Raw genomic sequence first — 51,492 nt, 5'->3', positions numbered from 1 at the left:
CGTATGCTTTTTCATGGACTCACCCTCACTGTCGGTGGCTTCTTAGACCGCCACCGTGGCGCCTCGACGCCTCGGTGAGGGTGAGTCCATCCAATTACGAAAAGACGAAAAGCCCTAAACCGTCTCCTCATCGATCCGCCGCAACTCCCCGATCATCGCCTCCGCCAGCGGCGACAGGCTGTACCCCGCGCGGTGCACGATGCCGTAGCGGGTATGCAGCTCCTCCAGGTCCTCCGGCAGCTCCGCCACCGTCAGCGCCACCAGCGCCTCGCCGGCGCCCTGCCCCGGGCCGCTGGCGATGCCGATGGCGTTGGAGGCCAGCACCACGGCGTTCAGGCCGTGGCCGTTCTCGCATTCGATGTCCGGGCGGAAGTCGGGGCGGCCGCTGAGGTCCACCAGCACCTTGCGGATGTTCGGCGGGCTGAGGTTGGTGGCGATGGGGTAGCTCAGCAGCTGCGCCGCGCTCACCTGCCCCTGGCCGGCCAGCGGGTGGCCGGGGCGGCAGCAGAAGTGCCACTTGCGCGGCTTCAGGCGCAGGGTGCGGTACTCGGGGTTGGCCTCGAAATGGCGGGTGTCGGCGACGAAGAATTCGAAGTCCTCGGCCTGCAGGCGCTTGCCCAGCACCTGCCAGTGCTCCACCTGGAAGGCCACCCGCGCCTTGGGGTAGCGCCCGTTGAACGCGGCGATGGCCCGCGGCACCAGCCAGGCCGCCGGCGCGGGGCCGGCGCCGAAGCGCAGTTCGCCCGCCTCCAGGCCATTGAACAGGGCGATCTCGTTGGCCAGCTTGTGCGCGCCGCTGACCAGCCGGCGCGCGTGCTCCAGGACGATCAGGCCCTGCTTGGTGGGGTTGAGTTCCTTGCTTGCGCGGTCCACCAGGCGGCAGCCGGCGCTGTGTTCCAGGGCCTGGATGCTGCGGCTGAAGGCCGATTGCGACAGGCACACGGCGTCGGCCGCGGCGACGAAGCTGCGGTGCTCGGCAAGGGCGATGAAATGGCGGAGCTGGCGAAGGTCTATATGCATTTTCTACATAAAAAATATTGGGCAAATGCAATTGTCCGAAGGTGGACGGCCTTCTTATAAAGGCAATCTCTTATTCCGTAAATAAATCGAAATACATAAATAAAGATCGATACGGAATAAAAAGATTGCAGGCCAACCTGTCCTGCGCGACACGACCTCTTCTCCAGGACCTTTCCATGCACCACCGAGATTCCGCGCCCCGTTTCCGCCGCCGGCTGTTGCCGCTGTCCATCCTGCTGGCCACCGGCGGCCTGGCCATGGGCGCCCTGCACGCCGAGGAAGCCACCCCGCAGGAGGCCGCCGCCCAGGCCCAGGGCGAGGCCAGCACCCTGGGCACCGTCACCGTGACCTCGCGGCGCCGCGAGGAGAACTCCCAGGACGTGCCCACCGCCATGAGCGTGCTCGGCGGCGAGACGCTGGAAAGCCAGCGCATCTACCGCGTGCAGGACCTGCAGCAGCTGGTGCCCAGCACCAACGTCGCCTACGTCCACGCGCGGCAGTCCAGCGTGTCCATCCGCGGCCTGGGCAACAACCCGGCCAGCGACGGCCTGGAAGGCAGCGTCGGGCTGTACCTGGACAACGTCTACCTGGGCCGCCCCGGCATGGCCTCCTTCGACCTGCTGGACATCGAGCAGCTGGAAGTGCTGCGCGGGCCCCAGGGCACGCTGTTCGGCAAGAACACCACCGCCGGGGTGATCAACATCTCCACCCGCCTGCCCAGCTTCACCCCCGAGCGCAGCGTCGAGGTGTCCGGCGGCGAGGACGGCTACTTCCAGGGCAAGGCCACGGTCTCCGGGCCGCTCACCGACGAGCTGGCCGGGCGCTTCTCGGCCTACCGCACCCGCGACGACGGCTACGTGAAGAACGTCTTCGACGGCAACACCCTCAACGGCGGCGCCCGCCAGGGCTTCCGCGGCCAACTGCTGTACAAGCCCGACGAGGACTTCAGCCTGCGCTGGATCGGCGACTACAACGAGGAGAACTCCAGCAACGGCATCCTCACCCTGTTCAGTACCGGGCCGACCCTCAACGGCGTCAACCGCTACGAGCAGCGCGCCCGCGCCGCCGGCGCCACGCTGGTGTACGGCGACGACCGCAAGGTCAACTTCGACGCCGCCCAGCGCGTCACCGTGTTCCAGGGCGGCACTTCGCTGGAGGCCAACTGGAAGCTGGCCAACGACTTCTCGCTGACCTCCATCAGTTCCTACCGCTGGTGGGACTTCACCCCGCGCAACGACGACGGCCTGAACGTGGCGGCGGCCTACAACGCCGGCGTCTCGGTGCGCGACAAGCAGTGGTCGCAGGAACTGCGCCTGGCCTCGCCCACCGGCGGCTTCTTCGACTACGTGCTGGGCGCCTACTACTTCGGCCAGGACCTGGACAACCACTCCTTCAACCTCTACGGCCCCCAGGCGGACATCTGGAACGGCACCGCCAGCGGCGCGCTGGCCAACGTCACCAGCCTGGGCGACGGCCACATCGACACCGACAGCTACGCGCTGTTCGCCCAGGGCACCTGGCACCTGACCGACAGGCTCGACTTCACCGCCGGCATCCGCGGCACCTACGAGGAGAAATCCGCCTCGGTCAGCCGCGATGCGCCCCTCGGCGGGGCCGCCGTCAGCGGCGCGGCTCTGGCCGCGCGCAACGGCCGAGCCGGCGCCTACGACTCCGGCGACCTCTCGGTGTACAGCTTCTCGCCCTCGGGCCTGCTCAGCCTGAACTACCACTTCAACGACAACCTGATGGGCTACGCCTCGCTGTCCCACGGCGAGAAGTCCGGCGGGGTGAACCTGACCGTGGCCAGCGCCCCCACCGCCGGCGCCGACTCCCTGCTGGTGGGCAGCGAGCGGGCCAACGACGCCGAGCTGGGGATCAAGAGCACGCTGTTCGACCACCGCCTGATCCTCAACGCCAACCTGTTCGCCACCGTGGTCCACGGCTACCAGGCCAACGCCTACGACGAGGCCACCCGCACCTCCTACCTGACCAACGCCGGCGACGTGCGCTCGCGCGGGGTGGAGTTCGAGGCCACCGCCCTGCCCGTCCGTGGGCTGACGCTGAACCTCAACGGCTCGTACAACGACGTGCGCTACCTGTCGTACAAGAACGCGCCCTGCCCGCCGGAAGTCTCCTTCCAGAGCGGCGCACCGGCGTCCTGCGACCTCAGCGGACACCAGGTGGTGGGCGCCTCCAAGTACATCTTCAACGCCAACGGCGAATACAAGTGGCGCCTGGAAGACAACCTGGAGCCCTACGTCACCGCCAGCTACGCCTTCCGCTCCAAGGCCGTGGGCACCATCGACGACTCCGACTACGGGCAGATCCCCAGCTACGCCATCGTCAACACCGCCCTGGGCCTGCGCGGCGACTACGGCGACGGCCGCTGGGACCTGTCGCTGTGGCTGAAGAACGCCTTCGACAAGACCTACTACACCAGCCTGTGGAACTCGGCCAACGGCGGCTACGCCGGCGTGCTGGGCACCCCGCGCACCCTGGGCGTGACCGCCCGCTACGACTTCTGACCCGAGGACCACTGCCATGAAGCATGCCCGCGCCACCGCCCTGCTCGCTCTCTCCGCCCCGCTGCTGGCCGCCGCCGTCAGCGCCGCGCCCAGCGTCTACCCCACCGGGGTGACGCGCTACGACCCGCAGAAGGCCTTCAACCAGTACGTGATCTTCAGCGGCGCCGACAACAGGACGCACCTGATCGACATGAACGGCAACGAGGTGAAACGCTGGGACCGCCCCGGCTTCCCCTCGGCCATCCTCGACCCGAAACTCGCCAATGGCGAGCGCGGCCACGTGCTGCTGCAGACCGCCGACCTGGCCGAGCCGGGCAAGCTCGCCTCCGCCGGCAACGGCCTGCGCAACCAGGCCGTGGGCGAGCTGGACTGGGCCGGCAAGACCGTCTGGCAATGGGGCGACCAGGCCCCCGGCGGCGCCGCCCGCCAGCACCACGACCTGCGCCGGCTGGCCAACGGCAACACCCTGGTGCTGGCCAACCGCGTGCATGCGGTGAAGGGCTTCCAGGTGCCGGAGGTGATCGACGACGTCATCTACGAAGTCACCCCGCAAGGCCAGGTGGCCTGGCGCTGGACCGCCTCCGAGCACCTGCACGAGTTCGGCTTCGGCGCTGAGCAGCTCAAGCTGGTGCACGCGACCAAGAACCCGGACTACCTGCACATCAACAACCTGGCGCCGCTGGGCGCGAACCGCTGGCACGCCGCCGGCGACAAGCGCTTCGCCCCGGACAACCTGCTGTTCGATTCGCGCAACGCCAACTTCATCGCCATCATCGACAAGGCCAGCGGCAAGGTGGTCTGGCGCCTGGGCCCGAACCTGCCGCCGATCGACCCGAGCAACGCGCAGAAGCTGCCGCGCCCGGTGGACCAGATCAGCGGCCAGCACGACGCGCACATCATCCCCGAGGGCCTGCCCGGCGCCGGCAACCTGCTGGTGTTCGACAACCAGGGCGACGCCGGCTACCCCTCGGTGCAGCGCGGGGTGATCTCCGGCTCGCGGGTGCTGGAGATCGATCCGCAGAAGAAGCAGATCGTCTGGCAGTACACCGCGGAAAGCTCGAAGCAGCCGGGCTGGGCCTTCTTCAGCGCGTTCATCAGCAGCGCCCGGCGCCTGCCCAACGGCAACACCCTGATCGACGAGGGGCAGAACGGCCGCTTCTTCCAGGTCACCCCGGGCGGCGAGATCGTCTGGGAATACGTCAGCCCCTACTTCGGCAAGGCGCCTCTGGGAGACGCGGTAAGCAACTGGGTATACCGCGCCCTGCCGGTGGACTACAGCTGGGTACCGGAAGGCACCCCGCGCGAGGAAAAGGCCGTGCAGGCCGCGGTGCCGGGCGCGCAGCCGGTGACTGCGGCGCGCTGAACCGCCCATCGCCACCTGTAGGAGCGCGCCCTGCGCGCGATTCGCGGGCAGGGCCCGCTACAAGGGGAATCCTGTGGTGTCACGGAACACCCCGTAGGATGGCGTTGAGCGAAGCGATACCCATCACCACGACCGCATGGGTTTCACAAGCTCAACCCATCCTACAAAAGCACCTCGGCGCGGCTCCTACGCCGTTTTACCTTTCAGCCCCCGGCTCGCCACGCGGTACTGCTCCGGCGTGGTGCCGGCCTGGCGGCGGAACATGGCGATGAAGGCCGAGGCGCTGCTGTAGCCCAGGTCGAAGGCGATTTCCTGCACCCCGCGCCCGGCTTCCAGCGCCTCGATGGCAGCGAGGAAGCGCAGGCGCTGGCGCCATTCGCCGAAGCTCATGCCCAGCTCGCGCTGGCACATGCGCGCCAGGGTGCGCTCGGTGCTGTGCACCTGCCTGGCCCAGTCGGCCAGCGAACGGTTGTCGCCGGGCTCGGCCTGCAACGCGGCGAGCAGTTCGCCCAGCAGCGCGCTCTGGGCGAACGGCAGGTAGTCCTCGTGGCGCGGCGAGGCTTGCAACTGGTCCAGCACCACCTGGGCCAGGCGCTTGTCGGCCGCGCGCTCGGGGATGTTCACCCCGCGCGCGGCGAAGTCCGAAAGGATGGCCTTGAGGATGTCGCCGATCTGCAGCGTGCAGGGCCCTGTCGGCAACTGGCGGGACAGCTCGGCGCTGACGTACAGCGAGCGGTAGACGATGGCCTCGCGGTTGTAGCAGCCGTGCTCCACGCCCGGCGGCACCCACACCGCGTACTGCGGCGGCGAGAGGAAGCGCTGGCCGCCGACGTCCAGCTGCATCACCCCGTGGGAGGCGTAGTTGAGCTGGCCCCAGGGGTGGCTGTGGGGCGCCGAGCGGGTGTCGGCGCCGAACTCGTCGTAGCGGAAGTACAGCGGCGCCGGCAGGGCCGCATGGTCCGGCAGCGGCAGGGGGATGTATTTCTTCGTGGGCATGTCCGGATGACGTGGCGAGTTGTCCGGAATGAAGTATAAGCGCCATTCCGGACGGCGGGACAATGGCGCCCGTCCTTCACAGATGTCCGCTGCAATGACCTATTTCTTCCCGCTCTTCGCCGTGCTCGTCTGGGGCGGCAACACCGTGGTCAACAAGCTCGCCGTGGGCCGCATCGCCCCGGCCGAGATCGGTTTCTTCCGCTGGCTGGCGGTGGCCGTGCTGCTCAGCCCCTTCGTGCTGCGCCCGCTGCTGGCGCGGCGCGCGCAGATCGCCCCGCTGCTGCCGAAGATCGTGGTGCTCGGCCTGCTGGGCATGGCCGTGTACCAGAGCCTGGCCTACTACGCCGCGTCCCTGACCAGCGCCACCAACATGGGCATCATCCTCGCGCTGATGCCGCTGATGTCCCTGGGCCTTGCCAGCGCCCTGCTCGGCCAGCGGCTCAACGCCGGCGGCGTGCTCGGCTCGCTGCTGTCGCTGCTGGGCGTGCTGCTGGTGATCGCCCACGGCGACCTGGCCAGCCTGCTGCACCAGGGCATCGGCCCGGGCGACGGCATGATGCTGGTGGCCACCCTCGCCTACGGCCTCTACGGCGTGCTGCTGAAGAAATGGCAGATCCGCCTGCCGGGGCTGCAGCTGCTGTACCTGCAGGTGCTGGTGGCGGTGCTGGCGATGCTGCCGATGTACCTGCTATCGCCGCACCACGGCCTGGACGCCGGCAACCTGCCGCTGGTGGCCTACGCGGGCCTGCTGGCCTCCATCGCCGCGCCCCTGGCATGGATGCGCGGGGTGCAGGAGATGGGCCCGAACCGCATGGCGCTGTTCTTCAACCTGCTGCCGCTGGTTACCGCGGCCATCGCTGCCGTGCTGCTGGACGAGCGCCTGGGCGTGCACCACCTGTACGGCGGCGCGTTGACTCTCGCCGGGGTGCTTCTTGCAGAACGTTGGCGGCCGCGGCCGGCGGCGGGTCTGGCTGCCGACTGAGACCTGTCGCGGATGAATCCGCTCCTACGGGTGCCTCCCGGAAACCTGTAGGAGCGGGCCCTGCCCGCGATTTCGCGCGCAGGGCGCGCTCCTACACGAGGGTTCGGAGTAGGGGCAACTATCTTGCGCGGGGTGCTCTTCGTAGGAGCGAGCTTGCTCGCGAACAGATTCCGCAGCGGGGCTGGTTCGCGAGCAAGCTCGCTCCTACAGGTCGGCCTCCGTCACCAACGTGGCCACCAGCTCCGCCGCAGGCAGCTCGCGGGCCAGGGGCGCGCCCTGGCCGGCCCATTGCACGGCGAAGTCGGGATTGCCCTTGGCCGCGGCAACCAGGGCCTTGGTGGCGTCGTAGACCATGGGGTAGTCCGGCAGCGCCGGGGCGTCGGCGCGCTGCAGGTCGCTGAACAGGCGGTTGGGCAGGCCGCGCGCCGGGCGCCCGGAGATGGCCGCGGTCACCTCGGTGTGCCAGGCCCGCTCGCTTTGCAGCGCCGAGCGGTAGGCGGCGTTGGCCGAGGATTCCGGGCAGGCGACGAAGGCCGTGCCCATCTGCACCGCCTGCGCGCCCAGGGCGAAGGCGGCGCGGATGCCGCGGCCGTCCATGATGCCGCCGGCGGCGATCACCGGCACCTTCAGCGCCGGCGCCAGGCTGCCGACCAGGGCCAGGGTGCCGATGCGCTCATCGTGGTCGCGCTCGAAGATGCCGCGGTGCCCGCCCGCCTCGTAGCCCTGGGCGACCACCGCGTGCAGCCCGGCGGCCTCGACGGCGCGGGCCTCCGCCAAATTGGTGGCGCAGCCGAGCAGGACGATGCCGGCGGCCTTCAGCCGGTCGATCCAGCCCTGCGCGGGCAGGCCGAAGTGGAAGCTGACCACCGCCGGGCGCTCTTCCAGCAGCACCTCCAACATATGCGGATCATCGACGAAGCTGCGGTAGATCTCCCGCAGCGCCGCCGGCGGCTCGCCGCCCAGTTCCTCGAACAGCGGCCGCAGGTGTTCCACCCAGGCGGCCTCGCGGGCGGCGTCGGCCTGCCCCGGGCGGTGGCAGAACAGGTTGAAGTTCACCGGCCTCGCCGTCAGCCCGCGCACCTGGGCGATCAGCTCGCGGGCCTGCGCCGGGTTGCTCGCGCCCAGGCCGATGGAGCCCAGGGCGCCGGCTTCGGACACGGCGGCGGCCAGCGCCGGGGTGGAGACCCCGACCATGGGCGCCTGGATGATGGGGTGTTCGATGCCGAGCAGTTGGCGAAGGGGCATGGCGGTGATCTCCTGGGCTGATCGATGGTTGACTTAAAATCTCATACGGAGAATATTCTGCGCAATACATTCTCCAACAGAGATCATCGATGGACCTGTCCAGCCTGGAAATCTTCCGCTGCGTCGCTGAGGAGCAGAGCGTGACCCGCGCCGCCGCGCGCCTGCAGCGGGTGCAGTCGAACGTCACCACGCGCATCCGCCAATTGGAGGAAGACCTGGGCGTGGCGCTGTTCCTGCGCGACGGCAAGCGCATGGCGCTGACCGACCAGGGCCGCGAGTTCCTCGCCTATGCCGAGAAGCTCCTGGCCCTGGCCGCCGAGGCGCGGCAGTCGCTGCACCCCCGCGAGGCCAGCGGCAGCCTGCGCCTGGGCAGCATGGAGAGCACCGCCGCCAGCCGCCTGCCCGGCCCGCTGGCGGCCTACCACCGCGCCTGCCCGCAGGTGCAACTGGAAGTCAGCACCGGCACCAGCCAGACGCTGGTGGACGGCGTGCTGTCGCGGCGCCTGGATTGCGCGCTGGTGGCCCACCCGGATGCGCTGCGCGCCGAACCCGGCTTCGAGGCGGCCCTGGAGCGCGGCCTGCTGGGCCAGGCGGTGTTCCGCGAGGAACTGCTGCTGGCCCTGCCCGGCGACCACCCGCCGGTGCGCGGGCCGGGCGACGTGCAGGTGCGCACCCTGGCCGGCTTCGCCCGCGGCTGCACCTACCGGCAGATCGCCGAGGACTGGCTGAACGCCGAGGGCCCGCGCGTGCAGGTGCAGGAAGTGGGCTCCTACCACGGCATCCTGGCCTGCGTCGCCGCCGGCGCCTGTGTGGGCATCCTGCCGCGCTCGCTGCTCGACCTGCAGCGCGAGCCGCCGGCGCTGCAACTGCTACCGATCATGAGCGTGGACATCCTCCTGGTCTGGCGCGAAGGCTACGCCACCGGCGCCTTCGAACGTTTCCGCGAAACCCTGGGGGCCGCCTCGTGAAGCAACGCAGCGAACTCGCGCTGGCGCTGAGCGCCGCGCTCATCCTGGCCATCGGCATGGGCTTCGGCCGCTTCGCCTTCACCGGGCTCTACCCGCTGATGGTCGGCGAAGGCGTGCTCAGCGTGAATGGCGGCTCGCTGGCCGCCTCGGCCAACTACGCCGGCTACCTGCTGGGGGCGCTGGCCCTGGCGCGCTGCCCGGAACGCCTGGCGGCGAGCCTGTGCCGCGTGGCCCTGGCGGGCACCCTGCTGGGGCTGGCGGCCATGGCGGTGCCGGCGCCGGCCTGGTTCGCCATCGGCGTGCGCCTGCTGGCCGGGGTGCTCAGCGCGGTGGCGCTGGTAGGCGCCTCGGTGTGGCTGCTGCACGTGATGCAACGCCACGGCGGCGCGCCGCTGATGTTCTCCGGGGTGGGCCTGGGCATCCTGATTTCCGCCGAGCTGATCGCCGGCGGCCATGGCGCGGGCCTGGGCAGCCCGGCGATCTGGCTGCTGCTGGCCGGCGCCGGGAGCGTTCTCGCCCTGCTGGCCTGGCCGGCGCTGAGTCGCCCCGCACCCGCGCCCGCCAAGGCGGCGACGCACGCAGCGCCCGTCGTGCCCATGGCGCCGGCGAGCCTGCTGCTGATCTACGGCCTGGCCGGCTTCGGCTACATCATCACCGCCACCTACCTGCCACTGCTGATGCGCGGCGGCGCGCTGTCGCCGCTGCAGGCCTGGGCGGTGTTCGGCCTGGCGGCGGCGCCGTCGTGCTTCTTCTGGCACTGGCTGCACGGGCGCCTGGGCACGCGCCGGGCGCTGGCGGCGAACCTGCTGGTGCAGGCGCTGGGGGTGATCCTGCCGGTGCTGCAGCACAGCGCCCCGGCCTACCTGGCCAGCGCCCTGCTGGTGGGCGGCACCTTCATGGGCACGCCGACCATCGCCCTGCCCGCCGCGCGCCTGGCGGCGGCGAAGGTGCGCTTCAACATGCTGGCGGCCATGACCGCGGTGTACGGCGTGGGGCAGATCGTCGGGCCGCTGGCCTCCAGCGCGCTCTACCACCTGGACGGCAGCTTCAGTCCGGCGCTGCTGGCGGCCGGCGCCGCCCTGCTGCTGGGGGCGGCCTGCACCTGGCAGCCGGCGCGGGCCGCCGCAAGCTGCCCGCGCTGAGCCTCAGGCGTCGCCCTGGCGCTGGCGCTTGCGGTGCTCGGCGACCTTGTGGCGGTTGCCGCACAGGGCCATGCTGCACCAGCGTCGGCGGTGCGACTTGGTGCGGTCGTAGAACCATAGGGTGCAGTCCGGGTGCTCGCACACGCGGACCAGATCGAAATCCCCCTCGGCAAGCAATTGCGCGCCCTGCTCCGCCAGCGGCGCCAGCAGCCATTCGGCGCCGGGCTTCACGGCCTGGTGGCGCAGATGCGCGCCCTGCCCGTCCCAATCCAGCTGCGGATAGCTGGCAACCTTGCTCAGGAAGGCGTTGAAGCGCGCCGGGTCGGCCGTCTCGCCACGCTTGCGCTTGCTCACCAGCTCGCGCAGGGTCTCGCGCAACTCGATGGCGGCGGCCAGCAGCTCGCCCTCGGCGAAGTCCGCGCCCTCCGCCGGCAGGCCCAGCAGGCGCAGCCAGTGCTGCACGTCGGCATCGCTGTGCCAGGCATCGGAGACCGACAGGGCCGCGGCATCGGCGCGGCTCAGGCTGTTGAGCAAGTCCAGCACCGGGTGGTCGGCGAGGATGTAGGGCGGCTGGGGGGTGGGTTCGCGCATGCTCGCTCCGGAATCGGGGTGTCGAGCCCATGGTAACCCTCGTCCAGGCGTTTTCAAGTTACAGCGCCGGGCGACTGGCGAGCCGCGCCAGCCTGGCCAAGACTGTTCAGTCCCCTTCCCCTGATCAGGAGCCCTGCCATGTCCATCGACAACGTGCTGTACCGCGCCTACGCCGAAGCCACCGGTGGCCGCGAGGGCCGCGCCATTTCCTCCGACGGCGTGCTCGACGTGGAGCTGACCACGCCCAAGGAACTGGGCGGCAACGGCGCCCGCGGCACCAACCCGGAGCAACTGTTCGCCGCCGGCTACTCGGCATGCTTCCTCGGCGCCATGAAGTTCGTCGCCGCCCGCGACAAGCTGGCGATTCCCAAGGACCCGTCCATCGAAGGCGTGGTCGGCATCGGCCCGGTGCCCACCGGCTTCGCCATCGAGGTGGAGCTGCGCATCTCCCTGCCCGGCCTGCCGCGCGACCAGGCGCAGACCCTGGTGGACCGCGCGCACATCGTCTGCCCGTACTCCAACGCCACCCGCGGCAACATCGACGTCACCCTGACCATCCTCGACTGAGTCCTCTCCGGCTGCGGCGCCCGCCGCAGCCGACTTTTCCCCTTCCCCGCCAAGGCCTATCCCGGATGCCGGACGGCGTCTGCCCGGACGAATGGCGCAGTAACTCTTTAAACAGCTATTGACAGGTTACAAAGCGAGCGCAGAATACAACCTTGAGTAACCATACAAACACACTTAAAGAGTTACAGAGGTGACCACCATGTTCGCCCGACTGCTGCGCCGACTCTTCCCGCACCCCGCCGAAAAAGACCTGGACCGCTGGGCCGACGACCTCGCCGCCGAACGCCGCTGGCGCGCCAGCCCGGCCGCGCGGGCCCGCTACTACGCCCTGCCCGGCAGCCTGCCGCGGCAACCCCGGCGGCGCTAGAGCGCCGGCAACTGGCGGAAGCTCACCGCCAGGCGGTTCCAGCAGTTGATGGCGGAAATGGCCACGGTCAGGTCCACCGCCTCGCGCTCGTCGAACTGGCTGCGCAACTGCTGGTAGACCTCGTCGGGCACGTTGGACTGCGACAGCAGCGTGACCGATTCGCACCAGGCCAGCGCGGCCCGCTCGCGCTCAGTGAAGAAGGGCGAGTCGCGCCACACCGCCACGGCGTACAGGCGCCGCTCCGACTCGCCGCTGCGCCGCGCCTCCAGCGCATGCATGTCGGCGCAGAACGCGCAGTTGTTGACCTGCGAGACGCGCACCTTGACCAGCTCCAGCAGCGGCTTCTCGATGGACAGGTCGAAGGTCGCCGCCTCCAGCGCCAGGATCGCCTTGAGCGCTTCCGGCGAGGCCGTGTAGTAGTCCAGGCGTGGTTCCATGGCGAAATTCCTCGAAGGTAGATGAAGGCCATTCTGCCGGGCGCGCCGCTGCGCCGGGATGGCCAATCTGACGAAAAATCACTACGCAACTTCGCGCCCGGCCCGGCCGCTGGCTACTCTTGCGCCAATACACAGCGAGCGCGGAGAGGCATTCATGGAGTTGCACATCGTCATCCAGGGCCAGAAGGACCTTGGCGGGCAACTCTACGCGCAGCTGCGCGAGGCCATCGACAGCGGGCGCCTGGCCGCCGGCGCGCGGCTGCCGCCCAGCCGCCTGCTGGCCGAGCAGCTGGGCCTGTCGCGCAAGACAGTGTCGGACATCTACGCCCAGCTCACCTACGAGGGCGTGCTGGTCGGCCGCGTCGGCAGCGGCACCTTCGTCAACGCCCGGGTGCCGCGCCACGAGCAGCGCCCGCAGACCATCCGCTACGCCGCCCAGGAGGCCATCGACACCTGGGAGGCGCTGCAGACGCGCATCGTCCACCCCCACGCCGGCGTCACCCTGCGCGCCGACTTCCTCGGCGGCGCCAGCAGCCTCAATACCTTCCCCCACGAGGACTGGCGCCGCTGCGTGCACTTCGCCCTACGCCAGATGCAGGGCCCACGGGCGGTCTACGCGCAGCCCGAGGGCCTGCCCAGCCTGCGCGACGCCATTGCCCGGCACATCGCCTACAGCCGCGGCGTGCAGTGCCGCGACGAAGACGTCATCGTCTGCAACGGCGCGCAGCAGGCCCTCGACCTGCTGGCCCGGGTGCTGGTGCGCCCCGGCACCCGGGTGGCCATGGAAGACCCCGGCTACCCGCCGGCGCGCCTGCAATTCGCCATGCAGGGCGCGGAAATCGCCAGCGTGCCGGTGGACGCCGAGGGCCTGTGCGTGGAGCGCATCCCCGACGGCACCCAGCTGATCTACTGCACCCCGGCGCACCAGTTCCCCCTCGGCATGCCGATGAGCGAGGCGCGGCGCCAGGCCCTGCTGGCGCGGGCCGCGGAGCTGGGCGCGGTGATAATCGAAGACGACTACGACAGCGAATTCCGCTACGAAGGCCGCCCCCACGAGACGCTGCACAGCCTCGACCGCCTGGGCCTGGTGGCCTACGTCGGGACCTTCTCCAAGACGCTGCTGCCGGAGCTGCGCCTGGGCTACCTGGTGGTGCCGCCGGGCCTGCGCCCGGCCCTGCTGCGCGCGCGGCAGCTGAACGACTGGCACAGCTCGACCCTGGCGCAATGGACGCTGGCCAAGTTCATCGCCGACGGCTGCCTGCTCAAGCACATCCGCCGCTGCCACGGCATCTACGCCACGCGCCGCGAACGCATCCTGGCGCGCGTCGAGGGCGACCTCTCGCCCTGGCTGCAGGCGGTGCCGTCCAACGCCGGCTTCCACCTGGCGCTGCTGTTCAAGGTGCCGGTGAAGCTGCCGCTGCTGGTGGAACTGGCGCGCAAGCTGGAAGTCGGCATCTACCCGCTGGACGGCTTCTACGACCGCGAGCCGGTGCGCCTGGGGCTGCTGATGGGCTTCGGCGCCATCGAGAAGCTGGATATCGACCCGGCCCTGGACAAGCTGCGCGACCTGCTCCGGCAGATCGCCTGAAGCCACGCGCCTCAGAAGGCCGAACGCACCACCCCGCCGTCGGCGCGCAGGGCCGCGCCATTGGTGGCCGAGGACGCCTCGGAGCAGACGTACACCACCAGGTTGGCCACCTCCTCCGGCGTGGTGAAGCGCTTGAGCAGCGAGCTGGGCCGCGCGCTGCGGAAGAATTCGTCCTCGAACTCGGCGAACGGCTTGCCGCCGGAGAGCTTGTCGACGAACTCGCCGACGCCCTCGGAATGCGTCGGCCCCGGCAGCACCGCGTTGACCGTCACCCCGGTGCCCGCGCAATCCTCGGCCAGTCCGCGGGACAGGCCGAGCTGGGCGGTCTTGGTGACGCCGTAGTGGATCATCTCCACCGGAATCTGCACGCCGCTCTCGCTGCTGATGAACACCACCCGGCCCCAGTTGCGCTGCTTCATGCCCGGCAGGTAGGCGCGGCTCAGGCGCACGCCGGAGAGCAGGTTGACCTGCAGGAAGCGCTCCCAGTCCTCGTCGGGAATCTCCGCGAAGGGCTTGGGATCGAAGATGCCCAGGTTGTTCACCAGCACGTCCACCTGCGGGTAGCGCCCCACCAGCTCGGCGATGACCGAAGGCTGCGACAGGTCGCCGGCGAAGCCCTCGACACGGGCATCGGGCTGCTGCTCGCGCAGCTTGGCCAGGGCGGCGTCCACCGAAGCCTGGCTGCGGCCGTTGAGGACCACCCGCGCGCCCTCGCGCGCCAGGCCCTGGACGATGGCGAAACCGATGCCCTTGGTGGAACCGCTGACCAGGGCGAGCTTGTCTTGCAGATTGAAGTTCATGGCGCTGCTCTCGGTTGTTTTCGGTTTTCGGTTTTCGGTTTTCGGTTTTCGTAGGAGCGAGCTTGCTCGCGAACGGATTCCGCTGCGGGGTTACGCGGACAAGGGCCGGGCGACGATGTGCTGAGCAAACCCAAAGCAGCCTAGGCGCTACCGGCAGCCACGTCCAAGCACTCGGAGGATTGGACTGCCACTTTTCGCCCGGATTGTCCGTTATTCCCCACCCGCCGAACGCCTAGTATCCCCTTCACGAAATTTCCCTTCCCAGGAGTCCCGCCATGCAACAACGCATCCTCGTCATCGGTTCCGGTTTCGCCGGCATGTGGGCCGCGCTGGGCGCCGCCCGCGTCCTCGACCAGCACGGCCGCAGCGACGTCGAAGTCGCGCTGGTCGCCCCCGAGCCGCTGCTGCATCTGCGCCCACGCCTGCACGAGGCCGCCCCGCACGCCATGACCACGCCGCTGCTGCCGCTGTTCGAAGCCGCCGGGGTGCGCTACGTGCAGGGCAACGTCGAGCGCATCTATACAGGCGAGCGCAGCGTCGAAGCCGTGAACGCGCGCGGCGAACGCTTCGCCCTCGCCTACGACCGCCTGGTGCTGACCGCCGGCAGCCGCCTGTTCCGCCCGGCCATCCCCGGCCTGGCCGAGCACGCCTTCAGCATCGACCAGACCGACGAAGCCAGCGCCCTGGACGTGCACCTGGCGCGCCTGGCCGACCTGCCGCCGAGCGACGCGCGCAACACGGTGGTGGTGGCCGGCGGCGGCTTCACCGGCATCGAGATCGCCTGCGAACTGCCCGCGCGGGTACGCCGCGTGCTGGGCGAGGATGCCGAGGTGCGGGTGGTGATAGTCGAGCGCAGCCACGTCATCGGCCCCGACCTGGGCCACGGCCCGCGCCCGCAGATCGAGCAGGCCCTGGACGAGCTGGGCGTGGTGCGCTTCCTCGGCGCCGCGGTCAACGCCATCGACGCCGACGGCCTGAGCACCACCACCGGCGAGCGCATCGAGGCGAAAACGGTGATCTGGACCGCCGGCATGCAGGCCAGCCCGCTGACCGCCCAGGTGCCCGGCGAACGCGACGCCCTCGGCCGCCTGCACGTGACGCGCGACCTGCGGGTGAAAGGCGTGGACGCGGTATTCGCCGCCGGCGACGTGGCCCTGGCGCAGGTGGACGATGCGGGCAACCACGCGCTGATGTCCTGCCAGCACGCGATGAACATGGGCCGCAGCGCCGGCTACAACGTCGCCGCCGACCTGCTCGGCCTGCCCACCCAGGCCTACGCCCAGCCGGTCTACGTCACCTGCCTCGACCTGGGCCCCTGGGGCGCGGTCTACACCGAGGGCTGGGAACGCCAGGTCAAGCTGCAGGGCGCCGAGGCCAAGGCCCTCAAGCGGCAGATCAACACCCAGTGGATCTACCCGCCCCTGCCCAGCCGCAAGGCCGCCCGCGAAGCCGCCGACCCGCAGCGGGTGGTGGTGGCGTAACCGTTCGCGGTTCTTCGCCGCTACATCTATGTCATTCCCCAACGCCATGGTCGAACCCGGGCTTTGCCTCCGGCCATGGCGATGGGTATCGCTTCGCTCCACCCATCCTACGGGAACCCGGAAAACAGCGTAGGAGCGGACCTTGTCCGCGATAGCCGGAGGTTCCGGCGCAATTCGCGGATGAGATCCGCTACGCCGCCCCACCCGCACCATTCCCTGTAGGAGCGCGCCCTGCGCGCGAATCGCGGGCAGGGCCCGCTCCTACAGGCTGGCCGTCGCAACGGTGTTTCGGGCCAACGGCGTATAACCGCGAACGGTTATACGCCCTACGCTACTGTCTTGCAGGCCGCGCCGAAGCGCTCTTCGTAGGAGCGAGCCATCTCCGCGATTGCCGGAACCTCCGGCGGGCCGCCCATGAAAAAGCCCGGGCACCTCGCGGTGCCCGGGCTTCTGCCGTTGGCGGCCGTCTGCGTGGTTACGGCATGACCGGCGGCAGGTACTGCAGGGTGGTGCCCAGGGCCCAGAGCAGGAACAGCACCAGGGGCACGTGGACCAGCAGCTGGACGAAGGAGAAGCCGATCAGGTCGCGGGCCTTCAGGCCCAGGACGCCGAGCAGCGGCAGCATGTAGAAGGGGTTGATCAGGTTCGGCAGCGCCTCGGCGGCGTTGTAGATCTGCACCGCCCAGCCCAGGTGGTAGTTCAGCTCGTTGGCCACCTGCATCACGTAGGGCGCCTCGATGATCCACTTGCCGCCGCCGGAGGGGATGAAGAAGCCCAGCACCGCGGAGTACACGCCCATCAGCAGCGCGTAGGTGTCGTGGGAGGCGATCTGCACGAAGAAGGTGGAGATGTGGTGCGCCACGGTGGCGCCGTCGGTGCCTTTCACGGTGGTCATGATGGCGGCGATGGAGCCGTACAGCGGGAACTGGATCAGCACCCCGGTGGTGGTGGGCACGGCGCGGGCCACGGCGTCGAGGAAGTTGCGCGGGCGCCAGTGCAGCAGCGCGCCGACCATCAGGAACAGCAGGTTGTAGGTGTTCAGCCCGGAGATGGCGAGGATCGCCGGCTTGGTGGCGAACTCGTGGAACAGCCAGCCGGCGGCCAGGGCCACCAGCAGCAGGATCAGCAGCGGGCTGTGCTCCAGCCACTCGCCGGGACGGCTGGGCTTGCTCATCTTCGGCGGGGTGAAGCTGACGTCCACGCCGCAGGCATCGGCATCGCGGGCGCTGGATTCGCCCGGCGCGGTCATGTAGGCGATCACCACCGACACTACCACCAGGGCCAGCAGCATCAGGCCGGACTGCCAGAGGAAGATGGTCTCGGTGAAGGGGATCACCCCGGTGATGGCGAGGATCGACGGCGGCAGGCTGCCGGGGTTGGCCTGCAACTGCGCGGCGGAGGACGACAGGCCCAGCGCCCAGACGGCGCCCAGGCCCAGGTAGGCCGCGGCGCCGGCGGCACGGTAGTCCATCTTCAGGTCCGTGCGGCGGGCCAGGGCGCGCACCAGCAGGCCGCCGAAGACCAGGCTCAGGCCCCAGTTGAGCAGCGAGGCGAGCATCGACACCACGGCCACCCAGGCCACCGCCGAGCGGCCGTTCTTCGGCACCCGCGCCAGCAGCGCGATCAGCCGCGAGGCCGGGCCGGAACTGGCGACCACGTAGCCGCCGATGACCACGAAGGCCATCTGCATGGTGAAGGGGATCAGGCTCCAGAAGCCGTCGCCGAAGGCCTTGGCGGTGTCGCCGGGGGACGCGCCCATGGCCAGGGTGGCCACGGCCACGATCAGCACCGCCAGGGTGGCGAACACCCAGGAGTCCGGGAACCAGCGCTCGGCCCAGGCCGAGCAGGCCATGGCGAAGCGCGCGGAACGGCTTTCCTGCAGTTGCAGTTTCGCGTTCATTTTTCCTACCTCGATTTTCTTGGAGTTATTTTTCTTTGTAACGCCGAACGCCCCGGAGTTCGTCCGGGGCGTCCGTCACACGGGCACGCGGGGCTCGATCAGTCGCGGACCAGGGCCAGGGCCACGCCCTGGCCACCGCCGATGCACAGGGTGGCAAGGCCCTTCTTCGCATCGCGGCGGAGCATTTCGTGCAGCAGGCTGACCAGCACGCGGCAGCCGGAGGCGCCGATGGGGTGGCCGAGGGCGATGGCGCCGCCGTTGACGTTGACCTTGGCGGCATCCCAGCCCAGTTCCTTGCCCACCGCCAGGGACTGCGCGGCGAAGGCTTCGTTGGCCTCGATCAGGTCCAGCTCGGCCAGTTGCCAGCCGGCCTTGTCCAGGCAGCGGCGGGTGGCGGAGACCGGGCCGATGCCCATGATCGCCGGGTCGACGCCGGCGCTGGCGTAGGAGGCGATGCGTGCCAGCACCGGCAGGCCCAGTTCCTTGGCCTTGGCGGCGCTCATCAGCAGCACGGCGGCGGCGCCGTCGTTGAGGCTGGAGGCGTTGCCGGCGGTGACGCTGCCGTCCTTCTTGAAGGCCGGCTTGAGCTTGGCCAGGGACTCGGCGGTGGTACCGGCGCGCGGCTGCTCGTCGGTGTCGAAGCTCAGCGCCTCGCCCTTGCGCTGCGGGATGCTCACCGGGACGATCTCGTCACGGAAGCGCCCGGCCTCGATGGCGGCCACGGCCTTCTGCTGCGAGGCGGCGGCGAAGGCGTCCTGTTCCTCGCGGCTGATGCCGTACTTGTCCACCAGGTTCTCGGCGGTGATGCCCATGTGGTAGTCGTTGAAGGCGTCCCACAGGCCGTCGACGATCATGCTGTCGAGCAGTTGCGCATGGCCCATGCGCAGGCCGGTGCGGGCCTTGGGTAGCACGTAGGGCGACAGGCTCATGTTCTCCTGGCCGCCGGCGATGATCACTTCGGCGTCGCCGCAGCGGATGGCCTGGGCGGCCAGATGCAGGGCCTTGAGGCCCGAGCCGCAGACCTTGTTCAGCGTCAGCGCCGGCACCGCATGGGGCAGCCCGGCGGCGATGGCGGCCTGGCGCGCGGGGTTCTGCCCGGAGCCGGCGGTGAGCACCTGGCCGAGGATCACCTCGTCCACCTGCTCGGGCTTCACGCCGCTGCGCTGCAGCAGCTCGCGGATGACGATGGCGCCCAGCTCGTGGGCGGGGATGTTCGCCAGGCTGCCCTGGAAGGCGCCGATGGCGGTGCGGGTGGCGGCGACTATCACTACGTCTTGCATGATTGGCTCACTCCGGTGGCTTGGGCTGCCCTCTCCCCCCGCCCTCTCCCTGAAGGGAGAGGGAGCTGTCCGTGCCAGGATGACTCATGTGCTCATCCCGGCGCCGGACCAGTCCCCTCTCCCGCTTGCGGGAGAGGGTTAGGGAGAGGGTGCTCCTACAGCGCGACTAACTCAGTGGTGGTGATGGGTATCGCTTCGCTCAACGCCATCCTACGGGTGCTACTCCTGCGCGCGATCGCGGGCAGGGCCCGCTCCTACAGGGGGTGTCAGAAGGTCATCTCTTTGACGTCATCCGGCACGATCAGCCGCCCGGCGGTCTTCTCGGCGATCTCGGCGACGCTTACCCCCGGCGCGGTCTCGCGCAGGACGAAGGCGCCGTCGACGATTTCCAGGTAGGCCAGGTCGGTGAGCACCTTGCGGATGCAGCCGGCCCCGGTCAGCGGCAGGCTGCAGCGGTCGAGCAGCTTGGACTCGCCGTCCTTGGAGGCGTGGGTCATGGTGACGATGATGTTGTCGGCGCCGGCCACCAGGTCCATGGCGCCGCCCATGCCTTTCACCAGCTTGCCGGGGATCATCCAGGAGGCGATGTTACCCTGCACGTCCACCTCGAAGGCGCCGAGCACGGTGAGGTCGACGTGGCCGCCGCGGATCATCGCGAAGGATTCGGCGGAGGAGAAGATCGACGCGCCCTTCACGGCGGTCACGGTCTGCTTGCCGGCGTTGATCATGTCGGCGTCTAGGGTTTGCTCGGTGGGGAAGGCGCCCATGCCGAGCAGGCCGTTCTCCGATTGCAGCATCACTTCCATGCCCTCGGGCACGTAGTTGGCCACCAGGGTCGGGATGCCGATGCCGAGGTTCACGTAGTAGCCGTCCTGCAGTTCGCGCGCCACGCGCTGGGCCATCTGTTCGCGGGTCAGTGCCATCTTCTTGTCTCTCTTGTCCGGTGGGCTCAGGAACGCACGGTGCGCTTTTCGATGCGCTTCTCGAAGGTCCCCTGGATGATGCGGTCGACGTAGATGCCGGGGGTGTGGATCTGGGTGGGGTCCAGCTCGCCAGGCTCGACGATCTCTTCCACCTCGACCACGGTGATGCGCCCCGCGGTGGCCACCACCGGGTTGAAGTTCTGCGCGGTGTGGCGGTAGATGACGTTGCCGTAGTGGTCGGCCTTCCAGCCCTTGACGATGGCGAAGTCGCCGGTGATGGCCTGCTCCATGATGTGCGGGCGGCCGTTGAACTCGCGCACTTCCTTGCCTTCGGCGACCGGGGTGCCGTAGCCGGTGGCGGTGAAGAAGGCCGGGATGCCGGCGCCGCCGGCGCGCAGTTTCTCGGCCAGGGTACCTTGCGGGGTGAGTTCCACTTCCAGTTCGCCGGACAGCAGCTGGCGTTCGAACAGTTCGTTCTCGCCGACGTAGGAGGCGATCATCTTGCGGATCTGCCGGTCTTCCAGCAGCACGCCCAGGCCGAAGCCGTCGACGCCGCAGTTGTTCGACACCACCGTCAGGCCCTTCACGCCCAGGCGGCGGATCTCGGCGATGAGGTTCTCGGGGATGCCGCACAGGCCGAAGCCGCCCGCCAGTACCGTCATGCCGTCGGTGAGCCCGGCCAGGGCCTCCGCGTAACTGCCAACCCGCTTGTCGAGTCCTGCCATCTGCTGCTGCCTCTCTTGTAGTTTGGGTTTCCGACCGGCCGGTCGGAGAGCGTCTGCAGCTTCACCGCTGGGGACTGATTTGTTAAGTTTGTTTTTCCAATCGATTATTCGGCTTTGCTTATCAATGACCGTCAAGCAACTGCGCGCCTTCCTCGCCGTGGCGCAGAGCCTGAGCTTCGCCCAGGCCGGCGAGCGCCTGCACCTGTCGCAGCCGGCCCTGAGCCTGGCGATCAAGAACCTGGAGGAATCCCTCGGCGGGCAGTTGCTGGTGCGCACCACCCGCAGCGTCGCCCTCACCCCCGAAGGCGAGACCCTGCTGCCCATCGCCCGGCGCCTGCTGGCCGACTGGGACAACGCCGAGGAGCTGCTGCGCCAGCACTTCACCCTGCAACTGGGCAAGGTTTCCATCGCCGCCATGCCCTCCTTCGCCGGCAACCTGCTGCCGGGCGCGCTCATGGCCTTCCGCCAGCGCTACCCGAAGGTGAACGTGGCGGTGCACGACGTGATCAACGAACAGGTGCTGGAGATGGTACGCAACCGCCGCGTCGAGCTGGGCATCGCCTTCGAGCCGGACAGCCTCGACGGCCTGAGCTTCCAGGCCTTCTACAGCGACCGCTTCGTCGCCGTGCTGCCGGCCGGCTCGCCCCTGGCCGGGCAGCGCCGGCTGACCTGGGCGCAGTTGCTGGAGCAGCCCTTCATCACCCTGCAGCGGCCCTCGGCGGTGCGCCTGCTGCTGGAAGACAGCGTGGCGGCCAGCCACGGCAAGCTGGCGGTGGCCTTCGAGAGCCACCAGTTGGTCACGGTGGGGCGCATGGTCGCCCAGGGGCTGGGGGTGAGCGCGGTGCCGCGCCTGTGCGTGAAGCAGATGGAGGAACTGGGCGCGCGCTGCGTGGACCTCTACGAACCCACGGTGGAACGCCGCGTGGGCCTGTTCAGCCTGGCCGAGCACAAGCTCTCCAGCGCCGCCCAGGCGCTGAGCGACGTGCTCTTGCAGATAGCCGACTGGCCGCGGTTGCAGAAGGAAGGTTGCGAGGAAGGCCGAGCGGAGTGAGGCAGAGTCGCGCGGCGCGGGCGGCGGAAGAACGCCGCCCGTTGCGCCGGGAGGGTCAGATGTCGCTGCACATCTCGGTCTGGCGCAGGTACTCGAGCACGTGGACCTGGCCCTTGGAGTCGGCGTAGGTCATTTTCGCCGGGGCGACTTCGCAACGGTCGTTGGCTTGCTCGATGCTGATCACCTTGGCCACGTCGAGCTGCATGCCGTAGTGGTAGACCACGGGCGCGGCGTCGGCGGCATTGGCGGCCAGGGCGGCGCCCATCAGGGGGATGGCGAACAGGCTGAACAGGGTGCGTTTCATGGTGGGATTCTCCGATTTCCGGCGTGCTGGCCATTTGGCCTTGCCGTGTATACAAATTTAGTTGAACGGCCGTTCCGGACACAGAGGCAATACGACAAGGGATTACTGCGCAACACGTAACAATAAGGGCTTGCCAACCTGGTTGAATGGATTGACCGCCCTTTCACCTGCGGTAAAAAGCCCCTGGACTGGCAGGATTCGATTCACTTTCCGCTTTGCTGCCAGCCAATCACGGCGCCACAATGGCAAGCCCATTCGTCGCCAGGACTCCGCCATGAAACGCGTGGCCATGCTGCTGTTCCCCGGCGTGCAGGCGCTGGACGTCGCCGGTCCGCTGGACGTCTTCGCCGAAGCCAATGCCTTCGTCGCGCCGGGCAGCGGCTACCAGGTGCTGACGCTGGCCGAACGCGGCTTCCCCATCCCCGCCTCCAACGGCCAGTTGCTGGGCGCGCAGCACGAGCTGGACGGCGCCGTCGGCGGCTTCGACATCCTGCTGGTGCCCGGCGGCCCGCAACTGCCCGCCGAGGAGCCTTCCACCACCCTCCTCGACTGGCTGCGCCGGGCCTGCGCCGAGACGCCGCGCTACGGCTCGATCTGCACCGGCGCCTTCCTCCTCGGCCATGCCGGGCTGCTGGACGGCAAGCGCGTCACCACCCACTGGAGCGACGCCGCGCGCCTGGCGCAGCTGTTCCCGCGGGCAAGGGTGGAGCCCGACAGCATCCACGTGCGCGACGGCGCGCTGGTGACCTCCGCAGGGGTGACCGCCGGCATCGACCTGGCCCTGGCGCTGGTCGCCGAGGACCACGGCCCGGCGGTGGCGTTGAGCGTGGCCAAGCGCCTGCTGGTGGTAGCCCAGCGCCAGGGTGGGCAATCACAGTTCAGCCCCTATCTGCAGGCGCCAGCGGACGGCGACTCGCCCATTGCCCGGGTGCAACGCCATGTGCAGGCCCATCTCACCGACGCGCTGTCGGTGGCGGAACTGGCGGCGGTGGCGACCATGAGCGAACGCACCTTCGCCCGGGTGTTCGTCCGCGAGGCGGGCATCACCCCGGCGGAATTCGTCCAGCGCGCCCGGCTGGACGCGGCGCGGGGGTTGCTGGAGGGTAGCGGGCTGCCGCTGAAGGTGGTGGCCTGGCGCTGCGGCTTCGGCAGCGCGGCGCGGATGCGGCTGGTGTTCGTGCAAAGGCTGGGGGTGACGCCGACGGAGTATCGGGGGCGGTTTCGGGGGGATGGGTAGGGTTCGAGGGGGCGTGGGGGCGAGCTTGCTCGCGAATGGAGTTCGTCGGCAACGCAGGTGTCTGGGCCTGGCTCCGTCCCCTCTCCCCAGCCCTCTCCCTGAAGGGAGAGGGGGCTTGTCCGTGCCGAGAGAACTGATGGTTTCAGCCTGATATCACAGCAGTTGCCGGCTAACGCCATGACATCCAACTCTGCCCAACGGTCCCCTCTCCCTTCAGGGAGAGGGTTAGGGAGAGGGCGCTCTTCGGGGCTATCACCATTCGCGAGCAAGCTCGCTCCTACAAAAGCTCCTCACAAACTCCGAGCAATCACCAACCGCTGCACATCACTGGTGCCCTCATAGATCTGGCACACCCGCACATCCCGATAGATACGCTCCACCGGGTAATCCTGCAGGTAACCATACCCCCCCAGCGTCTGGATCGCCGCCGAGCACACCCGCTCGGCCATTTCCGAGGCGAACAGCTTGGCCATGGAGGCTTCCGTCAGACACGGCAGGCCCGCCTCACGCAAGCTCGCCGCGTGGTGGACCATCTGCCGCGCCACGGCTATCTCGGTGGCCATGTCGCTGAGGCGGAAGGCCACCGCCTGGTGCTGGATGATCGGCTTGCCGAAGGTTTCCCTTTCGTGGGCGTAGTCGCGGGCGTATTCGAAGGCGGCGCGGGCCATGCCCACCGCCTGGGAGGCGATGCCGATGCGTCCGCCTTCCAGGTTGGCCAGGGCGATGGCGTAGCCCTGGCCCTCCTCGCCCAGGCGGTAGCCGGCCGGGATGCGCAGGTCGTCGAAGGCGATCTGGCAGGTGTCCGAGGCGTGCTGGCCGAGCTTGTCCTCCACCCGCACCACGCGGTAGCCGGGGGTGTCGGTGGGCACGATGAAGGCGCTGATGCCCTTCTTGCCGGCCGCCGCGTCGGTGACGGCGAAGACGATCACCAGTCCGGCGTGGCTGCCGGAGGTGATGAACTGCTTGCTGCCGTTCAGCACGTAGTGGTCGCCGTCGCGGCGCGCGCGGGTCTTCAGGAAGCTGGCGTCGGAGCCGGCCTGGGGCTCGGTGAGGGCGAAGGCGCCGATCATCTCGCCGCGGGCCAGGGGCACCAGGAACTGGCGCTTCTGTTCTTCGCTGCCGAACTTGGCGATGGGCATGCAGCCCACCGAGTTGTGCACGCTCATGATGGTGGAGCAGGCGCCGTCGCCGGCGGCGATTTCTTCCAGGGCCATGGCGTAGGCCAGGTGCCCGGTCTGCGCGCCGCCCCACTCCTCGGCCACCAGCATGCCGAGGAAGCCGAGATCGGCCATTTCCTTCAGCGCCTCGGCCGGGAAGCGGTGCTCGCGGTCCCACTCGGCGGCGAAGGGTTTCAGCCGCTCCTGGGCGAACTGGCGGGCGACGTCGCGAATCTGCAGTTCTTCTTCGCTGGGAATCATGCTTCGCTCCTTACAGGCGCTCGACGGCGATGGCCGTGGCTTCGCCGCCGCCGATGCACACAGAGGCGATGCCGCGTTTCAGGTCGTACTGCTGCAGCGCCGAGAGCAGGGTCACCAGGATGCGCGCCGCCGAGGCGCCGATCGGGTGGCCCAGGGCGCAGGCGCCGCCGTGGACGTTGAGCTTGGCGTGGGGGATGTCCAGCTCGCGCATGGCGGCCATGGCCACCACGGCGAAGGCTTCGTTGACCTCGAACAGGTCCACCTCGCCCAGGCCCCAGCCGCTGCGCTGCAGCAGGCGCTGGATGGCGCCCACCGGCGCGGTGGGGAACAGGTTCGGCGCAGCGGCATAGGAGGAATGCGCGCGGATCGCCGCCAGCGGCGCCAGGCCGCGTTTCTCGGCCTCGGACAGGCGCATCAGCACCAGCGCGGCGGCGCCGTCGGAGATGGAGCTGGAGTTGGCCGCGGTGACGGTGCCGCCCTCGCGGAATGCCGGTTTCAGTGTCGGAATCTTGTCCAGCTTGGCCTTCGGCGGCTGCTCGTCCTGAGCGATCTCGCGGGTTTCCTTGCCGGCCTTGACCGTCACCGGGACGATCTCGGCGGCGAAGCGGCCGTCGCGCATGGCCTGCTGGGCGCGGGTCAGCGAGGCGATGGCGTAGTCGTCCTGCTGCTGGCGGGTGAAGCCGTAGCCCTGCGCGCAGTCCTCGGCGAAGGTGCCCATCAGCCGGCCCTTGTCGTAGGCGTCTTCGAGGCCGTCGAGGAACATGTGGTCAAGCACCTTGCCGTGGCCCATGCGGTAACCCGTGCGGGCGCGTTCCAGCAGGTAGGGGGCGTTGGACATGCTCTCCATGCCGCCGGCCAGCACCACGCCGGCGCTGCCGGCCAGCAGCGCGTCGTGGCCCTGCATCACGGCCTTCATGCCCGAGCCGCACATCTTGTTGATGGTGGTGCAGGGCGTGCCGCGGTCCAGCCCGGCGCCGAGCACCGCCTGGCGCGCCGGGGCCTGGCCCTGGCCGGCGGAGAGCACGCAGCCGAGGATGGCTTCGTCGATCTGGTCGGCGCCCAGCTTGGCGCGCTCGATGGCCGCGCGCACGGCGGCGGCGCCGAGGGTGGCGGCGCTGGTGTCCTTGAAGTCGCCGAGGAAGCCGCCCATGGGGGTGCGGACGGCGCTGACGATGACTACGGGATCGTTCATTTTCGTTACTCCTGTCACTTGGCGGCCATGCGGATGGCGCCGTCGAGGCGGATCACCTCGCCGTTGAGCATGCTGTTCTCGACGATGTGGCGGACCAGCGCGGCGAATTCGTCGGGGCGGCCCAGGCGCGGCGGGAAGGGCACGCTGGCGCCGAGGGAATCGCGGACTTCCTGGGGCATGCCGGCCATCATCGGCGTTTCGAAGATGCCGGGGGCGATGGTCATCACGCGGATGCCGTGGCGCGCCAGCTCGCGGGCGATGGGCAGGGTCATGCCGACCACCCCGGCCTTGGATGCCGAATACGCGGCCTGGCCGATCTGCCCGTCGAAGGCCGCCACCGAGGCGGTGTTGACGATGACGCCGCGCTCGCCGCCGGCGTCCGGCTCGTTGCGGGCCATGGCCTCGGCGGCCAGGCGCAGCATGTTGAAGCTGCCCACCAGGTTGATGTTGATGGCCCGGGCGAAGCTGTCCAGGCCGTGCGGGCCATTGCGCCCGAGGACTTTTTCGGCCGGCGCCACGCCGGCGCAGTTGGCCAGCCCGTGCAGCGCGCCGAAGCTTTCCAGCGCGGCCTCCACGGCGGCGCGGCCGTCGGCCTCGCTGGTCACGTCGGTGCGCACGAAGCGCGCCCTGCCCTCGCCCAGCTCGGCCACGCGGGCGGCGCCGGCCTCGGCGTTGACGTCGGCCAGCAGCACGCGGGCGCCGGCCTCCACCAGGGTCTTCGCGGTGGCCGCGCCGAGCCCGGAGCCGCCGCCGGTGATGAGGAATACCTTGTCCTGGATGTGCATGGAATCTCTCCGAATCAGTGCTGCGCGGCCGCGCGTTCGGCCGCCTCTTGTTGCCGGGCTATCTCCTGGTTGCGCAGGAGGAAGCGCTGGATCTTGCCGCTGGGGGTCTTCGGCAGTTCGGCGATGAACTCCACTTCCCGCGGGTAGCTGTGGGCAGACAGGCGCTTGCGCACGTACTGCTGCAGCTCCTCGGCCAGCTCCGGGCTGGGCTGGTGCTGCGGGCAGAGCACCACGTAGGCCTTGACCAGTTCGGTGCGCTCCGGGTCGGGCTTGCCGATCACCGCCGCTTCCATCACCGCCGGGTGCTCGATCAGCGCGCTCTCTACGTCGAAGGGGCCGACGCGGTAGCCGGAGGTGGTGATGAGGTCGTCGGAGCGGCCGACGAAGCTGATGCTGCCGTCGGCGTTCAGCTCCACGGTATCGCCACTGAGATAGTAGTCGCCGACGAAGGCCTTGGTTTCCATGCCCTGGTAGCCGGCGAACCACATCAGCGGCGAGCGCTTGCGGTCCATGGCCAGGATGCCGGGCTGGCCGGCGGGCAGTTCCTCGCCGTTCTCGCCCAGCACCACCACGCGGTGGCCGGGAATGGAGTAGCCGGCCGCGCCCAGGTGCACCGGGTGCTGCAGCCCATGGTGGTTGGCCAGGACCATGCCCAGCTCGGTCTGCCCGTAGTGGTCGTGGATGGCCGCCCCCAGGCCCTCGGCGAACCAGCGGATCACCTCCGGGGTCAGCGCCTCGCCGGCGCTGCTCACGGCGCGCAGGCGGCCCTTGAGCTCGCGTTCCACCTCGGCGGCCGAGGCCTTGAGCATGCGGTAGGCGGTGGGCGAGCCGGCCAGGTTGGTGATGCCGTACTGGCGGATGATCCGGCAGGTGCTCTCCACCGTGAAGGCGCCTTCGTAGAAGGTGCTGGCGTGGCCCAGGGCCAGCGGGCCGGTGACGGCGTAGTAGAGGCCGTAGGCCCAGCCCGGGTCGGCCAGGTTCCAGAAGCGGTCCTCGGGGCGCAGGTCCACGGCGTCGCGCAGGTAGCCGGTGAACGCCAGGATGGCCTTGAGCGGCACCGCCAGCGGCTTGGCCAGGCCGGTGGTGCCGGAGGTGAACATCAGCAGGAAGGGGTCTTCGCCCGTGCGCAGGACCGGTTCGAATTGCTCGGAGCGGCTTTCCAGGGCCTGCCGGAAGTCGAGGTCGCCGGCCGGGATCGCCTGGCCGCCGCTGACGGTGATGATCGGCGGGGCGTTGGGCACTTCGTCGAGCTTGGCGCGGTTGCCGGCGTCGGTGACCAGCACGCGGCTGCCGGCGATGCCCAGGCGGTGCTCGATGGCCTTGGGCCCGAAGGCGGTGAACAGCGGCTGGTAGACCGCGCCCAGGCGCCAGGTGCCTAGGATGGTGACCAGCAGCTCGGGGGTGCGAGGCAGCATGCCGGAGACGCGGTCGCCGGGGCGCACGCCCAGGTCATGGAGCAGGTTGGCGAACTGCGCGGACAGGGCCTGCAGCTGGGCGAAGCTGTATTCGGCGCGCTCGCCGTTGCGGCCTTCCCAGTACAGGGCGACGCGCCCGGACGGGGCATGGCGGTCGCAGCATTCGACGCAGGCGTTGAGGGCGTCGAGGCTGCCGGCGAGGGTGTCTCGGGCGGTGGCCGCGTAATCGAATTCGGCAGCGGCGGCGGCATAGGGGCGCATCGCGGAACTCCTGGCTTGTTCTTGTAGGGAGTAGCGGGATGTTCGCGCCGGGCGGTTGCCGCGGCAATGTCGAAAGGGACTTATGTGGATGAGCGGATTGGACAGCGGGGAGTGGCTGGGGGTGGGGGTGCCTGGGGTTGGCTCCGCCCCCTCACCCCAGCCCTCTCCCGGAGGGAGAGGGGGCCGTCCGTGCCTGTGGTGAGAATGGTGTTCGCCGGCAGCACCGGAGTGGCCGGCGAGCATGGAACTCCCAGCTTGCGCCGAACGGGCTCCCTCTCCCTCTGGGAGAGGGCTGGGGTGAGGGAAAGGAATTCCCCCTAGCGCCAAAGTTACCGACAAACACCAAAGCGCCGCTGGAATCAACGCAACCCGGCAACGATCTCCAATGAACGCAGGCGCAAGGCATGGTCGTAGATATCACTGGTAAAGATGATCTCATCCGCCCCGGTCTGCTCGACGAGGATTTCCAGGCGGCTGCGCACCTTCTCCGGGCCGCCGATCACCGCCAGGCCGAAGAAGTTGCCCACCGCTTCCTGCTCGTGGGGCAGCCACAGGCCGGCCATGCGCTCCACCGGCGGCTTCTGCTTGAGGCTTTCGCCGCGGATCAGCGCCAGCACGCGCTGGAACGCGGTGGTCGCCAGGTACTCGGCCTCTTCGTCGGTGGGCGCGGCGATCAGCGGCACGCCGATCATCGCGTAGGGCTGTTCGAGAATGGCCGAAGGCTTGAAGTTCTGCCGGTAGATGCGCAGCGCGTCGTGCAGGTAGCGCGGCGCGAAGTGCGAGGCGAAGGCATAGGGCAGGCCCTTCTCCGCCGCCAGGCGGGCGCTGAACAGGCTGGAGCCGAGCAGCCAGATCGGCACCCGCGTGCCCTCGCCGGGGATGGCCAGCAGGCTCTGCTGCGGGCGGCGCGGGCCGAGCAGCATTTCCAGCTCGGCGACCTGCTCGGGAAAGTCTTCGCCGTCGCCCAGCATCCGGTCGCGGCGCAGGGCGCGCATGGTCGCCTGGTCGGCACCGGGGGCGCGGCCCAGGCCCAGGTCGATGCGCCCAGGATAAAGGCTGGCGAGGGTGCCGAACTGCTCGGCGATCACCAGCGGCGGGTGGTTGGGCAGCATCACCCCGCCGGAGCCGACGCGGATGCGCGCGGTCTTGCCGGCGATGTGGCCGATCAGCACGGAAGTCGCCGAGCTGGCGATGCCGTCCATGTTGTGGTGCTCGGCCAGCCAGTAGCGGGTGAAGCCGAGGCGCTCGACGTGGCGGGCCACCTCGACGGCGTTGTTCAGCGCCTCGCTGACGGTGCCCTGGTCGCGGATGGGCACCAGGTCGAGCATGGAAAAGGCGGTTTCGGACAGGGACTTCATGGAGGCTCCGGTCAGGGCCCGCGCGGCAGATGCGCGGGCGTGGCTTTGAGCCGGACCCTAACCACATGCCTGGCGCATGACCACGCGTCGGCGTCGATAGTCATCATGCCGCGCAGTGATGAAAGCCCCCTGCCCCGCCCTTCAGGCCGCCGCCGACACGCCATCCAGGCGGTGGAACAGGCGGTTGAAGTACACCAGGCTGTCGCCCTGCTCGCGCACCGCGGCGCGTTCCAGCTCGACGAACAGCACCGAGTGCGAACCGACTTCCTTGCACTCGCTGATGCGCCCTTCCAGGGTCACCAGGGCGTCGCGCAGCACCGGCACGCCGGCGCAGCCCTCTTCCCACAGGGCCGAGGCGAAGCGTTCCGCCATCGGCACCTGTGTCATGCCGGCGAAGTGCCGGGCCAGCTCTTCCTGCTCGCCGCGCAGCACGTTGATGCACAGGTGGCCGTTGGCGCGGAAGGGTTCGTGGCTGGCGCTGCCGCGGTTGATGCACACCAGCACCGTGGGCGGCGAATCGGTGACCGAGCAGACTGCGCTGGCGGTGATGCCGCAGCGCCCGCCGGGGCCGTCGCTGGTGATGATGTTCACTGCGGCGGGCAGCCGCGCCATGGCGTTGCGGAAGTCGATCTGGGTCTGGCTCAGGTTGTTCATGGCGCGCCCTTGTGGCCGGTTGTCGATGCTTGCCAATCTACGGCTCCGCGGCCAGGCGCGGTATCCAGGCGAATCCCATGGCGGCGGTGGCTGGCCTTTAGTCGACTAGGGGGTTTCTTTATCGCCAGCCCGGCGCCGCCTGGGTATGCTGGCCCCTGGGCGCATGCGCGCCCGCCGTGCGTGCCGCAGCGAAGACTGCGAGCCAGACCTAATAAGAAGAACCGTGGCAGTGCCCTGATGGATACCCGCAAACCCGTTGTTTATATCGTCGACGACGACAAGGACCTGCGCACCTCGCTGGCCTGGCTCCTGGAGTCGGTCAGCATCCAGGCGCAGTGCTTCGCCGGCGCCGAGGAATTCCTCGCCCACTACGACGCCAGCAGCCCCGCCTGCCTCGTGCTCGACGTGCGCATGCCGGAAACCAGCGGCTTCCAGCTGCAGGCCATGCTCAACGAGCGCGGCGCGGCGCTGCCGATCATCTTCGTCTCGGCCCACGGCGACATCCCCATGTCGGTGCAGGCGATGAAGAACGGCGCGCTGGATTTCGTCGAGAAGCCCTACAACCCGCAGCAGATGCTGGAGCGCATCCAGGCCGCGCTGAAAGCCGCGGTGCAGGTGCACGCCGGCGCCGAGCAGAAGCGCCAGTTGCAGCAGCGCCTGGACCTGCTCACCGGACGCGAGCGCGAGGTGCTGGGCATGGTGATCGACGGCAAGGCCAGCAAGGTGATCGCCCGCGAGCTGAACATCAGCGTGAAGACGGTGGATGTGCACCGCACCAAGATCAAGGAGAAGATGGGGGTTTCCAGCATTGCGCTGCTGGTGCGGGAGGTGTTGGACCTGGGGGTGCCGTAGGGGAGCTTCGGGGCTTTCCTGTAGGAGCGAGCTTGCTCGCGAACCGTATCTCCCTGGAACAACGGTGCTTTCGGCCTGCCTCGCTCCCTCTCCCTAACCCTCTCCCTGAAGGGAGAGGGGACCGTTCGGTGTGCTTGGATATTCTGGAGTCAGCCGGCAACACCGAAGGTCTCCATTTGAAACCTTCCTGTTCTCGGCACGGACTAGCCCCCTCTCCCTTCAGGGAGAGGGCTGGGGAGAGGGGGCGGAGTCAACCCAAGGCACCAATGCCGCCGGCAGACTCCCGTTCGCGAGCAAGCTCGCTCCTACGAGGAGAAGAGCAGGTGTCAGAGGTCCAGCACCAACCGTGCCGACCTGGCCCGCGAAACGCAGGCGCAAATCTGCCTGTTCGAAGCCTTCTCCTTGCTCGACAGGCAGTTGTCCCGATGCTCCGGCTCGCCTTCCAGCACTTCCACTATGCAGGTGCCGCAGATGCCTTCGCGGCATTCGGTGTCGATGTCGCAGCCGTGGGCCTGGAGCACGTCTACCAGGCTGGCGTCGGCCGGCACTTGCAGCACCACGCCGCTGCTGGCCAGCTCCACTTCGAAGCTGCCGGCCGGGACGGCGTTGGCGGTCGGGTCGGCCTGGAAGTGTTCCAGGTGGATGGCGTCTTCGCTGCGGCTGCGCTTGGCGACGTCCACCACCTTGTTCATGAACGGCGCCGGGCCGCAGGTGTAGACGTGGGCCGCTGCCGGGGCGCGTGCCAGGCTGGCGGCCAGCTCGGCTTCGAGGTCGACCGGCTCCACACCGTAGTGGAACTCCACCTTGCCGGCGAACACCGGGCCGGACAGCAGTTCGACGAAGGCCGCGTGCTCCGGCGAGCGGGCGAAATAGTGCAGCACGTAGGGCTCGCCCCGGGCGTTGAGCTTGTAGGCCATGCTCAGCAACGGCGTCACGCCGATGCCGGCGGCGAACATCACGTGCTCGCGGGCTTCCGGAGCCAGGCGGAACAGGTTGCGCGGGGCGCCCATTTCCAGCTCCATGCCCTCTTCCACCTGCTCGTGCAGGGCCGCGGAGCCGCCGCGGGAGGCGGCTTCCTTCTTCACCGCCACCAGGTAGGCGGCGCGGTCTTCCGGCGGGCTGCACAGGGAGTACTGGCGGGTCACCCCGGTGGGGCCGGTGACGTCGACGTGGGCGCCCGGCTCGTAGGCATCGAACGGCTGGCCGTCGCTGCGCACGAGGCGGAAGGAGCGGATGTCCAGGGCTTCGTCGACGATCCTTTGGATTCTTACCTTCATCATTGTTGTTACCTGCAAGGCGTGGTGTATTGATGGGCTCGGCACCCTCTCCCCGGCCCTCGCCTACGCGGCCCGCCCTGAAGGGAGAGGGGGTTGTACGGTGTGTGCTGGGAGTCCTGCGTAAACCTCAGCGCATGAACAGGCCGCCGTTGATGTCCCAGCAGGCGCCGGTCACCGAACTGGCGTTGTCCGCGACCAGCAGCAGCACGCTGTCGGCCACGTAGTCCGGGTCGCCCAGGCGGCCCACCGGGATGGTCTTGAGGATCTGCTCCAGGCGCTCCGGGGCCACCGTCTCGCGCACCACCGGCAGGTCCAGCGGGCCCGGGGAGATGCTGTTGACGGTGACGCCGGCCGGCGCCAGTTCGCGGGCGAAAACCTTGGTCAGCGTCGCCACGCCGCCCTTGGCCGCGGCGTAGTGGCCGCCGGTGGCGGTGCCGCCGTTCTGCCCGGCCAGGGAGGCGATGTTGACGATGCGGCCGAAGCCACGGCTGGCGAAGTGCGCGCCGAACACCTGGCAGGCGACGAAGGTGCCGCGCAGGTTCACCGCCAACGAGTCATCGAACTCTTCCGGGGTGATGTCCATCAGCGCGGCGACCTTGGACACCCCGGCGTTGTTCACCAAGATGTCGCAGCCGCCCCACTTGGCCTGCAGCAGGTCGCGGGCGCGTTCGAAGTCGGCCTTCTCGCGCACGTCCAGCTCCACCGCTAGCACGCTGGCGCCGCTGGGGTCGAGTTCATCGGCCAGGCGCTGGGCGTCGCCCAGGCGCACGTCGGCCAGGGCCACGCGGTAGCCGGCGCCGTGCAGGCGCCGGGCGATGCATTCGCCGAGGCCGCGCGAGGCCCCGGTGACGAGTGCGGTACGGGTCATGGCTGCATCCTCAGAGCAGGAAGCCGATGGCGCCCAGGGCGTCCTGGGCGTTGATCAGGCGCACCACCTTGCGCTCCAGGCGCGGGCCTTCGGCGGCGAAGCGGATGCGGTGCTCCAGGTCGGCGACGAAGGGCGTGTGCACGCCGCGCTTGTAGGCGTAGAGGATCTGCGCCGAATGCACTTCGACGAGATCGCCGGCGGCCTCCACCAGGCGGAAGCGCGACACCGTGCGCACGGTCTTCGCCGAATCCACCGCCGAGGGCGAGAAGCCGGCGCTCAGGCGCTCGATGCGCAGGGCGCGCATGCGCGCGTCGTCGAAGGCGTAGTTGAGGCTGGCGGCGAAGTCGTCGCCCTCGGCGTCGATGGGCACCACGTAGATGCCCTCCTCGCTCCACAGGCCGCTCCACTGCGCGTAGTCCTTGCGGTCGAGCAGTTCGGCCTCGCGCCAGATGAATTCGATGGCCTTGGCCAGCGGGCCGGAGAAGCCGTTCAGGGTGTCGTTGCTCATTGGCTCATCATCCTCTTCCACATTTGGTAGGCCTCGCGCATGCCGCCTTCGTCGGTGGCGTGGGAAACCTTGTCGCCGTTCTCGGCCACGACTTCGCGGTTCAGCCCGCGGTTGACCAGGATCGGCGCCTCGGGGCCGGCGTAGGAGCCGCGCTGCACGCGGTCCCAGGCCTCGGCGTCGTCCGGGCTGCCGAAGCCGAACGGGCCCTGGAAGTGCTCGTGGATGCGCAGGCGCTCGCGGTTGGCGATCTCAGGGCCGCCGTCCATGCCCAGCGCCACGTGGCGGATTTCCGTCTCGGTGACCGAGACCGGGCGCAGCACGCGGAAGAACGACATGGACATGGCCACGTTGGGGAACAGGTTGAGGTTGAAGCCGGCGCCGTGCAGCGAGCGGACGATGCGGCGCACCTGTGCAGGCTCCATGGTCCTGGACAGTTCCTCGGTGACGTGGGCGAAGCGCTCCTGCAGCTGCTCGGTGCCGTCGTCGTGGTCGAGGTCGACGTGCTCGGGCACCATCACCATCACGCTGTGGCCGTTGCCCAGGGCGTGGGTCACCGCCTGCGGGTCGGTCATGAACGAGAGCATCTCGCTGGTCTCGTCGTCCACCGAGGACATCCACGACTTGTGCACGATGGGGAAGTGGTAGCCGTCGGTGGTGTTCTCCAGCTGGATCTTCCAGTTGCCCTTGAAGGTGAACTTGTGTTCACCCTGGACCTTGATCGGGAAGCCGGCGCCCTGCTTCATGAACAGGTCCATCCAGTGCTTCGCCCCGCCGAGGAAGTCCTCCAGCGGCTCGATGTCGGCGTCGTAGCTGGCGAAGATCATGCCGGCGTAGCTTTCCACCCGCAGGCTGGTCAGCGGCAGCTCGGCCTTGTCGAGGATGTCCTCGTAGCCGTCCGGGTACGGCAGCGCGCGCAGCTTGCCGTCCAGGCCGTAGGACCAGCTGTGGTACGGGCAGGTGAAGCCGGTGGCGTTGCCCTTGTGCTTCTCGCAGACGGTGGCGCCGCGGTGGCGGCAGCGGTTTTCCAGGACGTTGACCTGGCCCTTCTTGTCGCGCACCACTATCACCGGGCGGCGGCCGATCATCGTGGTCTTGAAGTCACCGGGGTTGCGCACTTCGCTGTCGTGGGCGACCCACACCCAGGTGCGGTAGAAGATTTTCTCCAGCTCGGCCTCGAACAACGCCGGGTCGTGGTACAGCGAAACGTCGACGCGGTCGCTCTGGACCAGTTGCTCGGGGCTGCCCGTCTTGGCGATCAGCCGGTACTCGGGGGCGCTCATGGGTGTCTCCTCATGCCATTTTCTTGTTCGTCGGCCGCTCGGCGGCCAGTGCCTGTTCCAGCTGCGCGCCGAAGGCGCAGACGCGTTCGTCGTCGCCCTTGCGACCGACGATCTGCAGGCCGACCTTGAGGCCGCCGTGCTCCAGCTCCACCGGCACGCTCAGCGCCGGGTGGCCGCTGAGGTTGAAGGGGCGGACCAGGGAGGTCAGCGCGGCCACGCTCTTGCCGCTGCGCGCGTCGCTGAGCAGCGGCGGCAGGCTGGCCAGGGTCGGCAGCAGCAGGATTTCGTAATCGTCCAGGGCGGAATCGATGGCGCGGGTGAAGCTCGCGCGCACGCCTTCGGCCTCGGCCAGCTGCGCGGCACTGGTGCGCCCGGCGGCGAGCAGGCGCTGCTCGACGTCGGCACCCAGCAGGCCCTTGCCGGTGAATTGCCCCAGCGCCGCCCAGTTCTCGTGGTTGATGACCACCAGGCCAGCCTCGAAGGCCGCCTCGAACTCGCCCAGGTAGAGGCTCGCCCGGCGCCAGCCGGCGCGGTCGGCGGCGGCGCCCAGGCAGGCCTGGATGTGCGGGTCGGCGGGCACTTCGAGGAAGGCCACGCGGGCATTGGCGCCGGGCGGGTTCACGGCGCCGAAGCCGGGGCAGATCACCTGCATGGCGGCGACGAGGTCGGCCATGTTCGCGGCGAACGGGCCGACGCAATCCAGGCTGCTGTGTTCCGGGTGTACGCCCACGCGGCTGACGCGGCCGAAGCTCGGCTTGAGCCCGGCCACGCCGCAGCAGGCCGCCGGCACCCGCACCGAGCCGCCGGTGTCGGTGCCCAGGGCGATATCCGCCAGGCCCGCGCCGACCGCCGCGGCGGAGCCGCTGGACGAGCCGCCGGGCACGCGCTCCGGCGCCTGCGGATTGCGCGGCGTGCCGCTCCAGTCGTTGATGCCGGTGACGCCGAAGGCCAGCTCGTGCAGGCTGGTCTTGCCGACGATGCGCCAGCCGGCGTCCAGCACCCGCTGCACCACTTCGGCGTGGTGTTGCGCGGGCGCGTTGTCGGCCAAGGCGCGGCTGCCGCAACGCGTCGGATGGCCGGCGATGTCGATGGTGTCCTTGACGGCGACGCGCTTGCCGGCGCCGCCAGGTTCTAATTCAATGACGAATTCGCTGACGAAGATGCTCATGCCTCGCCCTCCGCGAGTGCGCCCAGCGGCATGGCCAGCAGCCGCCGGGTACGGAAATGGGTGATCTGCCAGGCCTCGCCGACACGGCGGAAGTCCAGGTTCAGGCGGGTGCCGAACAGTTCGCTGCGGCCGTCGACATAGGTCGACAGCTGCTGCATCAGCCACTGGCCGCGCGCGGTGTCGCCGCCCTCCCCGACCTCGATCGACTCGCTGCCGAGGAAGTGCAGGTTGAGCGCGAAGTGCTCGGCCGGCGGCAGGTAGCCGGCGACGAACGCCGCCACCGCCGCGCGCCCTTCATGGCGGCCGAAGCTCTGCTCGGCGCGGGCGCCCAGGCCTTCCCAGACGGCGTCCTCGGCGAACAGCCCGGCCAGCTCGGTTTGCAATGCGAGGCTGTCGCGCGGGACGTCGCAGAGGTCCATGTAGCGGGCCATCAGGCGGCGCACCGCGGCCTCGCCCTCCAGGCGCTCCAAGCGCGCTTGCAACTGCTCCAGGGCCTGGCCCATGGCTCAGCTCCGCGCCGCTTCGGGGATGCTCAGCGGGCGGCCGACGCGGGCCTCGATCCGGGCGTACTTCCACAGGCTGTACGGGCCGACCTGCACGGTGCGGAACAGGTTGCAGGCGTCGACCACGGTCTGGTGGCAGTCGACGTCGGCCATGATGTAGACGGTCCAGGGCGCGGTGTTGGAGGCGCCGACCATCAGGCGGTCGTCGTCGAGCACGCCGAGCACGTTCATGCCGGGCAGCGCGCCCAGTTCGCCCAGCATCTGGCTGAAGCCCTTCCAGACGCTGATGCCTTCGCCGGTGGGCAGGTCGAAGAAGTTCTGCGTGATGCCGATGCAGAACAGCACGCGCATGGGTTCGGCGGTGGGTCGGGTCATGGTTTGTTGTCCTTGTGGTCGATCAGAGGTAGCCGGGGAACGGCGGCACATCGAGCAGCACGGAGCCTGCGCCGTCGTACATGCCGTCGCTGAGGAAGGCGTGCTGGGTCACCACCATGGCGTCGCGCAGGTAGCGCTGCAGCGGGTGGCGCAGGTAGATGGCGGTGGTGCCGGCCAGGGCGTAGGCGCGCTGCACCACCTCGGCGCCGGCGCGGGACACGTGCACGGCGGACAGGCGCAGCAGGCTGACCTGCTCGGGCGTCACGGCATTGCCGGCGAGGATGGATTCCCAGACCTGCCCGGTGGCGTCGTAGAAGAAGCCGCGCGCGGCGTGCAGCTGCGCCTCGGCCTTGCCCAGCTCGATGCGCACGTAGGCGCGGTCGGCCAGTCTGGGCGCGCCGGTCACGCCGCTGCCCGAGGCCATGCGGGCGATCTCGTCGAGGGCGGCGCGGGCCAGGCCGAGGTTGACCACCGCCAGCACCTGGGCGGCGTAGGCGATGGTCGGGTAGCGGTACAGCGGCTCGTCGATGCTGCTCTGGCCGCCGCGGATGAAGGTCCAGGCGTCGGGCACGAAGACCTTGTCCAGGCGCAGGTCGTGGCTGCCGGTGCCCTTCAGGCCGACCACGTCCCAGTTCTCGACGATCTCCACGTCGCGGGCCCGCAGCAGCGCGGTGCGCGGCTTGCCGCCGGGGCCGCCGAGGCCGATGCCGACGCCGAGCACGTCGGCGCCCTTGCAGCCGCTGGCGAACTTCCAGGTGCCGCTGACGCGCCAGCCGCCTTCCACCTGCTCGGCCGGCTGGATGGGGAACAGGCCGCCGGCGAACACCAGGTCCGGGCCGTCGGCATACAGTTCGGCCAGGGTCTCGCGCGGCAGCGCGGTGAGGTAGGTGCTGGCGCTGCCGAAGCTGGCCACCCAGCCGGCGGAGCCGTCGGCCTCGGCGATGCGCTCGACCAGGCGCAGGAACTCGGCCGGCGGCAGCGCGTCGCCGCCGAAGCAGCGCGGGGTGGCGGAGCGGTAGATGCCGGCCTCGATGAAGCGCTCGATCATGTCGCGCGGCACGTGGGAGCGGGCATCGAACTCGTCGCGGCGCTGGCGGACCTCGTCGAGCACCTGCTCGAACAGGCTGGCACGGCTGGCGAGGGGCGAATCTGTGGCGGCGGCGGCTGAACGCGGCATGGGCGTCTCCCTGTGTTCTTGTGGGCCGGCCGTCCGGTGGGAGCCGGCGGCCGTCGATGGGGCCCAGTGTAGGGAGCGTGCCGAGCGGGCCTCTATTGGGGCGTGCCGCCCGCGCGCTAAAGGAATCCCCTAGTGCCCGCCGGGTTGTTTCCTAGCGCCGACGCGCTAGGCTGCGCGCTATAAAAGCCGTGCCCCGCGTCCGGGAACGCGCATCGCCAAGAGTTGCCCGCCATGTTCCAGCCTGCCGAAACCGACTTCCACGCGCTCATCGAGGCCATGCCGCTGTGCATCCTGCTGCACGACGCGCAGACCAAGGAGATCCTCTGGGCCAACAGCGCCGCGCTGCAGGCCCTGGGCTTCAGCCTGGAGGAACTGGTGCCGCTGAAGGCCCCGGACATGACCAACCCGGCGCCCAAGTACCGCCGCTCCATCGGCCTGCGCTGGCTGGAGGGCGCGGCGCGCACCGGGCAGCGCGCCATCGAGTGGTGCTACCGCTCCAAGCAGGGCGTGGACATCCTTTCCGAGGCAACCGCCACCCTGGTCCACCTGGCCGAGCGCGACGTGCTGATGGTGCAGTTCCGCGACATCTCCAAGGAAGACAAGGTCAAGCGCGAGCTGAAGCGCACCGAGAGCCGCCTCAAGGCCTTCATGCAGGACCTGGCCGAGGGCGTGGCGGTGCTCGGCCCCGACGGCGACATCCGCTTCATCAGCGATTCCGCCCTAGCCCTGCTGGGCGCCGCGGACCGCCGCCACCTGGGGCGCAACTTCCTCGACGCCTGCGACGAGAAATCCCGCCAGCGCCTGCTCCAGCACCTCTCGCGCACGCCGCCCAGCCGCGAGCCCTACAGCGTCGGCTACCACCTGCGGCGTTGCGACGGCGACTGGCGCTGGCACCACGCCACCTGCCGCTACATCGAGATCGAGGACGACCTCAAGGGCCACCTGCTGCTGTTCCGCGACGTCAGCGAGCAGGTGCGCGCCGAGGAGGCCCGCCGGCAGAGCGAGCAGAAGCTGGAATACCTGGCGCGCTACAACGCCATGGGCGAGATGGCCGTGGCCATCGCCCACGAGCTGAGCCAGCCGCTGGCGGCCACGCGCAACTTCATCGAGGGCTCGGTGATCCGCCTCGGCCAGCAGGGCGCGGTCGAACCGAACGTGGCCTGGGGCCTGGACAGCGCGGTGCGGCAGATCGAGCACGCCTCGGAGATCATCAAGAGCGTGCGCGAGTACGTGGTGCGCCTGGAGCAGGCCGAGCAGTGCGTCGACCTCAACGAGCTGCTGGCCGACGCCCGCTATTTCATCGACCTCAAGGGCCAGCCGGCCGGCGTGCGCCTGGAGCTGGCGCCCTGCGCCGAGGCGCTGCCGATGAGCTGCGAGAAGGTGCTGATCGGCCAGGTGATCCTCAACCTGGCCTTCAACGCCATCGAGGAGATGGCCGAGCTGCCCGCCGAGCGCCGCCGGCTGCGCATCCACACCCGCCGCGAGGGCGACAGCGCCCTGCTCTGCGTCGAGGACCGCGGCCGCGGCATCGACGCCGGCGCGCGGGAGCGGCTGTTCGACGGCTTCTTCAGTTCCAAGGTCAGCGGCAACGGCATTGGCCTTGCGCTGTGCCGCAACATCGTGTCGCGCCACCGCGGCGACATCTGGGCGCAGAACGTCGAGCCCCACGGCGCCATGTTCTGCATCGCCCTGCCCTGCGTGAGGCCCGCCGACCAACGGTAGGGCGCGCCGCGCGAACCCCGCCGATGCTTGCCCTGGCGCGCCGGCACAAGCCCTGTCAGGGACAGACAAGGGCTTGGCACGCAGAACAAGGCAGCAGCGGGCAACGCCGGGCAGACTAGGGCTGCAGTCTTCTGCCCACACCGGTCCGCGGTCCGACCATCCAATAAAATCGAGGGAGCCACCCCCCATGCGAATAACCAGGATCCTTGCTCGTACCACGCTGGCGCTAGGCGTCTCGCTGGCCGCCGTCGGCGGCGCATTCGCCGACCTGCCGCCGGAGACCGTCGGCCAGACGACCCTGCCGTTCCCGCCGGACCCGCACCGCGCCTACGTCGTCGACGTGGAGTTCGACAGCTTCGTGACCGGCCGCGTGACCGTGGTGGACCCGGCGCAGAAGAAGATGCTCGGCATGGTCAGCACCGGCTTCGCCGCGCCTTCGACCCTGAGCCACGACCAGCACACCCTGTACACCGCCGACCTGTACTACTCGCGCGGCACCCGCGGCACCCGCACCGACGTGCTGACCGCCTGGGACACCTCCACCCTGTCGCCGTCCTGGGAAGTGGTGATCCCCAGCAAGCGCTCCGAATCCCTGACCCAGCGCTACGGCCTGGCGGTCAGCGGCGACGACCGCTTCGCCTACGTCTACAACTTCACCCCGTCCACCTCGGTGACCGTGGTCGACACCCAGGCCAAGGCGGTGACCGCCGAGATCGCCATCCCCGGCTGCGTGCTCAACTACCCGGTGGGCAAGCGCGCCTTCGCCTCGCTGTGCGGCGACGGCAGCGTGCAGTTGGTGACCCTCGGCGAAGACGGCAAGGAAACCGCCCGCAGCCGCACGCCGTTCTTCGACCCGAACAAGGAGAAGCTGGTGGAGCGCGCCATCAATGATGGCGAGACCTACTACTTCACCACCACCGAAGGCGTCATCCACGCCATCGACTTTTCCGGCAAGCAGCCCAAGGTGCTGCCGAGCTGGTCGCTGGTCACCGACGCCGAGCGCAAGGCCGGCTGGGCCCCGGGCGGCTGGCAGGAACTGGCCCTGGCGCCGAAGCTGAACCGCCTGTACGTGCTGATGCACGACCAGCACGAGCCGATGAAGTGGGAAGACCCGAGCACCGACATCTGGGTCTACGATCTGAAGACGCAGAAGAAGATCGGCACCCTCAGCGCCCCGGCCCCGGTCTGGAGCATGACCGCCACCAGCGACGACGCCCCGCTGCTGTACGGCGCCAACGTCGAAGGCGGCCTGGAGATCTTCGACCTGAAGGCCGGCAAGCACACCGGTACCGTGGAAAAGATCGCCAAGACCGCCACCCAGGTCCTGACCCACTGACAGAGGCACGACCATGCAAGCCGATCCCATCTACGTGATCGCCGGCGCCGTCTCGGTGGCGGTGATCCTGGCCAGCGCCGCCAGCCACAAGTGGCGCGCGCCGGGGCGCTTCGCGCGGCAACTGGAAGATTACCAACTGCTGCCGCAGGCCCTGCTCAAGCCCGCCGCCCGCGTGTTGCCGCTGGTGGAAGGCGCCGTCGCCTTCGCCCTGCTGGTGCCGGCCAGCCGTTCGCTGGCGGCCCTGGCCGCCGCGGCGCTGCTGGCGCTGTACGCCGCGGCCATCGGCGTCAACCTGTGGCGCGGCCGCCGCGACATCGACTGCGGCTGCGCCGGGCCCGACCAGGCCCAGCCGCTGCGCCCGGTGCTGCTGGCGCGCAACGCCGTGCTCATCGCCCTGGCCCTGCTCGCCAGCCTGCAGCCGCAGGCCCGCGAGCTGGGCCTGTTCGACGGCTTCGTGACGCTGGCCGCCAGCGCCGTCGCCCTGCTCCTCTACGTCTCCGCCGACGGCCTGCTGGCCAACGGCCCCCGTCTGCTCAAACTCATTGGAAGGTGAACCATGGAAGCCATGATCGTTTCCAACATCCTGCTCTGGTGCCTGCTGCTGGCACTGGCATTCGTCGTCATGGGCCTGGTGCGCCAGATCGGCGTGCTGCACGGGCGCATCGCCCCGGCCGGCGCGCTGATGGTCGACAAGGGCGTCGCCGTGAATGAGCCGGCTCCGCAGGTCACCGCCGCCGACCGCCACGGCCGCCCGGTGAACTTCGGCTACGCCGGCGAGAAGGCCCAGCTGCTGTTCTTCCTCTCGCCCACCTGCCCGATCTGCAAGTCGCTGCTGCCGGCGATCAAGTCCATCGCCAAGGAACAGGCGCAGCGCCTGGACGTGGTCTTCGTCAGCGACGGCGAGCCGGCCGCGCAGCAGGCGCTGATCGCCGAGCACAAGCTCGAAGGCGCCACCTACGTGGTCGGCCCGGAAGTGGGCATGACCTACCAGATCGGCAAGCTACCCTACGCGGCGCTGATCGACCGGAACGGCATCCTCCGCGCCAAGGGCCTGGTCAACTCCCGCGAGCACCTGGACAGCCTGTTCGAGGCCGAGCACCTGGGCAGCGCCACCCTGCAGCAGTACCTGCAGGCCCAGCAGCCTCAGGTTCACAGCCACGAGCCCGGCCACGCGCACTCGCACAGCGCCCACTGAACAATAAAAAGGGATAACCGATGAAATTCCTCGACCAGCTCTTCGAGCGCTCCTCCCGTCGCATCGCCGATACCACTTCGCGGCGCAAGCTGCTCTCGCGCATGGGTTCGCTGCTGGTGGCCGGCGCCGCCCTGCCGGTGCTGCTGCCCATCGACCGCACCGGCAAGGCCCTGGCCGCCGACAAGCCGATGGCCGGCGACCCGGGCGACCCCAACAGCTGCGACTACTGGCGCTACTGCTCCATCGACGGCTTCCTCTGCTCCTGCTGCGGCGGCAGCGTGTCCAGCTGCCCGCCGGGCACCGAGGTGTCGCAGGTGGCCTGGGTGGGCACCTGCCACAACCCGGCCGACGGCAAGAACTACATCATTTCCTATAACGACTGCTGCGGTAAGCACAGCTGCAACCAGTGCGCCTGCACCCGCAACGACAGCGAGGAACCGGCCTACCGTCCGTTCAACAACAACGACGTGAACTGGTGCCTGGCGGCCAAGTCGCACATCTACCACTGCACCGTCTCGGTCATCCGCGGCGTCGCGGTATAAGGCAGATGAAGCGCTCGCTGCCGACCCTCGCGCTGCTGTGCCTGCTGGCCGCCTCGGCGGCCCAGGCCCGCAGCATCCCCGACCCGCACCAGAAACACGCGCCGGGCAACGAGGCGCCGCAGACGCCGATCGCCGAGGCCGGCTACAGCAACGCCACCAACTACCAGTTGCAGTGCGCGGGCTGCCACCTGTCCGACGGCGCCGGCTCCAAGGCCAACGACGTGCCGAGGATGCTCGGCTTCGTCGGCAACTTCCTCAAGGTCGAGGGCGGCCGCCAGTTCCTGGTGCGGGTGCCGGGCATGTCGATGTCGGCGCTCAACGATGCGCAGCTGGCGGACATGCTCAACTGGCTGCTGCGCAAGGACGGCATGGCCGGCAACAGCATGCCGGCCAGCTACCAGCCGTACAGCGCGGAGGAAGTGGCGGGGATTCGCCACGAAACCATGCTCAACCTGCCGGGAACCCGCGCCCAGCTGATCGCCGAGATGCGCAAGCAGGGCATCGCCATCGAGGATGGCATGGGCGACTGAAAGACTCCTTTGGTTCCGCTTCGGCCCGCCTTATGGCGGGCTTTTTTTGGGGTTGGCTTTTCGTAGGAGCGAGGGGGACGCCTAGTTTTTGCTCGCGAACCGTGCTCGCCGGCGGCCATGGTGTTTCCGGTTGACTCCGAACCCTCTCCCCAGCCCTCTCCCTGAAGGGAGAGGGGGCCAGTCCGTGCCGAGAGAAGGAATGGTTTCAGCTGGAAACCACCGTGCTTGCCGGCTGACTCCATGACATCCAACCCTGCCCAACGGTCCCCTCTCCCTTCAGGGAGAGGGCGCTCTCAACCTCAGCCCCGCAACTCCCAGTGAACTCCATTCGCGAGCAAGCTCGCTCCTACAAAAAACCAGCCCCCTGCTCTACCGCAAGCCTTTACGCACCAAGCGTGAAACCTCCCCACCGGCGTGCGACAATGCCTACATTTTGCGGAACCCATGCTGCTGGAGAACCTATGCAGATCCTCAATAATCAGAACGACCTCGCGGGCTACCTCGGCCAACAGCGCGACAAGAAGATCACGGTCGTCACCGCCTTCGCCGCCGGCACCGAACCCCTGGTGGAAAGCCTGCGCGCCAACGGCAACCGTCTGGACATAGTGGTCGGGACCATCAACTCCTTCACCTCGCCGGACTTCATCGAGTACTGCATCGGCGAAGGCGGCGACGACCTGGCGCTGTCCGTCGACTTCCGCTACCAGAAGAGCATCCACTGGAAGCTCTACCTGATCGAGCCGGACGTGGTCATCCTCGGCAGCGCCAACTTCACCGAACTGGGCGTCGGCCTGTCCCGCGACAACGCCGTGGTCATCCAGGACGCCGCGCTCTACCAGCAGCACCTGGCCCGCGTCGAACAGCTGAAGGCCACCGAAGGCGTGCTGCCCAGCACCCAGACCGAGGCCTTCGACGAGGCCCTGGAAACCTACCGCCGGAACCACCGCCGCATGCAGGCGGGCCTGGCGCGCACCGCGCAGTACCTGGACGGCGAGAGCTGGCTGGGCGAGGAGTCCAACCAGAGCATCCCGCTGTTCATCTGGTACAGCGACCACTCCGAGGACTCCGAGACCACCGCCGAGGGCTTCCTGCGCGCCAGCAGCGGCGTGGACTGGGACGACGTGCGCGAGTTCTTCACCTACGAATGCGCCGAGGGCGCCCTGCCCTACGAGGAAGGCGACGTGGTGCTGACCGCGCGCTGCAACGGCTCGCACATCGGCTTCTACACCTTCGACCGCATCCTCTACCGCGACGGCACCTACTACATTTATTCCTACCGCAAGAAGCGCTACCCGGCGCCATTCAACCTGGACGACACCAAGGAAGGCCTGAAGGACGTCATCCCGCGCTGGTACGAGGAAGGCCGCACCGAGATGAACCGGGCGGACATCCTGCGCTTCATGATCTGAAGCCCCTCCCGGCAGCTTGCGAAAACGCCGCGAACGGTTCCCCGTCGCGGCGTTTTTCATTTGCGCTCCCGCTGGACGGCACCATCTTGAGGCCGCGGCGCCCGACTTCCGTGCACTTCTTCCCTCTGGCCACCTCGCTCCATGGCCGCCGCGATGGTCGGCCCTCGCGCCACGCGGGCCGTGCCGACCAGAGACACCCCTGCATCCAAAATTCCTGACGACCTGGCCAGGTTCTTGCTTCGCTCCGGACGGCGTGCAGGCGGTCGCTTGCGCATTTCTCGAAAGATTATTTTCTCTTTCGAATCAGATAGTTCAGATTGTCGAACGAGATTTTGTATACAAGGTAGTAGCCAAACAGGAACAGCCGTGTTTACAGTGCTCGGCACAACAAAAACAAGCGAGTCCTCCAGCCATGAATGACCGTTCAGCTGTAGCGTCTTCCAGCACCCGCCCGGAAGACGAGAACCTCGGTGTCGGCGCCAACCTGGCGTACGGCCTGCAACACGTTCTGACCATGTATGGCGGCATCGTCGCCGTGCCGCTGATCCTCGGCCAGGCCGCCGGCCTGTCGCCCGCCGAGATCGGCACCCTGATCGCCGCGTCGCTGTTCGCCGGCGGCCTGGCCACCCTGCTGCAGACCCTCGGCCTGCCCTTCTTCGGCAGCCAGCTGCCGCTGGTGCAGGGCGTATCCTTCGCCGGGGTGGCGACCATGCTCGCCATTCTCACCACCGGCTACCAAGGCGGCGGCATCCCCGCGGTGCTGGGGGCGGTAATGGCGGCCTCGGCCATCGGCCTGCTGATCACCCCGGTGTTCTCGCGCATCACCAAGTTCTTCCCGCCGCTGGTCACCGGCGTGGTCATCACCACCATCGGCCTGACGCTGATGCCGGTGGCCGCGCGCTGGGCCATGGGCGGCAACCCCAAGGCGGCGGAATTCGGCAGCACGGCGAACATCGGCCTGGCCGCGGTGACCCTGGTCATCGTGCTGTTGCTGAGCAAGCTGGGCAGCGCCGCCATCTCGCGCCTGTCGATCCTGCTGGCCATGGTGATCGGCACCGGCATCGCCTACGCCCTGGGCATGGCCGACTTCTCCAAGGTCGCCGAAGGCCCGATGCTGGCCATGCCGGAAATCTTCCACTTCGGCATGCCGACCTTCCACCTGGCGGCGATCATCTCCATGTGCATCGTGATCCTGGTGACCCTGGTGGAAACCTCGGCGGACATCCTCGCCGTGGGCGAGATCATCGGCACCAAGGTGGACTCCAAGCGTCTGGGCAACGGCCTGCGCGCCGACATGCTGTCGAGCATCCTGGCGCCGATCTTCGGTTCCTTCACCCAGAGCGCCTTCGCCCAGAACGTCGGCCTGGTGGCGGTGACCGGCGTGAAGAGCCGCTACGTGGTGGCCACCGGCGGGCTGATCCTGGTGACCCTCGGCCTGCTGCCGGTGGTCGGCCGGGTGGTGGCCGCGGTGCCCCCGGCGGTGCTCGGCGGCGCCGGCCTGGTGCTGTTCGGCACCGTGGCGGCCAGCGGCATCCGCACCCTGTCGAAGGTGGACTACCACAACAACATGAACCTGGTGATAGTCGCCACCGCCCTGGGCTTCGGCATGCTGCCGATCGCGGCGCCGAACTTCTACCACAACTTCCCCGGCTGGGTGGAAACCATCTTCCACTCCGGCATCAGCTCCTCGGCCATCATGGCCATCGCCCTGAACCTGCTGTTCAACCACTTCAAGACCGGCAACTCGGACCAGCAGTCGGTGTTCGTCGCCGCCGAGGAACGCACCCTGCGCTACCGCGACATCGCCGCGCTGAACGAGGGCGACTACTTCCTCAACGGCAGGCTGCACGACAAGGACGGCAACGAGGTGCCGGTGATCGACGAGGAGCACGAACAGGCCGAGCATGCGCCGCCAAGGACGGTGAAGGCTGCGGCGCATTGATGACGAAGAGCGCCCTCTCCCCAACCCTCTCCCGCAAGCGGGAGAGGGGGCTGTCCTGAGGGGCCGGGGAGTTCAGAGTCATCCCTAACAACACCGTAGGGCGTATAACCGTTCGCGGTTATACGCCGTTTGACCTCACCCCAAGCTCACGCCGGCCCCCGCAACGAAGCCCCCGCCGCAGAGCGCTCCGGACCCAACCACGTCGCCCGGGGCGGGCATTGGTGTATCGGCGTACAACCGCGAACGGTTGTACGCCCTACGCCGCCTCCCGCTGCTCCGGTTCCAGCAGGCCGATGAAGGCGCGCAATGCCGGGGTGTCGGTGCCGCGGCGCCAGAACAGCCAGGTGGTGGCTTCGGCGTGGCTGGGGGCCAGGTGGTGGATGGTCACGTTACGCCCGCCGGCCAGGCTGTCGAACATCGCCTTGGGGATGATCGCCACCCCGCCGCCGGCGGCGATGCAGGCCAGCATGCCGTGGTAGGACTCCATCTCCATGATCTTGCCCGGCACCACACGCTGCTCGGCGAACCAGCCTTCCAGGCGCTTGCGGTAGGAGCAGGTGTCGCGGAAGGCGAACACCGTCTCCCCCGCCACGTCGCGGGCGTCGCGCACCGGCGGGTGGCCCTGGGCGCTCATCAGCACCAGTTCCTCCTGGAACACCGGGCGGCCGTCCAGCTGCGGGTGGTTGGCCGGGCCGTCGGCGAAGGCGGCGATGAAACGCCCGGAGAGCACGCCGTCGATCATCTCGCCCGAGGGGCCGGTGGAGAGGTCCAGCTGCACCTTGGGGAAGCGCTGGTGGTAGCGCGCCAGCAGCTCGGGGATGCGCACCGCCGCGGTGCTTTCCATCGAACCCAGGGAGAAGCTGCCGTGGGGTTCGGCGCCGCTGGCCACCTGGCGCGCCTCTTCCACCAGGTCGAGGATACGCTCGGCGTAGTCGAGGAAGCTGCGCCCGGTGGGCGACAGGCGCAGGCGCGACTTCTCGCGGATGAACAGCTCGGCGCCCAGCTCGCTTTCCAGCTGCTTGATGCGCGTGGTCAGGTTCGACGGCACGCGGTGCAGGCGGCCCGCGGCGGCGGTGATGCTGCCGTCCTGGGCGACGGCGCGGAAGAACTCCAGTTGGGTCAGGTCCACGTTTCTCTCCGAGAGAATGATACTTTCTGAATTATTCATTTGTCATGAATGAAGCGCCACCTTACTTTCTTCCCCATGCCGGCGCCAGTGGCGCCGGCCGGACAACCGACGCCGCCGACCGACGGCGGCCAGCCCCACCTGCCGTGCAAGGACCTTCCATGAACCAGATCGCCGCCATCCCCGCTGCCATCTCGCGCAGCCCCGCCACCGGCCAGGAACTGGCCCGCTACCCCTTCGAGGACGCCGCCCAGCTGGAAAGCACCCTGGCCCGCAGCGACGCCGCCTTCCGCCAGTGGCGCGAAACCCCGGTGGCCGAGCGCGTCGCCGTGCTGCGCAGGATGGCCGAGGTGCTGCGCGCCAGCGTCGAGCCCATGGCCCGCATGGAAGCCCAGGAAATGGGCATGCCGGTCACCCAGGCGCGCGGCGAGATCAACAAGTGCGCCAACCTCTGCGACTGGTACGCCGAACACGGCCCGGCCATGCTGGAAGACGAGAAGACCAGCATCGAAGGCGCGTACATCTCCTACCTGCCGCTGGGCCCGGTGCTGGCCGTGATGCCGTGGAACTTCCCCACCTGGCAGGTCATGCGCGGCGCGGTGAGCATCATCCTCGGCGGCAACACCTACGTGCTCAAGCACGCGCCGAACGTCATGGGCTGCGCCTACCAGTTGCGCGATGCCTGGCTGCAGGCCGGCCTGCCCGAGGGCGTGTTCGAGGTGCTGAACGTGGAGCCGCCGCTGGTCTCCAAGGCCATCGCCGACGACCGCATCGCCTCCATCGCCGTGACCGGCAGCGTGGGCGCCGGCGCGGCCATCGCCTCCCAGGCCGGCGCCGCGCTGAAGAAGTGCGTGCTGGAGCTGGGCGGTTCCGACGCCTTCATCGTGCTGGCCGACGCCGACCTGGACGCCGCCGTGAAGGCCGCCGTGGCCAGCCGCTTCGGCAACTGCGGCCAGGTGTGCATCGCCGCCAAGCGCATGATCGTCGAGGAATCCATCGCCCCGGCCTTCACCGAGAAGCTGCTGGCCGCGGTCAAGGCACTGAAGATCGGCGACCCGCTGGCGGACGACACCTTCGTCGGCCCCATGGCCCGCTTCGACCTGCGCGACGAGCTGCACGGCCAGGTGCAACAGGCCATCGCCGACGGCGCCAGCCTGCTGCTGGGCGGCCACAAGCTGGAAGGCGAAGGCAACTACTACGCGCCGACCGTGCTGGCCGACGTGAAGCCGGGCAACACCGCCTTCGCCAAGGAAATCTTCGGCCCGGTGGCTTCGGTCATCGTCGCGCGCGACGCCGAGCACGCCCTGGAACTGGCCAACGACAGCGAGTTCGGCCTGTCCGGTGCCATCTGGAGCGCCGACAAGGCCAAAGCCCAGCACATGGCGCGGCGCCTGGTCAGCGGCGGCGTGTTCATCAACGGCTTCTCCGCCTCCGACCCGCGCGTGCCGATCGGCGGCGTGAAGAAGAGCGGTTTCGGCCGCGAGCTGTCGCACTTCGGCCTGCGCGAGTTCCTCAACCCGCAGACCGTCTGGATCGACCGCAAGTAAAGCTATAGCCTTGGCTTTTAGCCCGCGCCGCTCTCCTGGGCGCGGGCGTTGCACGCCCCGGCATGGTGCCGGGGCGTCGCCATTTCAGGAGGTCCCATGATCGAGCTGTACTACTGGCCCACCCCCAACGGCCACAAGATCACCCTGTTCCTCGAAGAGGCGGGGCTCGACTACCGCATCCACCCTGTCGATATCAGCGCCGGCGACCAGTTCAAGCCGGAGTTCCTCGCCTTCTCGCCGAACAACCGCATGCCCGCCATCATCGACAGCGCCCCGGCGGACGGCGGCGAGCCGATCAGCGTGTTCGAATCCGGCGCCATCCTCGTCTACCTCGCGGAAAAGACCGGCCAGTTCATGCCGGCCGACGTGCGCGGGCGCAAGACGGTGCTGGAATGGCTGTTCTGGCAGGTCGGGGGCCTGGGCCCGATGGCCGGGCAGAACCACCACTTCGTGCAGTACGCGCCGGAAAAGCTGCCCTACGCCATGCAGCGCTACATCAACGAGACCAACCGCCTGTACGGCGTGATGGACAAGCGCCTGGCGAAAGTGCCCTACCTGGCCGGCGAGCACTACAGCATCGCCGACATGGCCAGCTATCCCTGGGTGGTGCCGTGGCAGCGCCAGCAGCAGGACCTGGACGATTTCCCCCACCTCAAGCGCTGGTTCGAGGGGATAGCCGCCCGGCCGGCGACCGTGCGCGCCTATGAGAAGGGCCAGGCGTATTCGTCGCGGCCGTCGGTGACCGAGGAAGGCAAGAAGATCCTCTTCGGGCAGACCGCGGCCAGTGTGAGCAAGGGCTGACGCAGAGGTGCTTTCGTAGGATGGGTTGAGCCTGCGAAACCCATGCGGCCGTAGTGATGGGTATCGCTTCGCTCAACGCCATCCTACGGGTGTGGACCGGGGCATTGGTGTTTCCGGCCAACGGCGCATAACCGCGAACGGTTATGCGCCCTACGTCCCTGCGCCGAGGCGCTCTTCGTAGGATGGGTTGAGCTTGCGAAACCCATGCGGGCGGGGTGATGGGTATCGCTTCGCTCAACGCCATCCTACGGGGGTTGTGTGTGGGACCGAGGCATCGATGTTCCGGCCAACGGCGCATAACCGCGAACGGTTATGCGATGTACGTCCCTGCGCCGAGGCGCTCTTCGTAGGATGGGTTGAGCCTGCGAAACCCATGCGGCCGTGGCGATGGGTATCGCTTCGCTCAACGCCATCCTACGGGGGGGTGGACCGGGGCATCGGTGTTTCCGGCCAGCGGCGGATAGTCGCGAACGGTTATGCGCCCTACGTCCCTACGCCTAGGCGCTCTTCGTAGGATGGGTTGAGCTTGCGAAACCCATGCGGCTGTGGCGATGGGCATCGCTTCGCTCAACGCCATCCTACGGGTGTATGGGAGCCCGCCCTTCACACTCGGAACTGCCCCATCAGCCCCTGCTGGTGATTCGCCAAGTCGTTCAGCGACTGGCTGATCTGCGCCGACTCCTGGGCCTGGCCGGACAGCGATTCGGTCACGTCGCGGATGCCCGCCACGTTGCGGTTGATCTCCTCGGCCACCGCGCT

49 protein-coding genes are annotated in these 51,492 nt (G+C 69.0%); 22 read left to right on the top strand and 27 right to left on the bottom strand.

Going from position 1 to position 51,492, the window contains the following annotated elements; genetic code table 11:
• Nucleotides 1–114: 114 nt before the first annotated feature.
• The gene (locus RN02_RS13155) at nt 115–1,020 is read right to left on the bottom strand and encodes a LysR family transcriptional regulator (RefSeq protein WP_009622153.1); all 906 of its coding nucleotides are present in this window, start codon (nt 1,018–1,020) and stop codon (nt 115–117) included.
• Between the two features lie 176 nt (nt 1,021–1,196).
• Between RN02_RS13155 and RN02_RS13150 the strand changes: the two genes are divergently transcribed.
• Together RN02_RS13150 and RN02_RS13145 are read left to right on the top strand one after the other, a co-directional pair.
• Nucleotides 1,197–3,545 carry a TonB-dependent receptor gene (locus RN02_RS13150; RefSeq protein WP_043314903.1) on the top strand — a complete coding sequence of 783 codons (2,349 nt, stop codon included), beginning with the start codon at nt 1,197–1,199 and terminating at the stop codon, nt 3,543–3,545.
• A 16-nt stretch (nt 3,546–3,561) separates the two neighbouring features.
• Nucleotides 3,562–4,908, top strand: coding sequence for an aryl-sulfate sulfotransferase (locus RN02_RS13145; RefSeq protein WP_043314902.1), 1,347 nt, complete (start codon nt 3,562–3,564; stop codon nt 4,906–4,908).
• 186 nt (nt 4,909–5,094) lie between these two features.
• Here RN02_RS13145 and RN02_RS13140 read toward each other — a convergent pair whose 3' ends face one another.
• Nucleotides 5,095–5,904 carry an AraC family transcriptional regulator gene (locus RN02_RS13140; protein WP_043314901.1) on the bottom strand — a complete coding sequence of 270 codons (810 nt, stop codon included), beginning with the start codon at nt 5,902–5,904 and terminating at the stop codon, nt 5,095–5,097.
• 94 nt (nt 5,905–5,998) lie between these two features.
• Here RN02_RS13140 and RN02_RS13135 point away from each other — a divergent pair, with 94 nt between their 5' ends.
• Entirely contained in the window at nt 5,999–6,886 is an 888-nt protein-coding gene (locus RN02_RS13135; RefSeq protein WP_043314900.1) for a DMT family transporter, read from the top strand.
• 204 nt (nt 6,887–7,090) lie between these two features.
• Here the strand turns inward: RN02_RS13135 and RN02_RS13130 are convergent, their stop codons facing one another.
• Nucleotides 7,091–8,131 carry an NAD(P)H-dependent flavin oxidoreductase gene (locus tag RN02_RS13130; RefSeq protein WP_043314899.1) on the bottom strand — a complete coding sequence of 347 codons (1,041 nt, stop codon included), beginning with the start codon at nt 8,129–8,131 and terminating at the stop codon, nt 7,091–7,093.
• Nucleotides 8,132–8,220: 89 nt separating this feature from the next.
• Between RN02_RS13130 and RN02_RS13125 the strand changes: the two genes are divergently transcribed.
• Complete coding sequence (locus tag RN02_RS13125) at nt 8,221–9,099, top strand: LysR family transcriptional regulator (protein WP_043314898.1); 879 nt, start codon at nt 8,221–8,223, stop codon at nt 9,097–9,099.
• Nucleotides 9,096–10,241 carry a YbfB/YjiJ family MFS transporter gene (locus RN02_RS13120; RefSeq protein WP_043314897.1) on the top strand — a complete coding sequence of 382 codons (1,146 nt, stop codon included), beginning with the start codon at nt 9,096–9,098 and terminating at the stop codon, nt 10,239–10,241. The genes RN02_RS13125 and RN02_RS13120 overlap by 4 nt, the downstream gene beginning before the upstream one ends.
• Nucleotides 10,242–10,244: 3 nt before the next feature.
• Here the strand turns inward: RN02_RS13120 and RN02_RS13115 are convergent, their stop codons facing one another.
• Nucleotides 10,245–10,832, bottom strand: coding sequence for a CGNR zinc finger domain-containing protein (locus RN02_RS13115; RefSeq protein ID WP_043314896.1), 588 nt, complete (start codon nt 10,830–10,832; stop codon nt 10,245–10,247).
• A 138-nt stretch (nt 10,833–10,970) separates the two neighbouring features.
• Between RN02_RS13115 and RN02_RS13110 the strand changes: the two genes are divergently transcribed.
• Together RN02_RS13110 and RN02_RS33740 are read left to right on the top strand one after the other, a co-directional pair.
• Nucleotides 10,971–11,399: an organic hydroperoxide resistance protein gene (locus RN02_RS13110; RefSeq protein ID WP_009622165.1), complete on the top strand. Its 429-nt coding sequence runs from the start codon at nt 10,971–10,973 to the stop codon at nt 11,397–11,399.
• Between the two features lie 199 nt (nt 11,400–11,598).
• A complete protein-coding gene (locus tag RN02_RS33740) occupies nt 11,599–11,766 on the top strand; it encodes a hypothetical protein (RefSeq protein WP_009622166.1) in 168 nt (55 codons plus the stop codon).
• On the opposite strand, the gene RN02_RS13105 is transcribed toward RN02_RS33740, so the two are convergent.
• Nucleotides 11,763–12,203 (bottom strand): carboxymuconolactone decarboxylase family protein, encoded by a 441-nt coding sequence (locus RN02_RS13105; protein WP_043314895.1) that lies wholly within the window; start codon nt 12,201–12,203, stop codon nt 11,763–11,765. The two genes, RN02_RS33740 and RN02_RS13105, sit on opposite strands and share 4 nt — an antisense overlap.
• Nucleotides 12,204–12,357: 154 nt before the next feature.
• Between RN02_RS13105 and pdxR the strand changes: the two genes are divergently transcribed.
• Nucleotides 12,358–13,791 (top strand): MocR-like pyridoxine biosynthesis transcription factor PdxR, encoded by a 1,434-nt coding sequence (gene pdxR, locus RN02_RS13100; RefSeq protein WP_043314894.1) that lies wholly within the window; start codon nt 12,358–12,360, stop codon nt 13,789–13,791.
• A gap of 11 nt (nt 13,792–13,802) precedes the next feature.
• Here pdxR and RN02_RS13095 read toward each other — a convergent pair whose 3' ends face one another.
• Nucleotides 13,803–14,591 (bottom strand): SDR family NAD(P)-dependent oxidoreductase, encoded by a 789-nt coding sequence (locus RN02_RS13095; protein WP_043314893.1) that lies wholly within the window; start codon nt 14,589–14,591, stop codon nt 13,803–13,805.
• Nucleotides 14,592–14,866: 275 nt separating this feature from the next.
• Between RN02_RS13095 and RN02_RS13090 the strand changes: the two genes are divergently transcribed.
• On the top strand, nt 14,867–16,072 hold the full coding sequence (locus RN02_RS13090; protein WP_043314892.1) for an NAD(P)/FAD-dependent oxidoreductase: 1,206 nt from the start codon (nt 14,867–14,869) through the stop codon (nt 16,070–16,072).
• Between the two features lie 475 nt (nt 16,073–16,547).
• On the opposite strand, the gene RN02_RS13085 is transcribed toward RN02_RS13090, so the two are convergent.
• The 4 genes from RN02_RS13085 to RN02_RS13070 all read right to left on the bottom strand — a co-directional run bounded on the left by RN02_RS13085 (nt 16,548) and on the right by RN02_RS13070 (nt 20,900).
• Entirely contained in the window at nt 16,548–17,972 is a 1,425-nt protein-coding gene (locus RN02_RS13085) for a short-chain fatty acid transporter (protein WP_043314890.1), read from the bottom strand.
• A gap of 98 nt (nt 17,973–18,070) precedes the next feature.
• Nucleotides 18,071–19,252 (bottom strand): acetyl-CoA C-acetyltransferase, encoded by a 1,182-nt coding sequence (locus tag RN02_RS13080; RefSeq protein ID WP_043314889.1) that lies wholly within the window; start codon nt 19,250–19,252, stop codon nt 18,071–18,073.
• Nucleotides 19,253–19,518: 266 nt separating this feature from the next.
• Complete coding sequence (locus RN02_RS13075; RefSeq protein WP_043314888.1) at nt 19,519–20,175, bottom strand: CoA transferase subunit B; 657 nt, start codon at nt 20,173–20,175, stop codon at nt 19,519–19,521.
• Between the two features lie 26 nt (nt 20,176–20,201).
• The gene (locus RN02_RS13070) at nt 20,202–20,900 is read right to left on the bottom strand and encodes a CoA transferase subunit A (protein ID WP_009622180.1); all 699 of its coding nucleotides are present in this window, start codon (nt 20,898–20,900) and stop codon (nt 20,202–20,204) included.
• A 124-nt stretch (nt 20,901–21,024) separates the two neighbouring features.
• Here RN02_RS13070 and RN02_RS13065 point away from each other — a divergent pair, with 124 nt between their 5' ends.
• A complete protein-coding gene (locus RN02_RS13065; RefSeq protein ID WP_009622181.1) occupies nt 21,025–21,951 on the top strand; it encodes a LysR family transcriptional regulator in 927 nt (308 codons plus the stop codon).
• Nucleotides 21,952–22,006: 55 nt separating this feature from the next.
• Here RN02_RS13065 and RN02_RS13060 read toward each other — a convergent pair whose 3' ends face one another.
• Nucleotides 22,007–22,255, bottom strand: a complete 249-nt coding sequence (locus tag RN02_RS13060; protein ID WP_009622183.1) for a DUF2790 domain-containing protein — start codon at nt 22,253–22,255, stop codon at nt 22,007–22,009.
• Between the two features lie 274 nt (nt 22,256–22,529).
• Here RN02_RS13060 and RN02_RS13055 point away from each other — a divergent pair, with 274 nt between their 5' ends.
• On the top strand, nt 22,530–23,492 hold the full coding sequence (locus tag RN02_RS13055; RefSeq protein ID WP_043314887.1) for a GlxA family transcriptional regulator: 963 nt from the start codon (nt 22,530–22,532) through the stop codon (nt 23,490–23,492).
• Nucleotides 23,493–23,782: 290 nt separating this feature from the next.
• Here RN02_RS13055 and RN02_RS13050 read toward each other — a convergent pair whose 3' ends face one another.
• From RN02_RS13050 to hpaC, 6 genes are all read right to left on the bottom strand, one after another.
• Entirely contained in the window at nt 23,783–24,910 is a 1,128-nt protein-coding gene (locus RN02_RS13050) for an acyl-CoA dehydrogenase family protein (RefSeq protein ID WP_043314886.1), read from the bottom strand.
• Between the two features lie 10 nt (nt 24,911–24,920).
• On the bottom strand, nt 24,921–26,102 hold the full coding sequence (locus RN02_RS13045; protein ID WP_043314885.1) for an acetyl-CoA C-acyltransferase: 1,182 nt from the start codon (nt 26,100–26,102) through the stop codon (nt 24,921–24,923).
• A 14-nt stretch (nt 26,103–26,116) separates the two neighbouring features.
• Entirely contained in the window at nt 26,117–26,887 is a 771-nt protein-coding gene (locus tag RN02_RS13040; RefSeq protein WP_043314884.1) for a 3-hydroxyacyl-CoA dehydrogenase, read from the bottom strand.
• A 14-nt stretch (nt 26,888–26,901) separates the two neighbouring features.
• Nucleotides 26,902–28,563 (bottom strand): acyl-CoA synthetase, encoded by a 1,662-nt coding sequence (locus RN02_RS13035; protein WP_043314883.1) that lies wholly within the window; start codon nt 28,561–28,563, stop codon nt 26,902–26,904.
• Nucleotides 28,564–28,922: 359 nt separating this feature from the next.
• Complete coding sequence (locus tag RN02_RS13030) at nt 28,923–29,921, bottom strand: LLM class flavin-dependent oxidoreductase (protein WP_009622195.1); 999 nt, start codon at nt 29,919–29,921, stop codon at nt 28,923–28,925.
• A gap of 141 nt (nt 29,922–30,062) precedes the next feature.
• Nucleotides 30,063–30,575: a 4-hydroxyphenylacetate 3-monooxygenase, reductase component gene (gene hpaC, locus RN02_RS13025; protein WP_043314882.1), complete on the bottom strand. Its 513-nt coding sequence runs from the start codon at nt 30,573–30,575 to the stop codon at nt 30,063–30,065.
• A 237-nt stretch (nt 30,576–30,812) separates the two neighbouring features.
• On the opposite strand from hpaC, the gene RN02_RS13020 reads away from it, so the two are divergent.
• Nucleotides 30,813–31,427, top strand: coding sequence for a response regulator transcription factor (locus tag RN02_RS13020; RefSeq protein WP_043272672.1), 615 nt, complete (start codon nt 30,813–30,815; stop codon nt 31,425–31,427).
• A 326-nt stretch (nt 31,428–31,753) separates the two neighbouring features.
• Here RN02_RS13020 and RN02_RS13015 read toward each other — a convergent pair whose 3' ends face one another.
• From RN02_RS13015 to RN02_RS12980, 8 genes are all read right to left on the bottom strand, one after another.
• A complete protein-coding gene (locus RN02_RS13015) occupies nt 31,754–32,707 on the bottom strand; it encodes a PDR/VanB family oxidoreductase (RefSeq protein WP_043314881.1) in 954 nt (317 codons plus the stop codon).
• A 124-nt stretch (nt 32,708–32,831) separates the two neighbouring features.
• Nucleotides 32,832–33,572 (bottom strand): SDR family NAD(P)-dependent oxidoreductase, encoded by a 741-nt coding sequence (locus tag RN02_RS13010; protein WP_043272670.1) that lies wholly within the window; start codon nt 33,570–33,572, stop codon nt 32,832–32,834.
• A 10-nt stretch (nt 33,573–33,582) separates the two neighbouring features.
• Nucleotides 33,583–34,080: an aromatic-ring-hydroxylating dioxygenase subunit beta gene (locus tag RN02_RS13005; protein WP_043272669.1), complete on the bottom strand. Its 498-nt coding sequence runs from the start codon at nt 34,078–34,080 to the stop codon at nt 33,583–33,585.
• A complete protein-coding gene (locus RN02_RS13000) occupies nt 34,077–35,360 on the bottom strand; it encodes an aromatic ring-hydroxylating oxygenase subunit alpha (RefSeq protein WP_043272668.1) in 1,284 nt (427 codons plus the stop codon). The genes RN02_RS13005 and RN02_RS13000 overlap by 4 nt, the downstream gene beginning before the upstream one ends.
• 10 nt (nt 35,361–35,370) lie before the next feature.
• Nucleotides 35,371–36,528 (bottom strand): amidase, encoded by a 1,158-nt coding sequence (locus RN02_RS12995; protein ID WP_043314880.1) that lies wholly within the window; start codon nt 36,526–36,528, stop codon nt 35,371–35,373.
• The gene (locus tag RN02_RS12990) at nt 36,525–37,031 is read right to left on the bottom strand and encodes a nuclear transport factor 2 family protein (protein ID WP_043314879.1); all 507 of its coding nucleotides are present in this window, start codon (nt 37,029–37,031) and stop codon (nt 36,525–36,527) included. Before RN02_RS12990 ends, RN02_RS12995 begins: the two co-directional genes overlap by 4 nt.
• 3 nt (nt 37,032–37,034) lie before the next feature.
• The gene (locus RN02_RS12985) at nt 37,035–37,406 is read right to left on the bottom strand and encodes a hypothetical protein (protein ID WP_043314878.1); all 372 of its coding nucleotides are present in this window, start codon (nt 37,404–37,406) and stop codon (nt 37,035–37,037) included.
• Between the two features lie 22 nt (nt 37,407–37,428).
• On the bottom strand, nt 37,429–38,583 hold the full coding sequence (locus tag RN02_RS12980; protein WP_043314876.1) for an acyl-CoA dehydrogenase family protein: 1,155 nt from the start codon (nt 38,581–38,583) through the stop codon (nt 37,429–37,431).
• Between the two features lie 231 nt (nt 38,584–38,814).
• Here RN02_RS12980 and RN02_RS12975 point away from each other — a divergent pair, with 231 nt between their 5' ends.
• From RN02_RS12975 to RN02_RS12940, 8 genes are all read left to right on the top strand, one after another.
• Complete coding sequence (locus RN02_RS12975; protein ID WP_043314875.1) at nt 38,815–40,305, top strand: sensor histidine kinase; 1,491 nt, start codon at nt 38,815–38,817, stop codon at nt 40,303–40,305.
• 187 nt (nt 40,306–40,492) lie between these two features.
• The gene (locus tag RN02_RS12970) at nt 40,493–41,641 is read left to right on the top strand and encodes an amine dehydrogenase large subunit (RefSeq protein WP_009622215.1); all 1,149 of its coding nucleotides are present in this window, start codon (nt 40,493–40,495) and stop codon (nt 41,639–41,641) included.
• 13 nt (nt 41,642–41,654) lie between these two features.
• A complete protein-coding gene (locus RN02_RS12965; protein WP_043314874.1) occupies nt 41,655–42,194 on the top strand; it encodes a MauE/DoxX family redox-associated membrane protein in 540 nt (179 codons plus the stop codon).
• A 3-nt stretch (nt 42,195–42,197) separates the two neighbouring features.
• Nucleotides 42,198–42,836 (top strand): methylamine dehydrogenase accessory protein MauD, encoded by a 639-nt coding sequence (mauD, locus tag RN02_RS12960; protein WP_009622217.1) that lies wholly within the window; start codon nt 42,198–42,200, stop codon nt 42,834–42,836.
• A 20-nt stretch (nt 42,837–42,856) separates the two neighbouring features.
• On the top strand, nt 42,857–43,378 hold the full coding sequence (locus tag RN02_RS12955) for a methylamine dehydrogenase light chain (protein WP_009622218.1): 522 nt from the start codon (nt 42,857–42,859) through the stop codon (nt 43,376–43,378).
• A 5-nt stretch (nt 43,379–43,383) separates the two neighbouring features.
• Nucleotides 43,384–43,908: a hypothetical protein gene (locus RN02_RS12950; RefSeq protein ID WP_043314873.1), complete on the top strand. Its 525-nt coding sequence runs from the start codon at nt 43,384–43,386 to the stop codon at nt 43,906–43,908.
• A 461-nt stretch (nt 43,909–44,369) separates the two neighbouring features.
• Nucleotides 44,370–45,317 carry a phospholipase D family protein gene (locus RN02_RS12945; RefSeq protein ID WP_043314872.1) on the top strand — a complete coding sequence of 316 codons (948 nt, stop codon included), beginning with the start codon at nt 44,370–44,372 and terminating at the stop codon, nt 45,315–45,317.
• Nucleotides 45,318–45,729: 412 nt separating this feature from the next.
• Nucleotides 45,730–47,259, top strand: a complete 1,530-nt coding sequence (locus RN02_RS12940; RefSeq protein ID WP_052267729.1) for a nucleobase:cation symporter-2 family protein — start codon at nt 45,730–45,732, stop codon at nt 47,257–47,259.
• Nucleotides 47,260–47,515: 256 nt separating this feature from the next.
• Here the strand turns inward: RN02_RS12940 and ptrR are convergent, their stop codons facing one another.
• On the bottom strand, nt 47,516–48,388 hold the full coding sequence (gene ptrR / locus RN02_RS12935) for a putrescine utilization regulator PtrR (protein WP_009622223.1): 873 nt from the start codon (nt 48,386–48,388) through the stop codon (nt 47,516–47,518).
• Nucleotides 48,389–48,546: 158 nt separating this feature from the next.
• Between ptrR and RN02_RS12930 the strand changes: the two genes are divergently transcribed.
• Both RN02_RS12930 and RN02_RS12925 read left to right on the top strand, forming a co-directional pair.
• Nucleotides 48,547–49,932 (top strand): NAD-dependent succinate-semialdehyde dehydrogenase, encoded by a 1,386-nt coding sequence (locus RN02_RS12930; RefSeq protein ID WP_043314871.1) that lies wholly within the window; start codon nt 48,547–48,549, stop codon nt 49,930–49,932.
• 96 nt (nt 49,933–50,028) lie between these two features.
• The gene (locus RN02_RS12925; protein WP_043314870.1) at nt 50,029–50,733 is read left to right on the top strand and encodes a glutathione binding-like protein; all 705 of its coding nucleotides are present in this window, start codon (nt 50,029–50,031) and stop codon (nt 50,731–50,733) included.
• Nucleotides 50,734–51,336: 603 nt separating this feature from the next.
• Here RN02_RS12925 and RN02_RS33735 read toward each other — a convergent pair.
• Nucleotides 51,337–51,492: methyl-accepting chemotaxis protein (locus RN02_RS33735; RefSeq protein WP_161796246.1), on the bottom strand; the 156-nt coding region annotated here is incomplete at its 5' end.

Source organism: Pseudomonas sp. PI1, from assembly GCF_000812405.1.
Lineage (GTDB): Bacteria > Pseudomonadota > Gammaproteobacteria > Pseudomonadales > Pseudomonadaceae > Pseudomonas > Pseudomonas citronellolis.
This window is presented reverse-complemented; position numbering and strand designations above follow the sequence as displayed.

What these genes read in the sequence shown, in the direction of transcription:
- RN02_RS13155 (WP_009622153.1), bottom strand. Translation starts at nt 1,020, where the DNA reads ATGCATATAGACCTTCGCCAGCTCCGCCATTTCATCGCCCTTGCCGAG.
- RN02_RS13150 (WP_043314903.1), top strand. Translation starts at nt 1,197, where the DNA reads ATGCACCACCGAGATTCCGCGCCCCGTTTCCGCCGCCGGCTGTTGCCG.
- RN02_RS13145 (WP_043314902.1), top strand. Translation starts at nt 3,562, where the DNA reads ATGAAGCATGCCCGCGCCACCGCCCTGCTCGCTCTCTCCGCCCCGCTG.
- RN02_RS13140 (WP_043314901.1), bottom strand. Translation starts at nt 5,904, where the DNA reads ATGCCCACGAAGAAATACATCCCCCTGCCGCTGCCGGACCATGCGGCC.
- RN02_RS13135 (WP_043314900.1), top strand. Translation starts at nt 5,999, where the DNA reads ATGACCTATTTCTTCCCGCTCTTCGCCGTGCTCGTCTGGGGCGGCAAC.
- RN02_RS13130 (WP_043314899.1), bottom strand. Translation starts at nt 8,131, where the DNA reads ATGCCCCTTCGCCAACTGCTCGGCATCGAACACCCCATCATCCAGGCG.
- RN02_RS13125 (WP_043314898.1), top strand. Translation starts at nt 8,221, where the DNA reads ATGGACCTGTCCAGCCTGGAAATCTTCCGCTGCGTCGCTGAGGAGCAG.
- RN02_RS13115 (WP_043314896.1), bottom strand. Translation starts at nt 10,832, where the DNA reads ATGCGCGAACCCACCCCCCAGCCGCCCTACATCCTCGCCGACCACCCG.
- RN02_RS13110 (WP_009622165.1), top strand. Translation starts at nt 10,971, where the DNA reads ATGTCCATCGACAACGTGCTGTACCGCGCCTACGCCGAAGCCACCGGT.
- RN02_RS33740 (WP_009622166.1), top strand. Translation starts at nt 11,599, where the DNA reads ATGTTCGCCCGACTGCTGCGCCGACTCTTCCCGCACCCCGCCGAAAAA.
- RN02_RS13105 (WP_043314895.1), bottom strand. Translation starts at nt 12,203, where the DNA reads ATGGAACCACGCCTGGACTACTACACGGCCTCGCCGGAAGCGCTCAAG.
- pdxR (WP_043314894.1), top strand. Translation starts at nt 12,358, where the DNA reads ATGGAGTTGCACATCGTCATCCAGGGCCAGAAGGACCTTGGCGGGCAA.
- RN02_RS13095 (WP_043314893.1), bottom strand. Translation starts at nt 14,591, where the DNA reads ATGAACTTCAATCTGCAAGACAAGCTCGCCCTGGTCAGCGGTTCCACC.
- RN02_RS13090 (WP_043314892.1), top strand. Translation starts at nt 14,867, where the DNA reads ATGCAACAACGCATCCTCGTCATCGGTTCCGGTTTCGCCGGCATGTGG.
- RN02_RS13085 (WP_043314890.1), bottom strand. Translation starts at nt 17,972, where the DNA reads ATGAACGCGAAACTGCAACTGCAGGAAAGCCGTTCCGCGCGCTTCGCC.
- RN02_RS13080 (WP_043314889.1), bottom strand. Translation starts at nt 19,252, where the DNA reads ATGCAAGACGTAGTGATAGTCGCCGCCACCCGCACCGCCATCGGCGCC.
- RN02_RS13075 (WP_043314888.1), bottom strand. Translation starts at nt 20,175, where the DNA reads ATGGCACTGACCCGCGAACAGATGGCCCAGCGCGTGGCGCGCGAACTG.
- RN02_RS13070 (WP_009622180.1), bottom strand. Translation starts at nt 20,900, where the DNA reads ATGGCAGGACTCGACAAGCGGGTTGGCAGTTACGCGGAGGCCCTGGCC.
- RN02_RS13065 (WP_009622181.1), top strand. Translation starts at nt 21,025, where the DNA reads ATGACCGTCAAGCAACTGCGCGCCTTCCTCGCCGTGGCGCAGAGCCTG.
- RN02_RS13060 (WP_009622183.1), bottom strand. Translation starts at nt 22,255, where the DNA reads ATGAAACGCACCCTGTTCAGCCTGTTCGCCATCCCCCTGATGGGCGCC.
- RN02_RS13055 (WP_043314887.1), top strand. Translation starts at nt 22,530, where the DNA reads ATGAAACGCGTGGCCATGCTGCTGTTCCCCGGCGTGCAGGCGCTGGAC.
- RN02_RS13050 (WP_043314886.1), bottom strand. Translation starts at nt 24,910, where the DNA reads ATGATTCCCAGCGAAGAAGAACTGCAGATTCGCGACGTCGCCCGCCAG.
- RN02_RS13045 (WP_043314885.1), bottom strand. Translation starts at nt 26,102, where the DNA reads ATGAACGATCCCGTAGTCATCGTCAGCGCCGTCCGCACCCCCATGGGC.
- RN02_RS13040 (WP_043314884.1), bottom strand. Translation starts at nt 26,887, where the DNA reads ATGCACATCCAGGACAAGGTATTCCTCATCACCGGCGGCGGCTCCGGG.
- RN02_RS13035 (WP_043314883.1), bottom strand. Translation starts at nt 28,563, where the DNA reads ATGCGCCCCTATGCCGCCGCCGCTGCCGAATTCGATTACGCGGCCACC.
- RN02_RS13030 (WP_009622195.1), bottom strand. Translation starts at nt 29,921, where the DNA reads ATGAAGTCCCTGTCCGAAACCGCCTTTTCCATGCTCGACCTGGTGCCC.
- hpaC (WP_043314882.1), bottom strand. Translation starts at nt 30,575, where the DNA reads ATGAACAACCTGAGCCAGACCCAGATCGACTTCCGCAACGCCATGGCG.
- RN02_RS13020 (WP_043272672.1), top strand. Translation starts at nt 30,813, where the DNA reads ATGGATACCCGCAAACCCGTTGTTTATATCGTCGACGACGACAAGGAC.
- RN02_RS13015 (WP_043314881.1), bottom strand. Translation starts at nt 32,707, where the DNA reads ATGATGAAGGTAAGAATCCAAAGGATCGTCGACGAAGCCCTGGACATC.
- RN02_RS13010 (WP_043272670.1), bottom strand. Translation starts at nt 33,572, where the DNA reads ATGACCCGTACCGCACTCGTCACCGGGGCCTCGCGCGGCCTCGGCGAA.
- RN02_RS13005 (WP_043272669.1), bottom strand. Translation starts at nt 34,080, where the DNA reads ATGAGCAACGACACCCTGAACGGCTTCTCCGGCCCGCTGGCCAAGGCC.
- RN02_RS13000 (WP_043272668.1), bottom strand. Translation starts at nt 35,360, where the DNA reads ATGAGCGCCCCCGAGTACCGGCTGATCGCCAAGACGGGCAGCCCCGAG.
- RN02_RS12995 (WP_043314880.1), bottom strand. Translation starts at nt 36,528, where the DNA reads ATGAGCATCTTCGTCAGCGAATTCGTCATTGAATTAGAACCTGGCGGC.
- RN02_RS12990 (WP_043314879.1), bottom strand. Translation starts at nt 37,031, where the DNA reads ATGGGCCAGGCCCTGGAGCAGTTGCAAGCGCGCTTGGAGCGCCTGGAG.
- RN02_RS12985 (WP_043314878.1), bottom strand. Translation starts at nt 37,406, where the DNA reads ATGACCCGACCCACCGCCGAACCCATGCGCGTGCTGTTCTGCATCGGC.
- RN02_RS12980 (WP_043314876.1), bottom strand. Translation starts at nt 38,583, where the DNA reads ATGCCGCGTTCAGCCGCCGCCGCCACAGATTCGCCCCTCGCCAGCCGT.
- RN02_RS12975 (WP_043314875.1), top strand. Translation starts at nt 38,815, where the DNA reads ATGTTCCAGCCTGCCGAAACCGACTTCCACGCGCTCATCGAGGCCATG.
- RN02_RS12970 (WP_009622215.1), top strand. Translation starts at nt 40,493, where the DNA reads ATGCGAATAACCAGGATCCTTGCTCGTACCACGCTGGCGCTAGGCGTC.
- RN02_RS12965 (WP_043314874.1), top strand. Translation starts at nt 41,655, where the DNA reads ATGCAAGCCGATCCCATCTACGTGATCGCCGGCGCCGTCTCGGTGGCG.
- mauD (WP_009622217.1), top strand. Translation starts at nt 42,198, where the DNA reads ATGGAAGCCATGATCGTTTCCAACATCCTGCTCTGGTGCCTGCTGCTG.
- RN02_RS12955 (WP_009622218.1), top strand. Translation starts at nt 42,857, where the DNA reads ATGAAATTCCTCGACCAGCTCTTCGAGCGCTCCTCCCGTCGCATCGCC.
- RN02_RS12950 (WP_043314873.1), top strand. Translation starts at nt 43,384, where the DNA reads ATGAAGCGCTCGCTGCCGACCCTCGCGCTGCTGTGCCTGCTGGCCGCC.
- RN02_RS12945 (WP_043314872.1), top strand. Translation starts at nt 44,370, where the DNA reads ATGCAGATCCTCAATAATCAGAACGACCTCGCGGGCTACCTCGGCCAA.
- RN02_RS12940 (WP_052267729.1), top strand. Translation starts at nt 45,730, where the DNA reads ATGAATGACCGTTCAGCTGTAGCGTCTTCCAGCACCCGCCCGGAAGAC.
- RN02_RS12930 (WP_043314871.1), top strand. Translation starts at nt 48,547, where the DNA reads ATGAACCAGATCGCCGCCATCCCCGCTGCCATCTCGCGCAGCCCCGCC.
- RN02_RS12925 (WP_043314870.1), top strand. Translation starts at nt 50,029, where the DNA reads ATGATCGAGCTGTACTACTGGCCCACCCCCAACGGCCACAAGATCACC.